We start from the raw sequence: 46,957 nt of genomic DNA, 5'->3' as shown, positions 1-46,957 counted from the left end.
CGAACCACGCGGCGAGGTTCATGCGGCACTCCTGCGCTTGGCCCGCCAGGCGCCCACGCCCAGCACGCTGATGAACAACAGCGCCTGCATCACCAGGGTGTTGGAGAACGGCAGTTGGGCGAACAGCTGCAGCGCGTCGCCGGCGGACAGCAGCCCGCCCATGATCAGCGCCAGCGGAATGATGCGCAGGAAGTTCTGTCCCGCCAGCCACGCCACCAGGAAGCCGATATAGCCGTAGCCCGAGGAGATGTCGGGCTGCAGATGGCCCTGCACATTCGCCGTCTGCACCAGTCCGGCCAAGCCGGCGAACCCGCCGGCCAGCGCCATCACCGCCATGGCGTGGCGGGCATAGGACAGCCCCGCCATGCGCGCCACGCGCGGGTTGCTGCGCAGCAGCGCCAAGCCGGTGCCCCAGCGGCTTTTCTCGACCAGCACATGCAGGCCGAGGGCGAGCAGCACCGCCAGGACGAGGGCCCAGTTGCTGGAGAACGCGCCGAGGTGCAGCTCGGGGAACTTGGCGGCGGAGGGAAAGGCGATGGTGGCCGGCCAGCCGAGATTGGCGGCATCTTTCCACGGCCCGTACACCGCGTACTCCACCAGCTTGATGGCGATGTAGTTCATCAGGATGGTGACGATGGTTTCGTTCACCCCCAGCGCCGCGCGCAGCACGCCGGGTATGGCGCCCCAGAACGCGCCGCCCAGCAAGGCGAGCAGCAGCGCGGCGGGAAACAGCTCCCAGAACGGCGCGGCGGTCATGGCCAGCACCGCCGCCGTGCCGGTGAGGGCGCCGAAGTAAAGCTGCCCTTCCGCACCCACCGTCACCAGACCCATGCGCGCCGGCAAGGCCGTGGCCAGGGCACAGAACAAAATCGGAATGGTCTTGCCGAGCGTGGTGTTGGTGGAGAAGGCGCTGCCGAACGCACCCTGCACGATCTGGCTGAAGATTTGCAGCGGCGCATAGCCGTTGATCCGGAAAAACACCGCCGCCAGCACCAGGAACACGGCCGAGCCGACGAGCGGCACGAACACGCGGTCGACCCAGGGCAGGGCGAAGAACGATTTCATGCCGCTTCCCCATGCGTCATCAAATGCCCGAGCCGCACGCGGTCGGCCTCGCCCGCCGCGAGCACCCCGGCGATGCGCCCGTGGTAGAGCACGGCGATGCGGTGGGCGTAGCGCAACAGGTCGTCCAGGTCCTCGGAAATCCACAGCACGGCAGCGCCCGCGGCGGCCTGGCGGAACAGCTCGTCGTACACCGCCTGCGTGGCGTGCAAGTCCAGGCCCATGGTCGGATAGCAGGCGACGACGAACTGGCGCGGCTCCGACAGCTCGCGTGCGATCACCAGCTTTTGCAGATTCCCACCCGACAGCCGCCCCGACGGCAGGCCGCTCTGGCGCGGGCGCACGTCGTAGCGCGCCATCAGTTCGTCGGCGCGGGTGTCGAGCTTGGCCCAGCGTGGAAACAGCGGCAGGCGCAGCAGGCCGCGCAGCGCCAGATTGAGGCTGTTGCGCATCTCGGCCGCCACGGCGTTTTTCAGCGGGTACTCCGGGATATAGCCCTGCCGCGTGTCGTGTGGCTGGCGGGTGTCGCGGCTGTGCAGCACCTCGCCGTCGAGCAGCACCTCGCCGTCCTGCAGAGGGGCCATGCCGGTTGCGGCGTCGGCCAGCAAGTCCTGCCCATTGCCCGACACGCCGGCAACGCCCAGCACCTCGCCCGGCGCGATGTCGAGGTCGATGCCTTCCAGCGCCAGCGACTCGGTGCTGCAGCGCAAGTTGCGCAGGCTGATGCGCGCCACGCCGCTCGCCGGTGGCGCGGTCTGCGCCACGGGCTTCAAGCTGGTGTCGCCCACCATCAGCGCCACCAGTTGCGCGGCGTCGAGACCGCGCGCGTCGGCTTGCGCCACCAGCTTGCCGGCGCGCATCACCGCCACGCGATGGGCGCAGGCGCGCACGTCATCCAGCTTGTGGGTGATGAACACCACGCTGCGCCCCGATTCGGCCAGCTTGCGCACCACCGCGTGCAGGCGCTGCACCTCTTCGGGCGCGAGCACCGAAGAGGGTTCGTCGAGGATGATGAGGCGGGCGTCGAGGTTGAGCACCTTGACCAGTTCCACCTGCTGCTTCTGCCCCACCGACAGTTCCGACACCAGCCGCCGGGGCGGCACGCCGGGGGCGAACTCGGCCAGCAGGCGCAGGATCTTCGCGGTGTTGTCGGCGCCATGCCAGAGCGGGGCGCCGGGATAGGCCAGCAGCAGGTTGTCCAGCACGGTGAGCGCCGGAATCACGCTGAACTGCTGGAACACCATGCCGATGCCCAGGGCCATGGCGGCACGCGGCGAAGGAATGTCCACCTCGCGCCCGTCCAGCAACACCTGGCCACCGTCGGCACGGTAGTAGCCGTACAGCACCTTCATCAGCGTGCTCTTGCCGGCGCCGTTCTCGCCCAGCAAGGCCAGCACCTCGCCTTCGCCGATGTCCAGCGACACCGCGTCGTTGGCCTGTACCGGGCCGAAGCGTTTGCTGATGTCGATGAGCTGGATGTGCATGGACGAAAGTCAGTTAATCAATGGATGACCCTGGGATAGAAGCTCTGTCGGTAGTTGGTCGTTGATGAGCGGCTTCGGCCTATGGTCAACTACCGACTCCAGGTCCTGCATGTTTGAATTTGGGGATCTTGCATCTGCGCTTGCATACATGTGCGAAAACACAAGCAAGATAAATGCCAGAAGCTCCTTGCGGAGCTTGCCAATGCCTTGACGCTCAGAACTCTCTTTGTTGATCAAACTCGGCGCGTGTACGGAGTTGTTGCAGAAGGTGGATGTCACGGAACAGGTGACCACTCACTCCTCGTCACACAAACGCATGATCCGCAGCGCTTGCTGCAAGTCCTGCTGCGTGTCGATGTCGGTGACGCACCCTGGGTCGTCGACCGATAACTCAGTCAGACCGTAGGCACGCACCACTGCAGCCGCACCTTGGTTGCCGCTGAGCGCCAGCAGGGCTTCGGCACACAGGCGGGAAAAGCGCACGGGATGCCCTGGACGGCCTCGATAGATAGGCCGCACTACAGCCAGGTTCGCGGGCGCCTGGGCGACTTGACGGATCGTCTGTGCCTGCAGCAACGGCAGATCTGCCGGCAGAATGAGCCAGCTTGCCGCTCCCAGGCAAGCACGCACCGCAGCGGCAATGGCATCACCCATACCCGCGTGATCCCCTTGCTCAAGGTGATATTGCAACCCACTGGCGCGCACCATCGCCAAGGAATGTTCCAATACAGTTCGGTCACCGAGTCGGGCCTGCAATTTGTGAGTTGCACCACCGGAGGCGAGAAAACGCTTTCCCTGGCCCGAGGCAAGCAACAAAATCACAGGCTGCATGCTGTTGACTGCTCGAAGTCAATGACACAGCCCGGCATATGCCCCTCGCGCTGGCTGATTACGTTCCTGACCTGCACGATCTCGGCCATGATGGACACAGCGATCTCTGCCGGGGTTCGCGCGCCAATGTCGAGTCCCACGGGTCCATGCAAACGTGCAAGTTCTTCAGCGCTTAGGTCAAAGTGCTCGGCCAAGCGTCGCTTGCGAACAACCTGATTGCGCCGGGAACCCAGCGCGCCCACATAAAAAGCCGCTGAATTCAAGGCTTCTAGCAAGGCCATGTCATCAAGCTTGGGATCATGCGAGAGCGCCACTATCGCGGTGTGCGGATCAGGCAGCAGTTCGCGCACAACGTCGTCGGGCATGCCTGGCATCCGGCACACGCCCTCGAGGTCCAGGGGCGCCATATATTCCTCGCGTGGATCACATACCAACACCTCAAAGTCCAGTACGCGAGCCAGTTGCGCCACCACCTGCGAGAGCTGCCCCGCGCCGATGAGAAGTATGCGCCATCGCGGCCCAAAAACTGTGATCAAGGTCCGTCCATCGAAGACCAGCCCCTGACCTCGCGACGCGATAGCCAGGGTAACGCGACCGGTGGCCAGATCCAATGTGCGCACTACTAGCCGGTGTCCCGCGATGTGCCCTAGAACTCCATCGATCCAGCCCACACCTAGCACCGGTTCGTGCACAAGTTGCAGGGTGCCTCCACAGGGCAGGCCGAAACGCACCGCCGCCTCCTTGTCAACACCATAGATCACGACTGAGGGTAAAGCAGCTTTCGCATCTATACCGCCTGTTATTGCCCCCTTGGCTCGCGCAATCAGATCATCTTCGATGCAGCCTCCTGAAACCGATCCACAGATCACACCATCGTCACGCACGGCGAGCAGCGCACCAGGTTGGCGCGGTGCGCTCCCCCAAGTCTGCACCACTGTCATTAGCGAGACAGCATGACCAGAGCGTCTCCAGGCAAGGATGCGGGTCAGAACTTGCAGATCCAAACTCTCCATAAATGTGCCCTCCTTCAATCCTGGTTAGTAGTTTCACCACATCATCAATGAGCAACGAAAAGTGCGACGATTTCCTCATACATCTCTGAAGTCATCATGCCCCCTCAGCGCGCCTCTCCCTGCTCGATCCGCCGGCGTAGTTCGGCCAGGAAGGGAATGTCGCGAAACTGATCGGGCTCGACCTGGTCCCAGGCCACCCCTTGCGGCTGGTGATAGGGGGTGCGGGTCTCGATACTCTCCTCTTCGGTGAAGATCCAGTCCAGCGCCGAATCGTGGCCGAGCATCAGCAGACGCTCCGCCGCCACGACCTGGCAGGAATGCACCGTCGTGACGATGGGTGTGCCCGCAGGCAGCTTGCCGAGCTCGCGGAAGATGCCCAGTTCGAGGTCGGCGAAGCCACCGCCTTTGCCGGTACGCCCGCCTTCGCGGGTCACCGCCGCGCAGCCCACCACCACCAGATCCAGGGCCGGCAGGTCCTGGATCTGCACAGGAACGCCATGGGCCACGCCGCCCTGCGAGGTGGCGGCAAGCTCGAACGAGACCTGGCGGGCGGCGAGCTGCGCCGGATCGAGCAGCACGAATGGATAGGGACGCTTCAACTCGGGCACCGGCATGTACAACTGCTTGCCGGCGTAAAGCGCGCGCAAACGCAGCGGAATCTGCGGCGGGTCCGGGTTGCACTTGACCACACGGGCGTCGCGCCACATAGGGGTGGCGGCCAGACGCCAGGCAGCCATGTCGGCGCCGACGAAGTTCGGAATGCGGCTGCGCACCGGCCCCACGCCCACCGCCCGGCGCTCCAGCGCGGACCATATCTCGTCGCGCAAGAAGTCCTTGTCGTGGTTGCGGCCCGCCCAGCGTGCTGCGTCGGTTGACGGGGGTGCGGTGTTTTCGGCCATGGTTGTCGCTCCTTTGTGATGCGTTAGTAGCCCGCCGCCGGATCGACGACGTGCGCCGGCCGCTGCCCGGCACGCACCGCCTCGATGTCGCGGACGATCTGCGCCATGCAAGATTCCGGCACGGCCACGCTGGCCAGATGCGGCGTGAGAATGACGTTCTCCATGGCCCAGAATGGATGCTCGGTCGGCAGGGGTTCCTGCTCGCAGGTGTCCACCGTCGCGGCGCCGATCTGGCCGTCGCGCAGGGCGTCAATGAGATCGGCCTCGGTGACCACCGCGCCGCGCCCGACGCTGACAAGCTTGGCACCGCGCGGCAGCGCCTGCAGCACCGTGCGGTCGACCAGACCGCGGGTCTGCGGCGTCAGCGGCAGCAGCACCACCAGGATGTCCAGCGTCCGCAGCCATTCGCTTGGGGGACGTGCGCCGTGGAGGGTCGCAATGCCGTCGATTTGCTTGGGCGTGCGCGCCCAGCCCGACACCGTGAACCCCTGGCGACTGAGTTCCATCGCCACGAAGCCGCCCAGCATGCCCAGCCCCAGCAAGCCGATATGCGTGTGCCGCGCCGGGCGCGGGTGAATGTAGTGCCAGCGGCGCTGCTTCTGTGCCTGCGCGAATTCTGGAAAATTGCGGTGGTAATTCAACACGCAAAACAGCACGTACTGCATCATCATGGCCGCCATGCCGGGATCGTTCAGGCGAACGATGGGCACGCCCTCCGGCAATTCGGGATCGCTCAGGATTGCATCGACCCCGGCGCCGAGGTTGATGATCAGGCGCAAATTCCTGCTAGCCTTCAAGGCCCCGCGCGGCGGCTTCCAGACCAGTGCCACCTCAATGACGTCCGGCTCCTCCACGTCAGGCCAGCCGTGAAAGGACCAATCCGGGAAATTCAGCGCGAATTGCGCGCGCCATGCCTCGGCATCGTCGTAAAGGCTGTAGAACAGGATTCCAGGCATCGGTGTCCCAGGGAGTTCGGGCGATGGCGCTTCGCGACCGCCTATGCGCCAATGCGCGTGGGCTCGTCGAGGCGACTCCAGTCCGGGTCCAGCCTCGACAACTCTCTTTTCAGGGCCTCGAAGTGCAGGTCCGCAAGCGCGCGCTCCCGTGCACTCGTCAAGGCCGCGGCCGCCTGCGCGACGACATCCGGACGAACCGCAAGCAGTGCCTGACCACTGCCTTGTGCCAGAAGCTGAAGTTGGCAGGCACGCTCGAGGAAATAAAGGTCGTCAAACGCCCAGGAGATTTTCGGGCCGCACACGATCACGCCATGGTTGGCCAGGAACAGCACGTCCTTGTCGCCCAGACAGGAAACCAGGCGATCGCCTTCCTCATCGTCCAGTGCCAGGCCGTTGTAGTGGCGGTCATAGGCCACGCGCTCATGGAACCGCACGGCACTCTGGCTCGCCATCTCCAGCCGGCCCTCCTCCAACATGGCTAACGCCGTCGCATACAAGGAATGCGTATGCAAGATGCAGCGCGCGTCGGGCTTGGTGCGGTGAATACGGCCGTGGATGTAAAAAGCCGTGGGCTCGACCTTGTGTGCCCCCTCGACGACGGTTCCGTTTACGTCGATTAGCAAGAGATCGGCGGCCCGCAACTCCGACCAGTGCACGCCTTCCGGGTTGATCAGGAAATAGCCCTCCATGTCCGGCACGGCATAACTGAAATGGTTGACGATGCCCTCCGAGTAGCCAAACCTGTGGCATTGCCGCAGCGCGGCGCAGAGGTCGATTCTGGCTTGGTCGACAGCGTGAAGTCGGGTCATGTTGCGTTCCCTGTTGAAAGACATCTGACGCAAGACTCGGGCGCCCCGGCTTGCCTGCGCGAAGCGCTCATGTGCTCCCCAGCACGGCCACCACGGCCCGCTGGAACACTTCGACCGGAGGCACGAACAGGCCCCGGCCCAGCAAACCCTTGCGGCCTGCGGCATCCAGCATGGCGATTGCCGTCAAGGGCGCGATCCCGCGCGCGCCCACCATGGCCGCATCCAGCGCCGACCGAAGGCCGAGCCCGGCAAGCTTGGGATGTAGCCCCGCCAGTAGCGCGGCCGGTCGCTGGCGCCAATCCGCCGGCAGCCAGGGCTCCAGTGCCTCGGCCACTTCGGACGCCCCGGCCAGAGCCTGGCCACCGAAACCCGCGGCATCGATGACACCGCTGTCGCCGATCACGGGCGATGCCTCGGCCTGCTCCGCGCCCTCGAGACGTGGCCCTGCGGGCGCTGTGCCCGGCGTGACAAACCAGGCATTCGGCTTGCCAGCAAGCCGAATGCCTAGGTCTTGCCCGTTGCCAGCCATACCGACGACGAGCGTCGAGCCGGGGGCGTGGGCCGTGGCGAGCAGCAGATGGCAGACGGCCATCCAGAGCGTCAAGAAAAACAGCGGCGACCCCGACAACATCTCGGCAACCTTGCGCTGCTCAAGCTCCGGCCCCCTCCAGGCCTGACCTAGCATCATCGGCTGCAAGTGCGCGACGAGTGCTGCGTTGGCGGCGGACGTGCGCGCGTGCAAATCGTCACCGTTGCACAAGCCGGCGATCGCCAGCGGCCAAAGCGGAATCGGCGCGATCTGCAACCAGGCCGCCAGGCAATCGGCGAGCGGCCCATCGCGCCACGCCATGCGCTCCAGGACACGACGGTCGAGGCTTCCGAAACGCAGTTGCGGCCCCGCCCCGCTCGACAATAACGACCATGCGCGCGGGGCGGTGCCTGTTGCGCACCCGAGATCGCTGACTTCGACCAGGGCCGAGCGTGGCGAGATGACGGCCGCCAAGGGCGTCACCGCGCCCCACTCCTGCGCTGGACGCAGGGTGATGCGACCACTGGCAATGGCTTTCTCGGCATCGGATTCGTCGAGCGCCCAGCACTCGTACAGACAAGCCAGAATGGCAGAGGCCAGCAATGGCGGGCTCGGGCGGCGCAGGTCGGCCAACGGTGGGCCCGCGTGCAAGAGCGTGAAGTCCGGCAGACGCAGCGCCTCGCGCGCCGTCCGCACCGCCAGCCAAGCAGGCTCGACCGTGGCCATACGCGCCAGCGCCGCCTCATTGGCATGCGTGAAACCCGGCGGCCCCAGGTTTGCCCGCGTGCGGCCTGGGCTGATTGTCTCCATATGCGGCACCTTAGGCCCGCCGCCAGAAGTAAATCAGTCTACGCATGCGTGCCATCAGCAGAGGCCAGAACAGTTGCCCGAGATCGAGCGGCTGATTCACGCGTTCCCCGACCGGGGCTGGGGACGCGGCAATCGGCACTGCGGTCGGCTGCGCCACATCCGGGCCGGCTGCCGGCAGAACCGCGGCGGATTCGGCCTCGAGTTTGCGCTGGAGATTTTGGGCGAAAGCTTGCGTCAGGCGTCCCGCCAGTTCCTGCACGAGATTGCCCCGCGAGAACTGCGCAAGGTTGCCAACCATGGAATAGTTGACATGCACCTCGACCCTGGTCGCTTCGCTCGCGTCCACGTTCGGTTCCGCGTGCAACGAAAAGGCTGCATCACCCTTGACGCGCGAGCCCGTCTTGCGGTCGCTGCCTCCACCTGTCACACGCCCGGCATAGGAGCTGTCATCCAAGACCATTTCGCCGTCACCGGCAAACGCCGCCACGATGGGGCCGAGCTTGACGGTCATGACGAGCTTCAGCTTGCCGTCGTCGGGCCGCTCGGTCAGCGAGGTGCCAGGAAGGCAAGCGACGATGCCCTCAGTATCTTGAAAACTGCGCCACACGGTTGCACGCGGAAACGGCACGCGGAAGGACTGTTCAATGTCCACGATGTTCACCTTCCGGCATGGTTGGGCACGGTGTCGCGTTGGCGCTGGCGTGACGTGCATCCAGCGCGCGGCGGATGGCGCGAACCAGGCCGACATAGCCCGTGCAGCGGCAGAGGTTGCCGGATAGCTCGTGACGAATGCGCGCATCGTCGGCCTCGGGCAGGCGCGTGACGATGTCCCTCGCCGTGGCGAGCATTCCTGGCGTGCAATAGCCGCATTGCAGCGCGTGTTCCGCCGTGAAAGCGGCTCGCAGTTCCTGCATCACCGGGTCGTTGTCGAAGTGTTCGATGGTGCGCACCTCGGCGCCGGAACAGGTCACGGCGAATGCGATGCAGGAGCGTGTCGGCACGCCATCAATCATCACGGTGCAAGCGCCGCAGACGCCCTGTTCGCAGCCTAGGTTGGTTCCCGTCAAGAGCAGCTTCTCGCGCAGGAAATCGGCGAGGTGCGTGCGCGGCTCCACCTCCGTGCAAACGGTTTTGCCATTGACCTTGAGTTCAAGTGTCGTCATGCATTGACTCCGCGAAATGTTTTGACGGCATGCGCAGCTCGCGCCAAGGCCACCGCATGAATTTTGTAGTCGTAGGAATCCGGCTCCAACCCAGCTGCGACCAACTGTTCGTGAGCGAATGCATCGTCCCAAGCATCGATCAAGGGGCTCGCATCGCAGATGACGTAGGGCGCACCGGCAAGGGCGCCGATCACGCCGCGCCTTACCCCGCGCTGTGGGTCGTCGACGAAAGCCGCGATGGCCTCGGCGAACTCCCCGGCCTTGCGATTGAACTTGTAGTAACTCCAGCGCGAGTCGGCTGATAGCGCTGGAATGCGAATGCCAGTCAGTATCTCATCCTCGTGCAGCGCAGTCGTGAAAGCTCCGAGTATCCAGTCAGGCTGGTCAATGGTGCGCGCGCCGGCAGGCCCTTCCACCAAGTACTGTGCGTCGAGCACGGCCATCAGATTGACCCAGTCTGCCGCGGGATCCGCATGCGAAAGACTGCCGCCGAGTGTTCCGCGATTGCGCACGGCCCGATAGGCAATGCCGTGCGCAACCCAGGGCATCATGCCGCGCGTGGGGTCCAGAGCGAGGCCATCCTCGATGGCGGCATGCGTGGTGAGCGCGCCCAGCATCGTGTAGCCATCTTCCGTGCGGCATTCGCGCAACGCGTCGATCGCGCGCAAATCCACCAGCAGATCCGGCTGGACCAGACGCAGATTCATCATCGGCCCGAGCGACTGTCCTCCGGCGATGTATTTGCCACCGCCGCCGCCCTGCCGAAGCTGCGCCACGGCCTCGCCGCACCGCGCCGGCCGGCCATAGTCGAAATGCGCGGCCTTCACGCAGCCTCTCCATGGGTGGTGGATCGGCCCGCCGCAGCCGCGAGCGCACCCAGGACCACACGCGGCGTGATGGGCAATTCGTTGATCTCGACCCCGAACGGCCGCAGCGCATCATTGACCGCGTTGGCAATTGCGGCGGGCGAGCCGATGGCGCCGCTTTCGCCGATGCCCTTCTGGCCGAATTCGGTGTAGGGCGACTTGGTTTCCATATGTTCAATGCGAATCGCCGGAACTTCGGTGGCGCCCGGCAGGATGTAGTCGGCTAGCGTGGACGCCAGCGGCTGGCCATCGGCGCTGTAGCGCATTTCCTCGTAAAGGGCGGTTCCGATGCCCTGTGCCACGCCGCCGTAGACCTGACCGTCGACCACCATCGGATTGATCAGCGCGCCCCCGTCCTCGACAATGACGTAGTCGAGAATCTCCACCTGCCCCAGTTGGATATCCACGGCGACGACCACCGCATGGCAGGCGTAGCTGAAGGTTCCAGAGTCGCGCCGGGTCTGATACGTCACGCCGACGTCCAGCCCACGCGAATCGACATCCGGTGGCAACAGGTGCGGCTTGAGATACCAGACATGGGCAATCTCGGCGATGCCGACATCGCCGGTAGTCCCGACCACGGCGCCACCGGCGTAGCGGACCTGCGCACGATCCTGCTTCAGCAGCCATGCGCCGATGTGGATCAGCCGCTCCCGCAGTTCCTTGCACGCCTGCGCGACAGCTCCGCCCGCCATAACGATGGAGCGCGAACCCCAGGTCCCGGTGGAATACGGAGTCGTACCGGTATCGCCGAGCACGGTGCGCACGCGCCCGGTATCGATGCCCAGAACCTCATGCGCGATTTGGGCCAGCGTGGTTTCCATGCTTTGCCCATGCGAATGCACACCGACACGCATTTCCAGCACGCCGTCAGGCGTGAGCCGGACCATGGCGGGTTCGCGCCCCGGCACCATGGGGATGCCCCAGCCGTGATAGACCGAAGTGCCGTGCGCGCCCTGCTCGCAAAAGACGGCGAGGCCAAATCCGATGCGGCGACCGTCCGCTTCCCCCTTTCGCTGCCGTGCGCGAACCTGGCCCAAATCGATGCTCTTGACGGCGCGGCGCACGCTCTCCGGATAATCGCCGCTGTCAAAATGCTTGTGGGTGATGTTGTCGTAGGGCATCTCGTGCGGCTGCACGAGGTTGCGCAGACGCACCTCGTGAGGCTCGATCCGTGCGGCAACGGCAATGGCGTCCATCACGGACTCCATCGCGTAGCACACGCCGGTGCGGGCCACGCCGCGGTAGGGGAGGATGGGCGGTTTGTTGGTGGCGACCGACCAGGTGCGGCAACGGTAGCGCTCCATTTTGTAGGGACCGGGCAAGATACTGCTGACCTGCGCCGCCTCTAGGCAGGCCGAGAAGGGGTAGGAGGAATAGCACCCCGAATCGACGGTGGCCTCACAGTCCACGGCCAGCAGACGGCCGTCGCCATCGGCATAGGCCGTGATGTCGTAATCGTGCTCGCGGCAATTGGCATTGGCCGTCAATTGTTCCCGCCGGTCTTCGATCCAGCGCACGGGATGGCCCAGGCGCATGGCAAGCCAAGCCACGCACACCTCTTCGGGCAGCAAGATGCCCTTGTAGCCGAAGCCTCCTCCGACATCCGGAGCAATCACGCGGACTTGACCTTCGTTCAAGCGGAGGCAACCCGCCAGGCCAGTCCGGTTGATATGCGGCATCTGGGCCGCTGTGTACACCACGAGTTGTTCAAGACGGCGGTCCCAGTAGGCCACCACGCCTCGCCCTTCCATGGGCGACATGCTCTGGCGCGCGGTCCGCAAGTGACGATGCACACGTATCGCCGCAGAGCGACGGATGTCGTCCAGATCCGCATCCACCTCCGTTTCCAGAAAGACGTTGTCCCCCCAATGCTCGTGCACCAGAGGCGCGCCGGGCTGGCGCGCGGCGAGCATGTCAACGACCGCAGGCAACTCCTCGAAATCGACGAACACCTGCGCGGCGATGTCCTCGGCCTGCGCACGCGTATCGGCCACGCACATGGCGATCATCTCGCCAACCTGGCGGACCTTGTCCCCGGCCAGGACCGGCTGTGCCGAAGCCTTGAATCCGGGCAGGCCCGAATTAGCCACGATCGGCCGCACGGCGTCGAGATCCGCGAGCACGTACACGGAATCCTCATCGCCCGCGGGCTTCTCGATGCCGCGGATGTGCGCATGTGCAACGGGACTTCGCACGAAGGCCACATCGCGCATCCCGACCATGCGAATATTGGCCACGTATTCACCGCGGCCACGCATGAAGCGGTCATCTTCCTTGCGCGGCAGCGAAGCCCCGATCCCCTGCGCGAGGGAGGTGGGTCCGGGGCGCTCTTCAACCCCGGCACGCGACATCGCCCGCGTCTCCGTATCTGTCACGCTGTTCATGCCGCCTGTGCCACCGGAAGAATGGAAGCCTGCGCATCGAAGCGAACCCCCGCGCGCAGACAGAACAGCGGCTGCAGCAACCGCTGCGCCACGACCTGGGTGCCTTCGTTGTCGCGTAGCACCCAGCGCCCGCGCTCGTCGGCCAGCACCGTGATGTCTGCCGCGGCGCCGGGACGTAGGGTGCCGGCACCGTCGTCCAGCCCCGCCATGCGCGCGGCCTGCCACGTGACCATCGGCACGATCTGCTCCAGCGTCAGGCCGAGGGCCAGCATGCTGGTCATAGCCGACACCAGGCTGAAGCGGGTGCGACCGAGGAACATGTGGTCCTGATCCGGGTGCTCGTCTGGCGTTCCAGCCGGCGCCGGAACCGGGGTGTTGTAGCCGTGCATGTCAGCCCCCAGGGTGTCGGGCACGATGCCGGCCTCCAGCACGGTGCGCGCCGCCTTGAAGCTGAAATGCGAGCCGTGGCCGACGTCGATCTTCAAGCCGCGCGCCGCAGCTTCGAGGGCCAGCGGATGCAAGCGCCCGTCGTCGTTGACGAAACCGCCCGGATGACGGCTGAACGGATGGGCCAGCACGTCGCCGGGCTTGAGCAGATCCAAGACCTGGGTCAGGATGGTGTCGGCCTCCACCTTGTGGATCGCCTGGTGCGGCATCGGCCAGAGCTGGCCGAAATGGATGTACAGCGGCAACTCGGCCTGCTCCGCGATGCGCGCTGAAGCCCGCATGACCTCCACGCCCCAGCGCGCGAAGCCACCGAGTTCCGCATGCGCCTTGATGCCTCTGACCAAGCTCTTGTTGGCGAGCGCAGCTTTCACCGTGGCGTCGACATCCAGACATTCCGGACGGTATAGCTCGGGGTAAAAATGCCCTTCCAGACCACCAACCAAATAGGCCGAAAGGAAAGCGTAGACACGACTAGTCGCGGTTTCAACGACGTAGTGACGAAAACCCGGCAAGGTCATACAGCTCGCTCCGCCTTGGTCGATCAGTGTCGTGACGCCTGAATACACTCCGCAAAGATCAGCATTGAGGCCGAAGCGGCCCGTCACATGCTGATAGACATGCGCGTGGGTGTCGATTAGGCCAGGTAGAACGAGTCGGCCGGCGCAGTCGATCACCTCGGCCTGGGGATCCGCCAGATCCGGCCCGATGGCCTGGATACGCCCGTCGCGTATCAGCAAGTCGCCGACTTCATCCACACCCGCGGCCGGATCTATCACCCGACCTCTGCGTAACAGTATCAGTATCGTCTTCATGTTGACCTCTCCTTTTCTTTCGATGATGCCGCGCCTACATCCGCGTCGAGCACCTGGACATGCAGTTCCATCGGCTTGCGATTGTTGATGGCGATGATGTCCTGCGGACAGGCCGACAGAACCACCACCAGATCCATGCACGCCGTGAACATGACGTGATCGCCCGGGTTCGACACCGGTGGCAGCCACGCCACGCTGCCGTCCGGCTGGAATGGAATATTCATCCACAGGTTCAGCGGCGCAGGCACGTCCTGCGCCCGCAGCCCCACCGCCTGCAGCGCCATGCGGAAGTTGTCCGCGCAGTTGTCGTGGTAGTCGGCGACGCCGAGTCCGCGGTAGCGGTAGAGGTCGCAGGCGGCCATCTGCGTGTCGTGGACGCCCGGCGAGGTGTCGGCAGAAAAGCGCAGCATCGGGCGGCGGCGATTGCTCACCAGCACGTCGCCCACGCGTGGAATCAGATGGTCGGTCGCGGCGCGCGTATGCGGCATCGAAAGATACTCGCCGAGGTCGTCGGTATTCAGCGCCCAGGCGTCGCCGACCTGCGTGCCGTGCGGGTTGATGATGCACACGGTCTGCCCGCGCCGCACCCGCACGGCACGTCCCTGCCGTGCCGGAACGACATAGGTTGCGCCGGGGTTCGGGATGCCGCCTGGCGCAATGGGATGGTCCGCCGTGGGGTTCAAGCCGAGTGGCGCGCCGTTGTCGCACGTGCTGCACGCCGCAGCGCCAAAGGTTCCATCTGCCGTAGTCATACCGCCTCCGTGCCTGCGTTCCGGCCCATGTGCACGGCGAGGCCGCGACGTTTCCACGGAGCCAAGAAATCGCGCAGGCGCTCAGAGTCCGGGGTTTCGAAGATCGACCGCGGCGGCCCTGCCTCGATGATCTCCCCTGCCTCCATGAACACCACGCGCGACGAGATATCGGCGGCGAAACTCATCTCGTGGGTCACCATGACCATGGTCATTCCCTCCCTGGCCAGAGCCTGAATGATCTCCAGAACTTCGTCGGCCAGTTCGGGGTCCAGCGCTGAGGTTGGCTCGTCGAGCAATAGCACCTCGGGCTGGATGGCGAGCGCCCGGGCGATGCCGACGCGCTGCTGCTGGCCACCGCTGAGGTGGGCGGGATGGTGGGCTGCGCGATGGCTCAGCCCGACCCTCTCCAGCGCGGCGCCGGCGATATTCCTTGCCTTGTCCTTCGCCATGCGCCGGCCAAGCACCAGCGGCGCCATCACGTTCTCCAGCGCCGTCATGTGCGGCCAGAGGTTGAACTGCTGGAAGACCATCGCCAGCGGACTGAGCACGCCGGTGATATTGCGCTCCGTATCGCGCTGGCGCCGGCCCGCAGCGTCCTCGAAATACCCCAGACGGGCGCCCTTGATGTAGATCTCCCCCCCCTCGTGGGTTTCGAGGAAGTTCATGCAGCGCAGGGCTGTCGTCTTGCCCGAGCCGGATGGACCGATGAGGGTGACGATTTCCGAGCGGCCCACCTCGAGGTTGAAATCGGTCAGAGCGGCTTGCGTGCCGAAGTTCTTGCAAACCCCGCGCATCGAAATCATCGACGTCATCGCGCCGTCCCTCCAACACCGTAGAGCCGGCGTGCAAAAAAGTTTTCCATCGCTTTTCCGAGAAGACCCATGGCCGTGGCCATGACCCAGTAGCACAGGGCGATCGTCAGATACGGGCCCAGGTAGTTGAAGGTTTCCGCGACGATCTTGCCGGCGGTCATCGTCAGCTCCGGCACCGTGATGATCGACACGATGGAGGATTCCTTCAGCGTCAGGATGAACTGGTTGACCAGCATGGGCAGCGCGAACGTGACGGCCTGCGGCAGCTGGATGTGCCAGAAGACCTGCCGCCGTCCGATACCAAGCGACCCCGCGGCCTCGACATGGCCGCGCGGGATCGCGTTCCACGCGCCACGGAAAATTTCGCTGAAATAGGCCGCCGCGTACAGGGACAGCCCGACCACCCCGGCTTGCATGGCCGACAGCGTGATGCCCAGCGAGGGGAAGCCGAAGTACAGCACGAAGATCTGCACCAGGAATGGCGTGCCGCGAATCAGCCAGACGTAGGTGCGAATCGCACGCCGCACCCACTCTGGCCCGAACAAGCGCAAAGCGTTGAGGGCGAAACCCAGCACCAGGCCCAGCACCGCGCTGGCCAGGCTCAGGAACAAGGTGAGGCCCAGTGCAGGAATGAACTCATGGGCCTTCCCACCCATGTCCAGGAAGGCCATCATCGGTAGGCTCGCGCGAAGCGCGCCTCGAGTGCACGACCCAGCAAGGCCAGCCCAGAGGTCAGCAGCAGATAGACCAAGCCGACGAGGATGTAGATTTCCAGAGGACGGTAGGTCGTGGACACCAGTTCCTGGCCCGCCCGCATGATTTCGGTGACCGCGATGACGGAGATCAGTGAGGAGATCTTGACGATATCGATCAACTCGCTGACCAGTCCGGGCAGCGTATAGCGCACGACGCTGGGTAGCTCGATATGCATGAGGATGGCATGCCCCGGGATGCCAAACACCCTGGCGGCTTCGATCTGCCCCTTGGGGATCGACTCGAACCCCGCGCGCAGGATCTCCGACTGGAAGGCCGACGTATTCATACTCAGGGTGAGAATGGCCGCCAGCACGGGGGGGAGGTTGATCCCCACCGTGCTGGGCATGTAGAAGAACATCAGCAGTTGCACCAGCAGCGGCGTGCCGCGGAAGAAGCTGATGTAGGCCGCGATCACGTACTGGACGAGAGCGATCTTCAGCTTCCTCGCCTGATTGATCAGCACGCCCAGCGTGAAGCCAAGAGCAATGGCGGCGAGCGATACCAGGATGGTCATGCGCGCGCCGGCCAGCAAGGGCCCTGCATCCTGCAACCACCGCGCCGCCGCGCCCATGTCCGTCCCGGCCTCTTGCGCTGTTTACTTCGCCGCTTCCGGCACGGTGACCACGTCCGGCAGGTCCATGGTGAAGCCGAACCACTTCATCTGCAGCTCTTTGAGCTTGCCGGATTTTTTCAACTCGGTGATACGGTCATTGAAGAAATTGACCAGTGAGTCGCTGTTCGGCCCCTTGCGGCCGACGAAGCCGAAGTAGGACTTGGGTCCGATGACATCGGGCAGCATCTTGAACGTATCCGGCCTGGCCTTCACCAACGGGCCCAGGCTCGAGATGGACTGCGCCACGGCGTTGATCCGACCCGCTGCCAGATCCGCGAAGGCATCCTGGATGCTGACGTAGCCCTTAAGCTCCTTGGCGCCTGGCTTACCTTCCTTCTTCAGCTTGTCGTTGTAGATCTCGAGCACTTTCATCATGCCCGACCCCGCCTCAGATCCCACGACCTTGCCGCTGATGTCCTCCGGCTTCTTGATCGACGTGTCGCCAGCGTGCACCAGCAGGCCGACGGTCGCATCCGCCAACGGCTGGGTGAAGTGGAATTTCTCCACGCGCTCCTGGGTTTGGATCACCGCCGTGACCACGATATTGAACTTCTTCGCCGCCAGGCCGGGCAGGATGCCTTCCCATGGCACGTTCATCTGGTCGACTTTCACGCCCGGCAGGCCGGCCATGATGTAGTGCATGACGTCCTCGTCATAACCAACGATCTTCCCGTCCTTGACGAACTCGAACGGCGGGAAGGCCGCCTCAGTGCCGATCACGATTTCCTTTTTCGCCTTGATCTCGGAAAGAAGGTCGGCAGAAGCCGTCTGAGCCACGAAGGAGGTGGCGAAGGCTGCGAGAATCCCGGTGAGCAGAAGCATCTTCGGTTTCATGTTTGAGTCCCTTTACTGAGTCGCGATATAGTGGAAAGAAATGTGAAGCTCGTCCAACTGCGAGAGAGTTCCCCACTTGCGCCGGAGACTCTTCTCTTGTTGCCCTTGCCATCCTGGACTTCCTAGCACCGACGCTGCGGACTGCGTCCATTCCGGCAGGAACCACGTCGGTAATCTTGTGCACAAGACTCCATGCAAGATGCGTGCCATAGCCCGGCGGTACCCAAGCGATGCGCCACGCAGACAACATGTCACGCAAGACCCTAACTGTGACGGATGCCCCATCAACCGAGACATCTCGGACACTTGCCCAGCATGCTTCGGTCCAATTGGCACACCCCTTGCATACAAGCCTGGACACCCCTGTGATGCACATCCCGCCCGACCATCCCGCGTCCGCACGCTCCCGCACCACGAATCCAACGTGGGGAACATGCCGCGGCATCCGGCATCACCCGGTTCCAGTGCGCAAGGGGCACCGCCCTGGTGCGCCTTGCACCAAGGCCGCCGTATCGACCCATGCCAACATTGAGGCAAACCATGCACGACACCCCCACACCATCCGCTGACGCCCCGACCCACATCGACATGGTTCGATGCGCCGCGGCACAACTCGACCTCGTGCTGGCGGATGACGCCGTGCAGCGCATGGCAGCCCAATGGGCGCGCCTGCAAGCCATGGCCTCCATGCTGACGGAAGAGCATTTAGGCATTGCCGACGAACCCGCGCCGGTCTTCACGCCCTGAACGCCGGCGCACAGCCTCACCCAACAACCCTGCCGGCGAGACGATCTTCCATGACAACACCCGACTCCTCCATTCCGCTGCAAGCCGCCGGAACCCTGGCGCAGGCCATCACCGCCGGCGAGATCTCGGCCCTGGAAGTGACCGAACAGGCCTTGGCGCGCATTGCCGCGTTCGACGGGTCCATCAACGCTTTCACCGCAATCACGGCGCAGCGCGCACGCGACGAGGCGAGCAAGATCGACACCATGCGCGCGCAAGGCATCCCGCTGCCTCCACTGGCCGGCGTGCCCTATGCGGTCAAGAACCTGTTCGATATCGCCGGGCTCACCACGCTCGCCGGCTCGAAGCTGCTGGCCACGCAGCCCTCCGCCGTACACGACGCCGTGCTGGTGCAACGCATGCAGGCTGCCGGCGCCGTGCTGGTCGGTGCGTTGAACATGGACGAATTCGCCTACGGTTTCACGACCGAGAACAGCCACCACGGCCCGACGCGCAACCCGCACGATCCAACGCGCAGCGCCGGCGGGTCCTCGGGTGGAAGCGCTGCAGCGGTTGCCGCAGGCATGGTGCCACTCACGCTGGGCTCGGACACCAACGGCTCGATCCGCGTGCCGTCCTCGCTGTGTGGCATCTTCGGCATCAAACCCACCTTTGGCCGGCTGTCACGCCACGGCAGCTACCCCTTCGTCTACAACCTCGACCATCTCGGCGCCTTCGCGCGCAGCGCGGACGATCTGGTCCTGTGCTACGAAGCGCTCCGCGCGGGCGAACCGGCGCGCGCCGACACCGCGCCGATGCTGCCGGGCGCCCCCTTGCGCGTCGGCCTGCTCGGCGGCTATTTCCAAAACCACGCCGGGCCGCAAGCGCGCCAGGCTGCGCGCATGGCCGCCGATGCCCTCGGCGCGCGGGACGAGGTGGATTGGCCCGGCGTGGACGCCGCGCGCTCCGCGGCCTTTCTCATCACCGCCACCGAAGGCGGGCAACTACACCTGGACCATCTGCGCGTCCAGTACGACCAGATGGAACCCTTGTCACGCGACCGCCTCGCCGCTGGGGCCATGGTCCCAGCGGCCTGGTATGCACAGGCCCAGCGCGTGCGCGCGCGCTTTCACGCTCGCGCCCTGGAACTCTTCAGCCGTTACGACCTGCTCATCGCTGCTGCGACGCCGGTGCCGGCGCAGCCTCTAGGCAGCGAAGACTTCGAACTCGACGGCCGCATGCTGCCCACGCGCGCCAACATGGGCCTGCTCACCCAGCCCATCTCATGCATCGGCCTGCCGGTGGTCGCCGTGCCGATCCGGCATACGCCGGGCACCATGCCGCTGGGCGTGCAGCTCATCGCCCCGCCCTGGCGCGAGGACATCGCCCTGCGCGCCGCAAGAATGCTGGAAACCGAGGGCGTGGCGGTCGCCACCCCCGTTCCCTTCTGACCACACCCCAACCCCCATGCCCAACATGATCCCATCCACGATCAACCTCCCGGACGTCCTAGCCGAGGTCGAGGACGTGTTCGCGCGTTACGAGCAGGCGCTGGTAAGCAACGACGTCAACAGCTTGGACGCGCTGTTCTGGAACTCGCCGCACACCCTGCGCTATGGCGCAACCGAAAACCTCTACGGCTTCGACGCCATTGCCGCGTTTCGGGCCCAACGCCCGAGCCAAGGATTGGCGCGGCGCATTCGCCGCCGCAGCATCACCACCTTCGGCCGCGACTTTGCCGTGGCGAACATCGAATTCGAACGTAGCGGCAACCCGCGCGTCGCACGCCAAAGCCAGACCTGGGTTCGCTTCGAACAAGGCTGGCGTGTGGTTGCCGCACACGTGAGCTGGATGGAGGCGGCATGAAGACGGCCGCAGCGCGCACGAACAGCGTGACGCGCAAGGGCAAGCCCGCACCCAAACCGGCCTCGCGGGCCTTAGAAATCTACGCCCGCCTGCGCGAGGATGTGTTCGAGTTCCGCCTGCTGCCCGGCCAGCGCTTCACGGAATCGGAACTGGCCGAGTATTACGGAGCCTCACGCACGCCGGTGCGCGAAGCCCTGCTCAGGCTGCAGGCCGAGGGTCTGGTGCGCGGCTATTTCCGCAGCGGCTGGGAGGTCGTGCCCATCGACTTCGCCCGCTTCGACCATCTCTACGAATTACGCAAACTGATCGAGGTCCATGCCGTACGCAAACTGGCCATGCGCGAGGTAGCCGCCGATCTGCAAGGCCTGCTCGACAGGCTGGCGGCGACCTGGATCGTGGACAAGTCGCAGCGCCTGAGCGATTCCCGCAGCATCGCCGCCCTGGACGAAACCTTTCATACCGACCTGGTGACTGCCGCCGACAACCCCGAAATACTGCGGGTGCATGCCGACGTCACCGACCGCATCCGCATCATCCGGCGGCTGGACTTCACCTACGCCCATCGCGTCAGCACCACCTACGACGAGCACGCCGCCATCCTGCGCGCCATCCAGCGCCACAAGGCCGACCAGGCCGAGCTGCTGATCCGCGCGCACATCGACCGCAGCCAGATCGAGACCCGCAAGATCACCCTGCACCGGCTGCAGAGCGTGCGTACCGAGGCGCAGCAAGGCGTCCCGGTTTAAGGCGATCGAAGGACCTTGCCGGCCGCCCGGGTCGTCTGGGCATGGCGCTGGAACTCCTGCTTTGGCACGCATCTTGCATTTGCCTTTGCACACAAGATACCTGCGCATCCGCTTATAGGCATGCGCACCAACCTCAAGGAGCCGCCATGACTATGGCACCTCGCAATCCCCATTCCAGCCCCGGTTCTGGCGCCAGTTCCAACACCACAAGGCGAACCGTGCTCAAGGCCGGCCTGGCCGCAGGCGTAGCCGCCAGATTTCCAGCTCTGGCACGCGCCCAGGACAGCACCATCCGTATCGGCTTCTGGCCGATCGCGGCGGGCATTCCGCTTTATACCGGAGTCAATCAGGGCGTATTCAAACAGGCTGGACTACAGGTGGAGGCGGTCAAGTTCGCCAGCCCGCAGCAGGTGGTGGAGGCCATGATCGCCGGGCGCATCCACGGTTCCGCAAATGGCACCGCGTCGGCAGCTCTCGCGCTGGGCGATATTGTCGAGCCCGGATTGTCCAAGATCATTGCGGCCAACCCGGCAAACGCCAAACTGGTGCTTGACGAGATTCTGGTGGCCGCCAAGAGCAACTACAAGACGCTGGGCGAACTCAAGGGCAAGCGCATTGGCTGCGGCCCCGGCATTCAAAACGTCACACTCGCCAAGATTATTTTCGAAAAGAATGGCTATGCCGACGTCAAACCCATTGAAATGCCGGTTGGTCAGCACGTTGCTGCCCTGGCTGCTGGCCAGATCGACGCTGTCTACTCCCTGGAGCCGACAGGCACCGTCGGGCGACTCAATGGCACCACGCGCACACTTGAAGTTGGCGTGATCTCCAAATACGTCCTGGGTAATCCAATGGCACCATGGTTCGGCGGCGCCGCATCGCTCACATCGTCCTTTCTCAAGGCGCAGCCCGAACTGTCCAAACGCTATATCGCCGCTTATGTCCAGGCCATTAACCTGGTGCTTGCGCAGCCACAGCAGGTGCGGCCTGATTTGCTGGGTTACACCGCCATTGATGCCAAGCTCGCCGAAGCGGTGCCCTTGCCGGGATTTACAAACTACGCGCAATTCACGTCTTCTGACCTTGCTTACTTTCAGAAGTTTTTCGACGTCTTCACTGAACGCAAGATCTTCACCCGCAAGGTGGATGTCGCCTCCATGCTCTACCGCGCCTGAGCGGGGGCCAGGATGCAACGCCTGTTGCCCCTGAGCGGGCCGCTCGCGCTCTTGCTGCTGTGGCAGGTGGCGGTGTCGTCCCATTGGGTCAACCCGGTGCTGCTGCCGTCGCCAGGGGCCACCACCATGGCGCTCTGGAACAGCTTGGTCGACGGCAGCATGTGGCCCGATTTGCGCTCCACCCTGCTGCGCACCTTCGAGGCCTTTGCGCTCGCCGCCGTCATCGGCGTGCCCCTCGGCGTCGCGCTCGGCAGCGCGCCAGCCGTCTACCGCAGCGTCGAGTTCCTGGTGGACTTTTTCCGCTCCACGCCATCGTCCGCGCTCATCCCCTTGTTCATGTTGCTGTTCGGCCTGTCCGATCTGAACAAGGTGGCCATCTCGGCCTTTGCCGCCGTGCTCCTCATCCTGTTCAACAGCGCCTATGGCGTGATGCATGCGCGCAAGACCCGCGTGCTCGCGGTGAAGGTGATGGGCGTGTCGCGCTGGCATGTGTTCAAGGACGTTCTGCTGCTGGAGAGCCTGCCGCAGACCTTCGTCGGCCTGCGCACCGGCGTGAGCATGGCGCTGGTCATCGTCATCGTCGCCGAGATGTTCATCGGCTCCGACACCGGCCTGGGCCAACGCATCATCAACGCCCAGCAGGTGCTCAACATCAAAGGCATGTACGCCGCCATCCTGCTCACCGGCGTGCTGGGCTATGTGCTCAACCTGCTGTTCTCCCTGATCGAGCGCCGCTTCGTGCACTGGAGTGGCAAATGAGCGCCTTGGCCCGACTTCTCTCAAGGAAACGCAGGGCCGTCCCAAGCTTCCTTGACCCCCACGGGGGGCGGGCCGGCGAGCCGACCCTGGGGGCGCTCACAAGCCGCCGTGACGCGGCGACCAGCGCCGCCCTGCAAGCCGGCCTCGTGCGCCTGCCCGCAGCCGCCGACACCCACGTCACCATTCGCGGCCTGAACAAAAGCTTCGGCGGCGTGCCGCTCTACCGCGGGCTGGACCTGGACATTCCACGCGGCAGGATCATCTCCGTCTTCGGCCCCAACGGCTGCGGCAAGTCCACCCTGATCAACATGATTGCCGGCCTGCTGCCCGTCGACGGCGGCGAGATTCTGTTCGACGGCAAAAGCCTGCGCGACACCGTCATCGGCTACGTGTTTCAGAACTACCGCGAGGCGCTGCTGCCCTGGCTCTCGGCACGGCGCAACATCGAATACCCGCTGCTGCGCCGTGGCATGGCCGCGGCGCAGGTGAAGGCGCGGGTGGACGATCTGGTCGACGCCTTCGACGTGCGCTTCGACCTGCGCCGCCACCCCTACGAATTCTCCGGCGGCCAGCAGCAGCTCGTTTCCATCATGCGCGCCTTGGCGCCGCGCCCCGAGGTGCTGTTTCTCGACGAGCCCTTTTCCGCGCTGGATTACGAGATGACCCTGTTCATCCGCGACAAGCTGCAGGACGTGCAGGCGCACGACCGCACCACCACCCTCATCGTCTCGCACGACCTGGAGGACGCCGTCTTCCTCGCCGACCGCATCCTGCTGCTCACGCGTCGCCCCACCCGCATCGCCGCCGCGCTGGACTTCGACCTCCCACGACCCCGCGGCCCGGAATCGATTGCGGATGCGCGCTTCATCGAAGTCAAGTCGAGGGCGCTGGAGATTTTCAGGCGGGAAGTGTCGGCCGCATGAGCATCGAAGTGTGATGTGCACAACCAAGCATCGCCCGTATCTCACACCCGAAACTATTGATCCGGCCCTGTAATGTCTGCACTTTTTCAGGCACTCATCACTGAGACGCGCACCGTGTGGAGTTCAAATTTCATAGGGCCGGAGCAATAGCGCTAGATGGGCGCAAGTTTCGTGGGTCAGTGATTTGCAACCGGAATTCGGGCTTTTCAAGCACATCCAATTCAAACCACAAATAATCAGATGAATCTTTATCGTGAAATGGACAAGGCGAGACTCGATGCCGCCTATAACAATAGCGCGGCGGTTGCCGATAGCGCTGTGATCGTTGCAGGCTGGCAGGAGCGGAGCGAGCGACTGCGCACGACCCGCGCGTCCCTCCTCGACTTGCGCTATGGCGATGCCGAGCGCAACCGGATTGACTGCTTCGAAGTCGGTCCCGGCGCACCGTGGCTCGTCTTCATCCACGGCGGCTATTGGCAAATGCGCGCAAAGGAGAATTTCAGCTTCCTGGCGGCAGGGCCTCTGGCCCATGGCATCAGCGTCGCCTTCGTCGGCTACACGCTTGCGCCCGAAAAGCGACTGGACGGCATCGTTGCGGAAATTGCGGCGGCGTTGGACTGCCTGGCGCGACGGGTCGGCCCTGTCTATCTTTCTGGCTGGTCGGCTGGCGCCCACCTCACGGCAATGGCCATGGGGCACCCTGCGGTGAAAGGCGGGCTTGCGATCAGTGGCATCTTTGACCTTGAGCCGATGCGCCTGTGCTACGTGAACGACAAGCTGAGGCTGGACGAAGCTGAAGCGATACGCAATAGCCCAGTGGCCCTCCCTGCGCCCGGCAAGCCTTTGGTCGTCGCCTATGGAGGGGGTGAGTTGCCCGAGTTGCAACGTCAGTCGGTATCGTATTTCGAGGCGCTGCAATCGCAGCAGCCAGGGCGCCATGCATTGCTACGGCTCGACGGACATAACCATTTCTCCATCCTCGAAGAACTGGCTTCGCCGGCTGGTGCGCTTACGCACGCCGCACAGCGACTCATGGGCGTGCATTGAGCGCCCAGCTTCCGTGCGCGTTGCACCGTTTCACGACGGCGGTCGTTGAGGCAACCCTTTCCATGCCACGGTTCGTTGCCCAAACGAGGGGTTCGAAAGTGGCATGGATTTTGCGTGAAATGCAAGGCACGGATGGGTGGTGACTCGCCGATTGTTGATTGACGTTTGACAGGGTGGCTAGGGTTCCGGCTTCTTCACGAGGCGTCTGGTCCGAGAGCTGCCCGGCCCCTTCAGGGGGCTCCACGGAGGGACAAAAGCCCGGGAGATGAGCGACGCCGCTGACTTCCGTGCCATGTACAGATCCCTCGACTTCGGAGCCGCACCATGTTGACCCCTCGCCGAATCTTCATGCCGCTTGCGCCCAGCGCAGCGGCAGTGCGGGCTTGCTGGTCATGGCACCAGGACGCATGGCTTTGCGGGAAGGCGCATCAGGGCCAACGCGGCCGGGCGCGAGAGGTGCGCTGATCGCGGTTTTCCGCAGAACCAAGCAGCATTGAAAGGCGGAGCTTTCGCTGACGCGAAGGCCCATCGGTGTTCCATTTTCTCAAGGAGAAATCCATGTCCGCAATCGTCAGTCCGCAGCAAACCGTGGCCACATCCAGCACGGAATTGAAAGGCCGTTGGATTCAACTCGCGCTGGGCGTGCTGTGCATGATGGCCATTTCCAGTCCCCAGTATGTCTGGGCGCTCTTCACAAAGCCGCTGTTGGGCCAAGTTGGCGGCAGCCTGGCACAACTCCAGGTGACGTTTTCCATTCTCATCGTCCTGCAAACCTTCTTCTCCCCGTTCCAGGGGTTTCTGGTCGATCGCTTCGGCCCGAGATTGCTGCTGTCTCTCGGCGCCTTGCTCACCGGCCTGAGCTGGGTTTTATCGGCCAATGCGCACAGCGTCGGTCACCTTTATCTCACCTATGGGCTGCTGGGTGGGCTGGGCACCGGCATCGTCTATGTCGGCGTGGTCGGGCTGATGGTGCGCTGGTTTCCGCAGAGGCGTGGTTTCGCCGTCGGCATGGTTGCCGCGGGCTACGGCTTCGGCGCCATTCTCACGACCTTCCCGATTGCCTCCAGTCTGGCCTCGGTCGGTTACGCCCAGACCCTCACCCTGTTTGGCTACATCATCGGCGCAGTCGGCCTCATCGCGGCACAAGGCATCAAGCGGCCTCCGAGCCATGCGGCCATGCTGTCGGGCCACCCCGCCCAAAAATCGGCCGGCGTCGGGCCAGGCGCGATGCTGAAGACGCCGGTGTTCTGGTTGATGTTCGCGATGATGACCATGATGTCGACCTCCGGGCTCATGGTGATTTCCCAGATGGGCGCATTCGCCAAGGACTTCGGCGTGGCCAGCGTCCTGGTATGGGGCATGGCCGCGCTGCCGCTTGCCCTGACCATCGATCGCTTCACCAATGGACTGACGCGTCCCTTCTTCGGCTGGGTCTCCGATCGCATCGGCCGCGAAAATACCATGGCCCTTGCTTTTGGGCTTGAAGCGATTGCCATGTTCGCCTGGCTCGGCCTGCGCAGCGATCCGTTGTGGTTCGTGCTGCTGTCGGGCGTCGTCTTTTTTGGCTGGGGAGAGATTTTCTCCCTGTTTCCTTCGACCCTGACGGACACCTTCGGCATCCGCCACGCCACCACGAACTATGGTTTCCTGTACATGGCCCAGGGCGTCGGTTCGATCCTCGGCGGCCCGATTGCCGCGCTGGTGCACCAGTCCACCGGAAGCTGGGTGCCGGTCTTCGGCATGATGATTGGTTTGGACATGGCCGCAGCATTGCTCGCGCTTTTCGTGCTCAAGTCCCTGCGAGCCCGGTACATGGCGGCGCGTTGAACCACCCGCAGCCACCCGTTGCCGTTGATGCAACGCCATCACGCAAGCCTATGGCGATGACAGCCCCGGCAAGGGAGCGGTTCGATCGAAGGGATCTGGTTCTGGGGTTGTTGGCCTTCGCCTCGAGCGCGACGGATGTCATCGCGTTCGTGAAGCTTCAGCAAGTGTTCACGTCGGCCATGACGGGCAACACGGCCCTTCTTGGCTTGGCAATCGGGCAAGGCCATCTGTTTGCCGCCATCCATTCCCTCATCGCCTTGTGCGGCTACATTGCCGGGGTTGCACTCGGGGCAACCATTCACACGCGCAGTGTGCGGAAGGATCTGCTCGTTCTGCTGGGCGTGGAGGCGATGTTCATGGGCCTATTTTTGGCGCAATGGCGCCTTGTCGGATTTCCCGCCGCGGGGATTGGGCTCTGCACCTTGATTGCATCCTCGGCCATCAGCATGGGGGTTCAAAGCGTCGCCGCAAGAAAAGTGAACCTCGACGGCATTCCGACCGTGGTCTTTACCAGCACATTGACGAGCATCGTGATGACGCTGATGCATGCAAGTCTGGGCCGAGGAGCCATTTCGATCTTCACCGCCAAGCGCCAATTGCTGGCCTTCGGAATCTACGCATGCGGCGCGACCATGACGGCCCTACTGCTTTGGCAAGCCATCCCCCTGGCAATTTCTGCTCCCCTGCTTGCGGTCATGGGTGCCCTGGCGATTCAAATGATGCCGTTGCGCGAAAAACCCCCGGTCGCCCCATAAAACCACAAACCGAGCGGTCAAGTGCCTCGCATCCTCCGAGTCCTCGGCATCGGGTTTAAACACCATGGGTGACGTTCACTTCTGCAAACGATACGAGCCTCGGGGGCAGGCCGATCTGTCTGCTGCACCAGGCTGCAGCGTCCAAGGTCTTGCGATCATCCAGATAGGCCCCGACCACCTGCAGGCCCAAGGGCAGGCCGGTCGGGCCGAAGCCGACCGGAAAGGTCACGGCCGGCACGCCCATGAGGGTCCAGATGCCACAGAAGCTGGCATCTCCGGTGTCAACCAAGGTTGGCGGCGCCTCCCCGGTGGCGGGCGGCGTGACGATCGCATCGAAACGCGACAGCAGCGCTCGCAACTCCGCGCGCATGCCCTTGGCGGCAGCCAGCGCGGCGGTGTAGTCAACCGATGAGACCTTCAGCCCGGTTTCGATCAGATCATCCAGCGCGGCGCTGGTCTTGCCAGGATTGGCAGCACGCAATGGAGCATAGATCTGGGCCCCCTCGGCCATCAGGATGGTTCGCAGCACGTCCAGCGCGTCCTGGAAGGAAGGGGGAAGTTCGACGTCTTCGACAACCGCACCGGCCCGGCCGAGCGCAGCCAGATTGGCGTCCCACATGGCGCGCTGGGCCTCGTCGGCCAGTCGCCACACCGGCGTACGCACCGCGGCCAGGCGTCGCTCGCCGGCGGGCAAATCCGCTGCGGCGGCCTCGCCCGGGTGCAAGACCGCAGCGGCAAGGCTTCCAGGGTCCAAGTCATCCTGACCGGCCAGGCAGGCGGCGAGATAGGCTGCGTCGGCCACGCTGCGGGCGAAGACGCCCACATGGTCCAGGCTATGGCTCAGGGGATGAACCCCGGCGCGGGAGATCAAGCCGAAGCTCGGCTTGTAGCCCACCACGCCGCAATAGGCCGCGGGGCGGATCACCGACCCCACCGTCTGGGTGCCGAGGGCGGCAGGAACCATGCCGGCGGCAACGGCAGCGGCCGAACCACTCGAAGACCCACCCGGCGTATGCCCGAGGTTCCAGGGGTTGTGGGTCTTGCCGGGGTTGCGCCAGGCGAACTCGGTGGTCACGGTCTTGCCCATGACGAAGCCGCCGGCGTCCTGGAGGCGACGCACGACGGTGGCGGATACGCGCGGAACGTGCGAGGCGTGGATCGGCGAGCCCATGCGTGTCGGCACGCCAGCGGTCGCCATGATGTCCTTGACGCCGATTGGCAGGCCATGCAGCAAGCCGGGTTGGCCGCCCTGTCTCATCCGCGCGTCTGCTTTGCGCGCCGCCAGGAGAGCGGCATCGGGATCCAGCCATTCCCAGGCCTTGATTTGTGCCTCCGCCTGATTCACCCGGCTCAGGCAGGCGCGGACCAAATCCTCACTGGTGCATCGACCGCGTCGAAGCGCATCCAACGCTTGCAGCAAACCCATTGCTTCCAGTTCCATGCACAGACTCCACGTTGCTGTGACGCCTTGAATGCCCTGGCCTCCCACGCTGCCAGGTTTGAGAGCGGACGGTTTTCAGGGACTGGCCGGGCGTGGCGCAGCGTCTGCTGCATTGCGCATCCATGCATGCCCGCCCTGGCCTAGCCGCCTGAACTCAGGGCTTCATCGCGATGGCCTTGTCCGCGTAAGCCGTGTTGAACACCTTGTCAAAAGGTGGAATGTCCTTGAGGTTGCCCAGGTACACCTGCGTCTTCATGGCCGTATCGAAGGCGGCCGGCGATGTGGCCACGCTCTTGGGATAGACGTCACCCGCGATCATCCGCTTGACGGCGTTGTCCACCACGACGGGGTCGAGGCTGGGGAATTCGGTCTTGGCCACCGCGATGGCGCCAGCCGGGTCGGTCGAGATGTAGCGCATGGCGAGTTCCATGCCGTCCACGAAACGCTGGATGGTGTCGGGATCGGTCGTCTTGCGCGTGGTCACCGACGAGAAGGCATAGGGGCCGTACATCTTGGGAAAGCCGAAAATCACCTTCATGCCCTTGGCCACGGCCTGGTCGAGGCCCGGCTCGTACATCACCGCCACCTGGGCCTGATGCGCAAGCAGCGGCCCGACCTCATTGCCGATCTGCACCTGGGTCATCTTCAGGTCCTTGTCGGGATCGATGCCCTTCTCCTTCATCAGCTTGATAAACAACGAGGTGCTGGTGGTGGGCATCATGCCGGTGGAAATGGCGACGCCCTTCAGGGAGTCGCCCCCGGTGTACTTGAATGCGGGATCGGCCGCCAGCCAGACCGCGGCACGGTTCACCACGTTCGACACGATCTCCAGCTGCGCGCCCTTGGAGATGGCGATGGTCGTCCACTCCGGGCCATGGATGGAGAATTCCGCACTGCCTGAAATCACCGCCGACAACGCCACGCTGGGCGACCCCGCGGTCTGCTTCACCACGTCCAGCCCTTCTCTCTGAAAGTAGCCCTTGTCCATGGCCACGTACAGAGGCAGGTACAGCAGGGACTGAAAAGCCTGGGAGACCACCACCTTCTTCGGCTCCGCATGCGCAGGCGCCGAGGCGACCATTGCCGACAGGCTGGCGGCCAACACCAGCGAGACCTTCTTCAACCAAGTCAAGCCCATTTTTTTCTCCCGGAAGTTGAACAACCCAACGAACATCAAACACGCAAGCGCTGACCGGAGTCCGACTGGCGCCAGGGCAAGAGATAACGCTCGATACGATCGACCACGTAATACAGAACGAAACCGACGAACATCAACGCGAACAGTCCGACCCAGACGGTGTTCAGGTCATACAGGGACGAGGCGTTGAAAATCAGATGGCCGAGCCCCTTGGACGATGAAATGAATTCCCCCACCACCGCGCCCACCAGGCCAAAGCCGATATTGATGCGGAAGGTGGAGATGATGGCCGGCAGGGTGGAAGGCACCACCATCTTGAAAAAGACCTGGTGCTTGGAGGCGCCCAGCGCGAGCAGCAGCGACTGGAGATCGTGATCCGCGTTCTTGGCCGCCTCGTAAGCCGCGATCAGGGCCACGATGGCCGTCAGCGAAACCGCGAGCATGATCTTCGACACCAGACCCGTGCCGAACCACAGGATGACGATGGGCGCGAAAGCGATCTTGGGCACGCTGTTGATGGCCACGACGAAGGGCTCGACGATCCGGGCGAACGTTGGCGAGTACCACAGGGACAGCCCCACCATCGAGCCGACCAGGCTGCCGATCAGAAAGCCGGAGATGGCCTCCATCAATGTGACCTCCGTGTTCATCCAGAGGGAGCCGTCGCGCAGGGCCTGCCACAACTTCTCGAAAATCCCGACAGGCGAACCCACCAGGAACGCCGAAATCAGCCCGGCGTGGACGCCCCACTGCCAAGCGGCCAGCACGGCCGCCACCATCCCGATCTGGATCGTCGCCGTGAAGAGCGCGCTCCTGAACGCTGGCGGGAGTTTCCACCTTGAACCAGCAACCCTGGCTGCATCCTGCAACGGGCGACCCAGAGCTTCCGCCATGCTCACCTCCCCACCTTGGTTTGAATTTCCAGCTCGGCGCACAGGGCATGGAAATAGCCCGAGAAATTGGGATCGCTGCGCGCCTCGATCGGCGTGCGCTGCGCGATGTCGATGGTGTGCACCGCCTTGACGCTGGCCGGCCGGGTTCCAAGCACCACCACCCGCTTCGACAGGGCCACTGCCTCGTCGATGTCATGGGTCACCAGGATCACGGTCTTCTTGAAGGTCTCCACCGCCTCCACCAGCACCCCTTCGAGATACAGGCGCGTCTGATAGTCGAGCGCGGAGAAAGGCTCGTCCAGCAGGATGACCTGCGGGTCGTAGATCAGTGTCCTGATCAGCGCCACGCGCTGCTTCATCCCTCCGGACAGCGCCTTGGGATAGGCGTGTTCGAAACCTGCCAGGCCATAGGTGTAGATGTACTCCATGGCAATGTCCCTGCACTCGTTCAGCGGGGTGCCTCGCAGCTCAAGGCCCAGAACCACGTTCTGCAGGACAGTGCGCCAGGGCAGCAGCAGGTCCCTCTGCAACATGTAGCCCACCTTGCCGCGCAACCCGTTGACGACCACGCCATCCATGCGGATTTCGCCTTCGTCCGGTTGAAGCAGGCCGGCGATGATGTTGAACACCGTGGTCTTGCCGCAGCCGCTGGGGCCGATGATGCTGACGAAGTCCTGGTCGTCGACGTCGAAACTGAGCTTGTCGAGCACAGGGACCTCCCGGCCCTTGGCCTGGAAGCTCTTGCTCACGTTGCGCAACGAGAGTTTGGGTACGCCTGTCGCCATTTTTGGGGGTCAATCCGATCTGAAAATACCAATCTGGGTATGAAGATGAAATGCATAAACCATGCCAAAGCGAGCCTACTTTGGCGGGCTCAATCGCACCCCATCCGCACCATGCAAGCCGTCGATTCAAAATCAAGGTCAATATTGGGGCAATCGCGCCCTAAAACTGAACACCGCGCGTCAAGGCACCGTCCACGACAAGATTTGCGCCGCTGACGAAGCTTGCGGCCGGGCTGGCAATGAAGGCCACCGCCCGCCCAATCTCCTCGGGGCGCCCCATACGGCCCGTTGGATTCAGCGCCAAGGCCTCCGCATAGAGCGTTGGGTTATTGTTTTGGATGTGCTCCCATACCCCGCCTTCAAAATAGATATTGCCAGGCGAAACGGTATTGGCCCGAATGCCCTTGGCCGCATTCTGGAACGCGATGCCCTGGATGTAATGAACAATGGCCGCCTTGAACGTCCCATAAGGCCCGGCCGCGAAATCGATTTCACGGCCCCAGACGCTTGAGATCGCGACGATCGAGGCGGCCCGGCTTTCTTCGAGGAAGGGCATCGCGGCATCCACCAAATGCACCGTGCCCATCAGGTCGGTCTCGAATTCACGGCGCCAGGACTCCTCATCCTGCCCAATGGCCAAGGCGCTGACATTCGCCACGACGATATCGAGCCCGCCCCACTGCCCGGCGACCTCGCGCACCCAGCCCTGCAACAGGCCGCGATTCGAGACATCGACCGTGCCGCCGAGCGCCTCGACGCCATGCTCCCGCAGCGCAGCCGCAGTCCGCGCCACGGCATCAGCATCGCGCGCACAGATGGCGACATGCGCGCCTTCCTGCGCGAAAGTCTCGGCGATGGACCGACCGATGCCCTTGGTGGCGCCGGTCACGACGACCTTCAAACCCTTCAGTTTCAGATCCATGTTTCAAACCCTCGCGATGCGCCGTCAAATCGGTTTCAGGTATTTCTTGCGAATTGCCGCACCCACCGTGTATTTCGGGTCGACGAAATTACCCAGGCGAACCTGTCCGCACTGGCTGAGCATCATGTAGGCGTCCCAGAGGTCGAAGCCATATTCCTTCGCCATCCATCGCACCAATTCGTGATAGGCGATGCGCGTCGCATCCTCCAGCGGCCGGGCACTGCCGATCGCCATGACCAACTGGTCCGTTTCCAGGCGCGGCCAGGCAATGTTCCAGTCCTTGATCAAATCGACATGGATGGTCGTCGTGGTGGCGAATTCGACGGCGGTCCCGCAGACCTCGCCATCACCCTGACAGGCGTGGGCATCGCCGATGAACAGCCGCGCACCTGCCGAACGCACCGGCAGGTAAGTAATGCTTCCCGGCCCCATGTCCGGTACGTCCATATTCCCGCCATGGTTATCTGGAGTCAGGGAGTTGATGGAATCGATCTCGGGAGAAAGACTGAGCGTTCCAATATGCGGGCGATAAGGCAACATCACGCGCTTGCTCCAATAAACGCCTTCTTCGTCGAGATCGATCTTGCGCGTGATTTCAGGCAACGGATCATTCAGCGTCGCCGTGTACTCCGTGCCGGTCAAGGCGCCGAATCGCGGAATCAGGCAACACGTGCCGCGCGGGTTATCGCCACGTGGTTTGATCGATTCGATATGGATGGCGACAACGTCCCCTTTCTCGGCTCCGGAAATCATGATTGGCCCATTTTGCGGATTCAGAAATGGAACCTGCAATTTCTGGCTCGGCAAATCCTGCTCGGTCTTGATCTTTCCCTCGAAGGCATCGCGCGTCTCGATGATCACGCGGTCACCCGGCTTGATTTCCATGACGGGTTCCGAATACGGGCCGATCGTGTAATGGAACTTGCCTTGCCGCCCCTCCGTGAGCTCATGCGTCTCCCCCAATTTCCCGCCTGCGACGCCGCGCGTGTGCATGATTGAATCTTCAAGCCAATTCATCTCCACTCCCTCATCAGAATCCATGAAAACAGGCCCAGACAGGCTGACCCCACTTGTCCAAACAGAAAAAAACCGTCAAACCGCAATCAGACTGCGCACATCGTCCCGATCCATGTCTGCCCCCCTTCCGGTCGCAACGACCTGCCCCCGGACCAGAACGACATAATCGTCCGCAACCGATTGTGCAAAATCGAAATATTGCTCGACGAGCAAGATCGAGAGCTCGCCCTTGAGCGACTGGATCACGCCCTCGATTTGCTGCACGATCGACGGCTGAATCCCCTCGGTCGGTTCATCCAGCACCAGGATCGAAGGATTCGTCAGCAGCGCCCTGCCGATCGCCAGCTGCTGTTGCTGCCCGCCGGAGAGATTGCCCGCCAGCCGGCCCCGCATCTGTTTCAAGACCGGAAAGATCTGGAACACATCCGTGAACCCGAACCGCGCCTTCACGCTCTTTTCGCCGCCATAGGCGCCGACCTTCAGGTTCTCCTCGACCGAAAGCTCGGGGAAGATGTCGCGCCCCTGCGGCACGTAGCCGAGGCCGGCTGCAACCCGCTTGTGCGTCGGCAGGGCAGACAAGTTCCGGCCGTCGAGCGCGATCTCGCCGGCCTCGATGGGCAGCAGGCCCATGAGGCACTTCAGCAGCGTCGTCTTGCCGACGCCATTGCGCCCGAGCACCACGGTGCAGGCGCCCTCCGCCACGCAAACCGAGACGTTGCGCAACGTGTGGCTGCTGCCGTAGTACTGGTTGATTCCCTGCATGCGCAGCGTCATGATCAGCGCCCCAGATAGACCTGGATCACGCGAGGATCGTTGCGGATCTTGTCCATCGCGCCCTCGCCGAGAACGCTGCCCTCGTGCAGCACGGTGACCAGATCGGCAATCTGGCCGACGAAGTCCATGTCGTGTTCGATCACCACCACCGCGCGCTCCGGCGACTTCAGCCGCGCGATGAGTTCCGCGGTGCGCTGGGTCTCGTGGTCGCTCATGCCGGCCACGGGCTCGTCGAGAAGCAACACCTGCGGATCGGCCACCAGCATCATGCCGATTTCCAGCCACTGCTTCTGGCCGTGCGACAGGGTTCCCGCGAGATGGTCCGGGGCGTCCGCCAGGCCGATCAGGTCCACCACCTCGCCGATCTTGCTGCGCTGCTCGCCGCTCAAGCGGGAGCGCAACATGTCCAGATAGCCCCGCCCGCGGCGGATCGCGAGTTCGAGATTCTGTTCAATGCTCAGCGCCTCGAAGATGCTGGGCTTCTGAAATTTCCGGCTGATGCCGTGGCGCGAAATCGATGCCTCGTCGTGCCGCGAGAGGTCGATCGTCTTGTCGAGGTAGACCTGTCCGCGCGTCGGGCGCGTCTTGCCCGTGATGACGTCGAGCAAGGTCGTTTTCCCGGCGCCGTTCGGGCCGATGATGGCGCGGACTTCGCCATAGCGAATCTCCATGGTGAGGTTCGTGATGGCCGCGAACCCGGAAAAATTGACGTGCAGGCCATCCACGTAAATTGCAGTGTGTTGTTTCATCGTCAGTCGTCGCTGGGCTCGATCCGCGTTCCTGGGCAGCGCCTGGCCTCAGCGCGGCAAACGCGCCAACGCCACTCTCGTCTCGCCCCAGAGTCCACGCCCCATCGCGATGGTGATGAGCAGCGTGACGCCGGCAAGGATGAAGGGCCAGACGCTGGGCGCCGCGGCGGTCAGCCAGAACTTCAGGCCGTTGACGAGAATCGCGCCGACGATGGCGCCGATCAGCGTGCCACGGCCGCCGATGGCGACCCACACCGCGATTTCGATCGACAAGCTCGGCGACACGATCGTGGGATTCACGATGCCGACCTGCGGGACGTAGAGCATTCCCGCCAGGGCCGCCAGCACGGCGGAAAGGCCCCAGGCCAGCAGCTTGAGCACATGCGTCTTGTAGCCAAGGAAGCGCATGCGCGCCTCGTCGTCGCGAATGGCGACCAGCGCCCGCCCCAGGCTCGACCCGGCCAGGAAACGCAGCAGCAGGTAGGCGGCGGCGAGCACCAGGCAGGCAGCCACCGCAAGCCCGATCTGCGTCGACACGCTGGCCAGCGGAAAGCCCAGGATGCGCGTGAAGCCGGTCAAGCCATTGTTGCCGCCCAGGCCGACATCGTTGATGAACAGCAGCAGCATCAAGGCATAGGTCAGCGCCTGGGTGATGATCGAAAAATAGACCCCGTTGATGCGCGACCGGAACGTGACGAAGCCGAACAGCGTCGCCACCGCGACCACGAGCAGCATGCACAGCACCAGCGTGGCACCGAAACCGGACAGGAGATGCCACAACGGCGGGAAGTCGCTCCAACCCATGTACTGCATGAAATCGGGCAGGACATGCGTCTGGGCATAGGCGGCATTCAGCAGATACATGCCCATCATGTAGCCGCCGATGCCGAAGAAGATGCCATGGCCGAGGCTCAGCATGCCGGCCATGCCCCAGACCAGGTCGAGCGCCAGGGCGAGCAGGGCGAAGCTCATGATCTGCCCGATGAGGTTGATGCTGAACAGTGAGAGGGACAAGACGCTTCCATGCGGGAACGCATAGTGCGAGACCGGCATATAGACCGCCAGCAGGACGATCAGCGCCGCAAATCCGATTTCGATCCTGTGCTCAAGACGTTTTTTCATCAACATGGCGGCTGTGGCTCCATCGATTCGGCGTCAGCCGCGCGTCTTCACCGTGAAGAGCCCGTTGGGGCGCTTCTGGATGATGAGGACGATGATGAGCAGCACGGCGACCTTGGCCGCGACCGCCCCGTAAAAAGGCTCGATGAACTGGTTGATCTCACCCAGCGCCAGGGATGAAACCGCCGTGCCCACCAGACTGCCGGCACCACCGAGCACGACGACCATGAAGGCGTCGATGACAAAGCCGGCGCCCATGAAGGGGTTCACCGAGGCGATCTGGGTCAGCACCACGCCCGCCAGTCCGGCAAGCCCCGCGCCCATGGCGAAGGCCAGCCGGTCGATGCGCTGGGCGGGCACGCCGAGGCATTTCGCCATGTCGCGGTTTTGCGTGGTGGCGCGCATCAGCAGGCCGATGCGCGTGGTGCGGATCACCGCGTAGGTCGCCAGGAAGACGGCCAGCGAGAAGCCGATGGCGAAGAGCCGGTTGTAGGTGACGAAGAAGCCGCCGACGACCTGGGCTCCGCCGTTCAGGAAGGACGGCGTGATGAACTCGACGTTCTGCGACCCGAAGACGAGCTGCACCAGCTTGATGATGGCGATGCTCACCGCCCAGGTCGCGAGCAAAGTCTCGAGCGGCCGGCGGTAGAGAAAGCGGATCACGCAGTACTCGAGCAGCACCCCGAACAACCCGCAGGCCACGAAGGCTACCGGGATCGCGACAAAAATATAGGCGCCGAACATGCTGGGCGCATACACTCGCATGAGGTGCTCGACGAGATAGGTGGCATAGGCCCCCAGCATGATGAATTCGCCGTGCGCGAGGTTGATCACGCCCATCAGGCCGAAGATGATGGACAGTCCGATGGCGGTGAGCAGAAGAATCCCCGCGTAGCTCAGGCCGCTGAAGAGGATCGACAAGCCATTGCCGATGGCCAGCCACTGGTCGATGCTCCGCAGCGCCGTCTTGGCGGCATCAGCGAGCAGCGGGTTCGCCTGCACTTGCTGGTTGGCCAGGTAGTCGGTGAGCAGGGTGCGCGAGCTTTCGCTGGGCACGCCGCCGAGGGCCTCGATCGCGCCCAGCTGTTCCTTCTTGTCGCTGGAATACAGGCCGCGTTTGGCCATGGCGAGCGCCAGCGTGGCTTTGATGTCGGCATCGCCCTGGCGCTGGATGGCACGGCGCAGGATGTCCGGATCGAGCAGCATGAAGAATTTGCTGACCTGCGCCGCAGCCTTCTCGCGCAAGTCCCGCTGCTTGCTGAACAGGTCCATCTCGGCCGTCGCCACCGCGAGCTTGCGCATCATCACGATGGTTGGAACGTAGGGCGTCCCGGCAGGCGCGGCCTGTGCGGGCGCCAGCGTCACGGCGTCGACATGGCCTTCTTTCTGCGTGATGACCGCGCCGCCGTGGGAGTCGCAAGTCAACGCTCCATCGCGAATGGCCAGCACCAGGGTGGTGGCCCAGGCGCGGTTCGCCGCGTCGGCCTGCGTGCCCAGGCCGACCAATTTGGCCAGCGCATCCGGATGGTCGCCTTCGGCGCAGAAGGCCTTGACCGCCGCAGCGCGCAGCGGATAGGCCGGTTCAGTTGTTGAAGCGGCCGCGGCATGGCTGCCCATGGCGCACAGGCTGAGCGCCATGGGCAGCCATGCCCTGGGCAACCACTGTTTCCAATCGATCATGCTGGCTTCCGTGAACGTATCGTCAGCGTCGCTCCGTGCAGCCCGCGAAGGACCGCGGGCCGCGCGGGCTCGGCGTGTGAGATCAGGCCTTGACGAACGGGCTGAACGGAATGGGCTTGACGATGTCCTTCGACTTCCACAGGATGTCGAAGCCCTGATTGGCGTTGATCGAACCGATCATGTCGCCGCGCCAGAGATACTGGTTCGTCATGTCCATCTTGTCGACGTAGCCCGCCGGATCGTCGATCGTCAGCCCGGCAAGCGCCTTGCGCACCGCGGCCGTCTTGGTGGACTTCGCCTTCTCGACGGCCTTGGCCCAGAGGTTGAGGCCGAGATAGGTGGAGACCATCGGATCGATGACCATGTCCGGGCGGTGCTTCAGCTTGTTGGTCTCGACGTAGTTCTTCCACTCGGCCTTGAGCTTGGTGTTCAAGGGCGTGTTCACGTTCTGGAAGTAGTCCCAGCAGCTCAGGTTCCCGACCAGCGGCTTGGTGTCGAGGCCCTGAAGGTCACTGTCCACGACGTCAAGACCGAGGATGGGAATGTCGGTGGCGCGAACGCCCTGGTTGACGGCTTCCTTGAACAGCGCGGGGATGGAGTCCCCGACGACGGTCATCACGACGATGGCCTGGCCGCCCGGCTGCGCGGCGAATTCCTTGATTTCCCGAACGATGGTCTGGAAATTCGACTGGCCGAACGGAACATAGTGTTCGCGCCAGGCGGATTCCGGAATCCCCTTGGTCTTCCAGTAGCCCTTCAGAATCTTGTTGATCGTGCGCGGCCAGACATAGTCGCTGCCGATCATGTAGAAGCGCTTGGCGCCGCCCCCGCTGGGGCTCATCAGGTATTCGACGGCGGGCAGCACGGAGCTGCTGGGCGGCGAATTCAGGTAGACCACATTCTTCGAATCCTCCTCGCCCTCGAAGTGCAGCGGATAGAACAGCAGGCTGTCCTGCGCCTCCACCACCGGCAGCACGGACTTGCGCGAAACCGAGGTCCAGCAGCCGAAGATGGCGGCCACCTTGTCGCTCAGGATCAGGCGCTTGGCGAGCTGGGCATACATCGGCCAGTCCGAGCCCGGATCGACGACGACCCCCTCGACCTTGCGGCCCAACACACCGCCGCGCGCATTGATCTGGTCGATGGTCATCAAGGACATGTCCTTGAGGAGCGACTCGTTGTTCGCCATCGTCCCCGACTGGGAAAACAGCAGGCCGAGCTTGATCGGCTCCTTGCTCCCGGCGGCCTGCACCGATTGCGGCAGCGTGGTCCCCGCGACGGCGGCCACGCTCGAACCGAGGGCGGAAAGAAAGACACGTCTTTTCATGACATAGCTCCAACAAAAAAGGGGGTCCGAAAAACACAAATAAAAAAGCCCGAAACCAGGCATGCTGGTTTTCGGGCTTCTATGGCCGGTGCCGCTCGAGACGCCTTTGTCAGGAACGACTTGAATGAAGTCGGATGGATCGGGGCACTAACTTGCCGCGATGTCGACGATCGACTCAAGCAAGGGCCGTGCCAGAGACCGGGCGACATCGCTTCGCCCCGGGCAACAGGCGGCGACACACATGGATGACGCAAGGCACAGCCCACTAAGCACGGTTCTTGCTCAAAAGACATGCCCATGCCGGGTGTGCCCAAGCCCCAATGTGGCGCACGATGCATGTTCGCTGTGCATGCGCATCAGGTTTCGCCCCAATGCTGGGCCACACATCTTCCCGCCACGCCATCTTTCTCCACACCATGTCGCATTCCAAAGACGGCCCCATCAAGATCGGGGTTCTGTATTCCACCACCGGCGTGACCTCCATCGTCGAGCAAAGCCAGCAGCGCGCCGTCATCATGGCGGCCGAGGAGGTGAACCGCGCGGGCGGCGTCCTCGGGCGCGAGATCGAACTGGTCTGCGTGAATCCCGAAAGCAATCCACGCCGCTACGCGGGTCTGACCGAGCAGCTCATCCTCGAACACGACGTGCGCCTCATCTTCGGCTGCTACATGTCGAGCACCCGCAAGGCGGTGATTCCCATCGTCGAGCGGCACAACGCCTTGCTCTTTTACGCAACGCCCTACGAGGGCTTCGAGTACAGCCGCAACGTGATCTATGCGGGGGCTGCGCCGAACCAGAACTCGCTGCCCCTGGCCGGGTTCATGCTGTCGCACTTCGGCTCGCGGGTGTGGATGGTGGGGTCCGACTACATCTGCCCGTACGAGTCCAACCGCGTCATGAGCGACCTCATCCTCGAGCGCGGCGGCGAGAAGATCTCCGAAACCTATCTTCCGCTCGATGCGCCCTGGGAAAGCTATCTGGAGGTGGCGCACAGGATCAGGAACGCCATGCCCGACTTCATCTTCTCCACCGTCGTCGGCGAGGGCATCCCCCTGCTGCACCGCGCCTTCGCCGCCGTGGGGCTGGACCCCTATGCGATGCCGATCGCCAGCCACATGACCAGCGAGGCCGAGGTCTCCATCATGGGGGCCGATCTGGCCGAAGGCCATATCACCTGCGCCGCCTACTTCCAGTCGGTCGACACGCCGGAGAACCGACAGGCCATCGCACGGTACCGCGCAAGGTTCGGCGAGCGCCTCGTCACCAATATGTGCTGGGAGGCGGCCTACTTTCAGCTGCACATGCTGGCCGACGCCATCCGGCGGGTCGGAAGCGACGATCCGGAACATCTGCTGCGCGTTCTTCCGGGCCTCGAATTCGACGCGCCCCAGGGCCGCGTGCGCATCGACGAGCACAACCATCACACCTATCTCCAGCCGCGGATCGGCCGGGCCAACGCCCAGGGCCAGTTCGACATCCTGGCCAGCGCCCCGGAGCGGGCGAAGGCCGACCCCTACGTGGTGTCCCACTCGACGCCGGACTGGCTGGGCACGGAGAACCGGAAGCACCCGGGGGCGGAGGAGCGCGCATGACACGCGTGCCCGAGCCCGCTTCGGTGCTGCGGCAGATCCGCTCGCTCCAGGTGATCGTGATCCATCCGCAGGATCAGGATGGCGAAGAACTGTCCGCCCAGTTGCATCGCATCGGCTGCAAGGTCCAGACCTACTGGCCCGAGCTCAAGGTTCTGCCGCCGGAAGCCGGACTCATCCTGCTGGCGGTGCGGCCGGAAACGCTGGGCATCGAGTACCCCTGGATCGGCCAGCCCTCCACGCCGCCGGTCATACCCGTGGTCACGTACGAAAACCCCATCACCATCGAGGCCGTGCTGCAGCTCGACGCCTTCACCACCATCGCCTCGCCGGTGCGCTCGTTCGGCCTGCTGACGGCCATCGCCGTGGCCCTCATGCAGCACAAGGCGCGCAACACGCGCGAGCATTACATCCAGCGGCTCGAGCAGAAGTCGGCCAAGCAGCGCGTCGTGCAACAGGCCAAGCAGATCATGATGGAGGCGCGCGGCCTCTCCGAGGACGAGGCCTACTCGCTGCTGCGCGCGCAGTCCATGCTCAAACGCGCCAACATCGAGGACATCGCCCACAACATCGTCGAGGCCCACAAGACGCTTGGGTTCTAAGACGACCGCATGTCGAAGCCGTCTGTGGACTTTGCCCGGTGCATCCCGGTTTCGTCTCGCGCAGCAGGCCAGCGGTTGAACAGGGTGAAGTCATCGCCCACGAAGCCGAGGAGAAAGGGCGCAGCGATGAAGGCATGAGGGAATGCGGCCCGTTGAGCTGATCGAAGAAAAGAACCAACCCTAGCCCAGGCCCTAGAGTCTCCACGCCAACTCATTCATGAAGGGCTTGGCCTTGACGCGCACCTTGAAATAATGCCTTGCGGATGATCGCATGCACCCCAACATTGCCATCGACGACCTGGGTGATTCCAAAATCAACAGCAACTGACATGAGAGAAATCGCTTCATCTTCGGTCAAGCCCTGGCATGACATCAGGAATCGGCGTGTCTTGCGAAAGGCATCGCGCATCGCCAGGTCGATGGAGGATTTCTCGTAAATCTCGCTGCAGGCCTTGTCGCCGAACTCGGCGAAATAGTCCGGGTGGCTGAATCCATGCAAGATCCATTCATCCGCCGTCTCGACCAGGGGGTAGTCGATGTCGGCATAGGGTTCGTTGTTCAAATGCTCGGACTTGTGCAGCACGATTTGAAACACGCCGGTCAGCGAACACTCGATTGCGGTGCCACACAGCTCCGAATCACCCTGTGATGCATGCGGGTCGCCAATGGACAGCAACGCTCCATCGACGCCGACGCGCAGATAAACGGTCGCACCCTTGCCCACCCGCCAGTTGTCGATATTGCCGCCGAAATAGGCCGGAGGAATCGAATCGACAAGCCCGGTTTCTCGAGGCGCGACAGCAATCACGCCGAAATGCGGGCGCACCGGAATCTTCACGTTCTTCAGAACGTTGTGGTTCTCGACGATGCTGCTGCGGTCGACCGGAATGCCGGGGTAGTCGATCGTCGGGTGCAGCACCCCGTTGGGATCGCGCTGCGGCGTCCAGCGATAGCTGTAGGCCGCATGCGCACAAGCTCCGTGCGCGTGGCCTGCGCTGCAATCGATCTCGTAGATGGTGATGACTTCGCGCGGCTTGGGCTCGGTGAGCAGCTCGTTGTAATGAAAGCCCCACCAGGCGGCTGCGTTGCTGCCGAAGACACGACCCTCGAACTTGGCGTTCGCCGATAGCCGAGGAAGAACATCAACGATCCTCACTTCAAGCACATCGCCGGGTTTGGCATCTCGCACATGGATGGGACCGGTGCAGATATGCACGCCGAAGCCCTCGCCACTTCCTCGGCCGTAAATGGATGCATTGGATGGGCCCGCGCCGCGCCGATCGACGTTCTTCTTTTCGCGAGTCCAGAGGAACACGCTTTCGGCGCCCGAATCCCCTTTGATCATGCGATCAAAGTCGTCGTAGGCATGCTGCGTCAAGGTTTCGATCGTGACGAGATCGCCGGAATTCACGGTCAACACGGGTGCGAGCGATTTGCTGAAGTAGCCCCAATGAATCGTCCTGTCGTTGGCGCAAAGATGATGGTGCTGGCCTGGGCATGGAGCTGCCGCGCGCTCGGTGCCCGGTGAAATGCCAAGCTGATCCTGCTCGGGTGGCGACGGCTCGTGCTTCACGCCTTCTCGATACCCGGCGGGCCAGCCGCGATGAATCACCCTGTGCAACGTTTGCTGGCTGGCTTCGCTGGACTGCAGACGGTATTGCCTGGGCGACACCTGGAATTGCTCACGAAACGCGCGACTGAAGTGCGCGGCATCGTTGAAACCCCAGCGGAAACAGATGTCGGAGATCGACAGATGGCTGTAAAGCCGGTTCGCGAGGTCGGCACGGCAATGCTCCAGCCGCTTCTGGCGCAGATGCGCCGAAAAGGTCTGCCCGCTCGCCTCGAACAGTTTTTGCAGCAAACGTTCGGAGATCCGCTCGCGTTTGGCAAGAGCGGCGAGACTCAGTTCGGGATCGCTCAGGTTGCCGTCGATCTGCCGCAGCAAGCGCTTGAACAGGACGGTGTGGGATACGCTCATGCCGCCCTGCAGGCGCATCGCACCGCTGTCGGCCAGACTGGTGATGACGAACTCGGAGAGCGTCTGTTCAATCGACGTGATCTGATCGTCGCCAAGGCTCTCGAATGATTCTGCCAGCGCGCCCAGTGTTCCTGCAAAGACGCGTCCGATGCCCGAGCGTCCCGACAAGCACCCCGCAGAGAGTGTGAGTGGGGCGGGAAGCCGCGCCTTCAAGGGTTCGCCGGGAATGCGCACGATGAACTGGCGGAAATCCGACCCGAAGCTCATTCCCAACTCGGCTGCAGACGTGCTGTAGACAATGTCGCCCGGCACGACCGGCACGGCATGTCCGCCTTCGAACAGGGTCGCCTTGCCGGCGATGTGCAGCGAGAGCCAGACGGCGTCCGGGTGATCGACCATGCGCTCGATGGTCTGCGGGGAGGAACTGATCCGAGCCAGTTCAATCCCTTGTGGCGAGCGCCCGGCCAGCACGGTGCCGTGCATGGGCGTGCCGCTGCCGGCCATCTCCGGGCGCAACCAATGCTGCTGCAAGGTCTCGCGCCATGCCATGGGGCGTTGCTGCACTGGATAGGACTCTGTCGTGAAGTACTCGGTATGCACGTTGGGCTCTTCCCGCAAGACCCAGTGGGAACAGCAAGAAACGTGCCGCTTCAAATCAGTCTCCACGCTGCAGGCCTTGCAGCACTGACGACCTACGTTCCAGTCTTCGTCACACGCGCAGGGAAAATCCCGCGCGGCATCTTGCAGTGCACGCCTTGGCGCCCGTCGACGACCTGGGTGACGCCAAAGTCAGCGCTGACGCTCATCAGCGAGTAGGCGTCGTCGCGGCTCAGGCCATGCTTGTCGACCAGCAGCTGGAGCATGTCCCTCGCCGCGTTCTTCATCGCCACATCGAGGTCTTCGTCGAAACCGTGCACGATCCATGTGTCGGGTGTTTCGAGCAGGGGCGATGGGAAGTGGAAGTCCTTGCGCAGCACGACCTGGAACATCACGTTCAGCGATGCCTCGATGGCGGTGCCGCTGATCTCGCCATCGCCTTGCGAGATATGCGGATCGCCGATCGAGAACAGCGCGCCGGGCACTGCCACCGGGTAGTACATGGTCGAGCCGGCGCCGATGCGCCAGTTGTCGATATTGCCGCCGTGCGCCCCCGGCGGCACCGTGCTCACCCGGCCCATGGCGTCCGGCGCCACCCCCGCGGTGCCCAGGTGCGGGCGCACCGGCACGCGGATTCCGCCGAGCGCCGGCTCGCAGGTGCAGGTTCCGCGCCGGGTCAGCTTGCCCGGCACCAAATACTTGCCGGGATAATCGAACGCATAGAGCGCGCTGGCGGTGTTGCAATCGGGCTCGATCTGATAGATCGTCACGCGCTCCTTCTCGCCCATCTCCTTGTAGAGGTGTCCCCAGTGCGCGGCGAGGTTGGATCCGTAGCGAAAGCGCGGCAGCATTTGCAGGTAGCGCACCTCGAGCATGTCGCCCGGGCGTGCATCCTCCACGTGGATCGGGCCGGTCATCAGATGCACGCCCGGGTTCCGGTCTTCCTCCGGAATGGTTTCGTAAAGCGCCCGCACCGCGTCGTCCATCATCAAATCAGGCGCGTCGCCAGCGTGATGCGTCACGGCCTCGGCACGCACGACATCCCCGCTTCTGATGCGCAAGGCGGGGGCCAGACCTGCATCGAAATAGCCCCAATGCACCGTTGCAAGCGTTGCAGGCAGTTCATGAAACATATTGGCTGCTTCCTCTGGTTGGTTGAACACTAAAGACACGACCTGCCCTTGCTCGCGTTCGGCTCGCGGGTCATAGCGCGAGGGCCGAAGTCTGGCCGGCGTTCATCACGCGGATGAAGCGCGCCGTCAGCGGATGGCGTGGATGGCTGAGGACGTCATGGGCCGGACCTTCCTCGACCACATGGCCATCCGTGAGAAAGACGACCCGATCCGCCACTTCTTCGGCGAACCGCAGTTGATGGGTGGAAATGATCATCGTGAGCTTGTCCTCCGTCGCCAGCTTGCGGATCACGTCCAGAACCTCGCTGACCATTTCCGGGTCGAGCGCGGAGGTGGGCTCGTCGAGCAGGAGCAGCTTGGGCCTCGGAGCAATCGCGCGCGCGATTGCCACGCGCTGCTGCTGTCCGCCGGACAGGTGGCGCGGCAATGTGTCGGCACGGTCGCCGAGGCCGACGCGATCGATCAGTTCCTGCGCCCGCTGCGCGGCGGCCTCGGGCGACCAGGCATGGACCCAGCGCAAGGGCCCGGCGATGTTTTCGATCGCGGTCAGATGAGCGAACAAATTGAATTGCTGAAACACCATGCCAACGCCGACTTCGATGCGTTGCCTGGCCACCGCGCTTGGCGACAGCACGATACCGCCCGCCGAGTACCCAACCCGGTGACCACCGATCAACACGGCGCCCGAATCCCAGGATTCGAGACGGTTGATGCAGCGGAGCAATGTGCTTTTGCCAGAGCCACTCGGCCCGAGAAGCGCGATGATTTCACCCGTGCGGACTCTCAGGCTCAGCCCACTGAAGACCTGACGTGGGCCGTAGCGCTTGGACAGATCCTGGATTTCGACGGCGATCGGACCATTGGCCAGATCAGCCGATCTGGCCATGCGCGCTCCGCGCGTCTCCGGGGCTGCGGTCTCAATCCCAGCTACCTCCGGGTGTGCGACAGTCGAAGCTGCCGCACCCGGAGGGCTTTGCGCGGATGGGCGCCGAGTCAACAGGCTCCGAAGACCAGCGCCGGGAGATCGTTGCCGGTCAAGATCGAGCGCACGTTCAGCGAGTAGCTGCAGAGCAGCCACAGTTCCCGTCAAAACGAGATAAAGCAGACCGGAGGCAAAAAAGACCGAGAAGAAATCGAAGGTCGACGATGCGAGCTGCGTGCTGCGCAGGGTCAATTCCTGGACCGAGATGAAGGATGCGAGCGACGAGTTCTTCAATGCGCTCACCGCTTCGTTGCCGAACGCGGGCACCATCGTGCGTATGGCCTGGGGCGCGATGACCCGCCGCATCAAGACGAACGATGGCATGCCCAGTGCCTGGCCGGCCGCAACCTGGCCACGGTCGACGCCGAGAATGCCCGAACGCAGAATCTCCGCAATGAAGGGGGCTTCGTTTGCGGCAAGCGCGATGCCGGCCGAGGCCATCGCACTGAGCCGGATGCCGAAGTGCGGCAGCGCGTCATAGACGAACACCATCTGCAGGATCAGCGGCGTGCCGCGGAAGATCACGGTGTAGGCCCTCGCCAGCGCGGACACCCAGCGCTGGCGAGACAACT

General features: G+C 63.7%; 44 protein-coding genes and 1 riboswitch. Of the genes, 12 read left to right on the top strand and 32 right to left on the bottom strand.

The features are described 5' to 3' along the window. Positions 1-18: 18 nt before the first annotated feature. The 18 genes from ACYCUK_RS10815 to ACYCUK_RS10730 form a co-directional block, all read right to left on the bottom strand. The gene (locus ACYCUK_RS10815; RefSeq protein ID WP_461594770.1) at positions 19-1,065 is read right to left on the bottom strand and encodes an ABC transporter permease; all 1,047 of its coding nucleotides are present in this window, start codon (positions 1,063-1,065) and stop codon (positions 19-21) included. Continuing rightward, positions 1,062-2,546 (bottom strand): ABC transporter ATP-binding protein, encoded by a 1,485-nt coding sequence (locus tag ACYCUK_RS10810; protein WP_461594769.1) that lies wholly within the window; start codon positions 2,544-2,546, stop codon positions 1,062-1,064. Before ACYCUK_RS10810 ends, ACYCUK_RS10815 begins: the two co-directional genes overlap by 4 nt. Positions 2,547-2,840: 294 nt before the next feature. Further along, positions 2,841-3,377 carry a nucleotidyltransferase family protein gene (locus tag ACYCUK_RS10805; RefSeq protein ID WP_461594768.1) on the bottom strand — a complete coding sequence of 179 codons (537 nt, stop codon included), beginning with the start codon at positions 3,375-3,377 and terminating at the stop codon, positions 2,841-2,843. Then, positions 3,365-4,390 (bottom strand): XdhC family protein, encoded by a 1,026-nt coding sequence (locus tag ACYCUK_RS10800; RefSeq protein ID WP_461594767.1) that lies wholly within the window; start codon positions 4,388-4,390, stop codon positions 3,365-3,367. The genes ACYCUK_RS10805 and ACYCUK_RS10800 overlap by 13 nt, the downstream gene beginning before the upstream one ends. 104 nt (positions 4,391-4,494) lie before the next feature. Continuing rightward, positions 4,495-5,289 (bottom strand): 5-formyltetrahydrofolate cyclo-ligase, encoded by a 795-nt coding sequence (locus tag ACYCUK_RS10795; RefSeq protein WP_461594766.1) that lies wholly within the window; start codon positions 5,287-5,289, stop codon positions 4,495-4,497. A 23-nt stretch (positions 5,290-5,312) separates the two neighbouring features. After that, positions 5,313-6,245: a 2-hydroxyacid dehydrogenase gene (locus tag ACYCUK_RS10790; RefSeq protein WP_461594765.1), complete on the bottom strand. Its 933-nt coding sequence runs from the start codon at positions 6,243-6,245 to the stop codon at positions 5,313-5,315. A gap of 41 nt (positions 6,246-6,286) precedes the next feature. Then, positions 6,287-7,078, bottom strand: coding sequence for an aldolase (locus ACYCUK_RS10785; protein WP_461594775.1), 792 nt, complete (start codon positions 7,076-7,078; stop codon positions 6,287-6,289). 43 nt (positions 7,079-7,121) lie between these two features. Continuing rightward, the gene (locus ACYCUK_RS10780; protein WP_461594764.1) at positions 7,122-8,393 is read right to left on the bottom strand and encodes a YlbE family protein; all 1,272 of its coding nucleotides are present in this window, start codon (positions 8,391-8,393) and stop codon (positions 7,122-7,124) included. Positions 8,394-8,403: 10 nt separating this feature from the next. After that, entirely contained in the window at positions 8,404-9,045 is a 642-nt protein-coding gene (locus ACYCUK_RS10775) for an SRPBCC family protein (RefSeq protein ID WP_461594763.1), read from the bottom strand. Further along, positions 9,035-9,556 (bottom strand): (2Fe-2S)-binding protein, encoded by a 522-nt coding sequence (locus ACYCUK_RS10770; RefSeq protein ID WP_461594762.1) that lies wholly within the window; start codon positions 9,554-9,556, stop codon positions 9,035-9,037. The genes ACYCUK_RS10775 and ACYCUK_RS10770 overlap by 11 nt, the downstream gene beginning before the upstream one ends. Further along, positions 9,553-10,383 (bottom strand): FAD binding domain-containing protein, encoded by an 831-nt coding sequence (locus ACYCUK_RS10765; RefSeq protein WP_461594761.1) that lies wholly within the window; start codon positions 10,381-10,383, stop codon positions 9,553-9,555. The genes ACYCUK_RS10770 and ACYCUK_RS10765 overlap by 4 nt, the downstream gene beginning before the upstream one ends. Continuing rightward, complete coding sequence (locus ACYCUK_RS10760; RefSeq protein WP_461594774.1) at positions 10,380-12,776, bottom strand: xanthine dehydrogenase family protein molybdopterin-binding subunit; 2,397 nt, start codon at positions 12,774-12,776, stop codon at positions 10,380-10,382. Before ACYCUK_RS10760 ends, ACYCUK_RS10765 begins: the two co-directional genes overlap by 4 nt. A 29-nt stretch (positions 12,777-12,805) precedes the next feature. Next, the gene (locus ACYCUK_RS10755; protein WP_461594760.1) at positions 12,806-14,068 is read right to left on the bottom strand and encodes an amidohydrolase/deacetylase family metallohydrolase; all 1,263 of its coding nucleotides are present in this window, start codon (positions 14,066-14,068) and stop codon (positions 12,806-12,808) included. Then, positions 14,065-14,820, bottom strand: coding sequence for a DUF1989 domain-containing protein (locus ACYCUK_RS10750; protein WP_461594759.1), 756 nt, complete (start codon positions 14,818-14,820; stop codon positions 14,065-14,067). The genes ACYCUK_RS10755 and ACYCUK_RS10750 overlap by 4 nt, the downstream gene beginning before the upstream one ends. After that, positions 14,817-15,632, bottom strand: coding sequence for an amino acid ABC transporter ATP-binding protein (locus tag ACYCUK_RS10745; protein ID WP_461594758.1), 816 nt, complete (start codon positions 15,630-15,632; stop codon positions 14,817-14,819). Before ACYCUK_RS10745 ends, ACYCUK_RS10750 begins: the two co-directional genes overlap by 4 nt. Beyond that, on the bottom strand, positions 15,629-16,288 hold the full coding sequence (locus ACYCUK_RS10740; protein ID WP_461594773.1) for an amino acid ABC transporter permease: 660 nt from the start codon (positions 16,286-16,288) through the stop codon (positions 15,629-15,631). Before ACYCUK_RS10740 ends, ACYCUK_RS10745 begins: the two co-directional genes overlap by 4 nt. Before the next feature lie 14 nt (positions 16,289-16,302). Then, entirely contained in the window at positions 16,303-16,959 is a 657-nt protein-coding gene (locus ACYCUK_RS10735) for an amino acid ABC transporter permease (protein ID WP_461594757.1), read from the bottom strand. 24 nt (positions 16,960-16,983) lie between these two features. Then, positions 16,984-17,835, bottom strand: coding sequence for a transporter substrate-binding domain-containing protein (locus ACYCUK_RS10730; RefSeq protein WP_461594756.1), 852 nt, complete (start codon positions 17,833-17,835; stop codon positions 16,984-16,986). A 540-nt stretch (positions 17,836-18,375) separates the two neighbouring features. On the opposite strand from ACYCUK_RS10730, the gene ACYCUK_RS10725 reads away from it, so the two are divergent. The 10 genes from ACYCUK_RS10725 to ACYCUK_RS10680 all read left to right on the top strand — a co-directional run bounded on the left by ACYCUK_RS10725 (position 18,376) and on the right by ACYCUK_RS10680 (position 27,659). After that, a complete protein-coding gene (locus ACYCUK_RS10725) occupies positions 18,376-18,582 on the top strand; it encodes a DUF4089 domain-containing protein (protein WP_461594755.1) in 207 nt (68 codons plus the stop codon). Positions 18,583-18,632: 50 nt separating this feature from the next. Further along, on the top strand, positions 18,633-20,012 hold the full coding sequence (locus ACYCUK_RS10720) for an AtzE family amidohydrolase (RefSeq protein ID WP_461594754.1): 1,380 nt from the start codon (positions 18,633-18,635) through the stop codon (positions 20,010-20,012). Positions 20,013-20,037: 25 nt separating this feature from the next. Next, positions 20,038-20,427: an oxalurate catabolism protein HpxZ gene (gene hpxZ / locus ACYCUK_RS10715; RefSeq protein WP_461594772.1), complete on the top strand. Its 390-nt coding sequence runs from the start codon at positions 20,038-20,040 to the stop codon at positions 20,425-20,427. Next, the gene (locus ACYCUK_RS10710; RefSeq protein ID WP_461594753.1) at positions 20,424-21,173 is read left to right on the top strand and encodes a GntR family transcriptional regulator; all 750 of its coding nucleotides are present in this window, start codon (positions 20,424-20,426) and stop codon (positions 21,171-21,173) included. The genes hpxZ and ACYCUK_RS10710 overlap by 4 nt, the downstream gene beginning before the upstream one ends. 152 nt (positions 21,174-21,325) lie before the next feature. Further along, the gene (locus tag ACYCUK_RS10705; protein WP_461594771.1) at positions 21,326-22,348 is read left to right on the top strand and encodes an ABC transporter substrate-binding protein; all 1,023 of its coding nucleotides are present in this window, start codon (positions 21,326-21,328) and stop codon (positions 22,346-22,348) included. A gap of 12 nt (positions 22,349-22,360) precedes the next feature. Continuing rightward, positions 22,361-23,107: an ABC transporter permease gene (locus tag ACYCUK_RS10700; RefSeq protein WP_461594752.1), complete on the top strand. Its 747-nt coding sequence runs from the start codon at positions 22,361-22,363 to the stop codon at positions 23,105-23,107. After that, positions 23,104-24,030, top strand: a complete 927-nt coding sequence (locus ACYCUK_RS10695) for an ABC transporter ATP-binding protein (RefSeq protein ID WP_461594751.1) — start codon at positions 23,104-23,106, stop codon at positions 24,028-24,030. The genes ACYCUK_RS10700 and ACYCUK_RS10695 overlap by 4 nt, the downstream gene beginning before the upstream one ends. Before the next feature lie 240 nt (positions 24,031-24,270). After that, on the top strand, positions 24,271-25,077 hold the full coding sequence (locus ACYCUK_RS10690; RefSeq protein ID WP_461594750.1) for an alpha/beta hydrolase: 807 nt from the start codon (positions 24,271-24,273) through the stop codon (positions 25,075-25,077). Between the two features lie 166 nt (positions 25,078-25,243). Then, a riboswitch (guanidine-I (ykkC/yxkD leader) is annotated at positions 25,244-25,344 on the top strand. A gap of 291 nt (positions 25,345-25,635) precedes the next feature. Continuing rightward, the gene (gene oxlT / locus ACYCUK_RS10685; RefSeq protein WP_461594749.1) at positions 25,636-26,904 is read left to right on the top strand and encodes an oxalate/formate MFS antiporter; all 1,269 of its coding nucleotides are present in this window, start codon (positions 25,636-25,638) and stop codon (positions 26,902-26,904) included. Positions 26,905-26,954: 50 nt separating this feature from the next. After that, positions 26,955-27,659: a YoaK family protein gene (locus ACYCUK_RS10680; RefSeq protein ID WP_461594748.1), complete on the top strand. Its 705-nt coding sequence runs from the start codon at positions 26,955-26,957 to the stop codon at positions 27,657-27,659. Positions 27,660-27,714: 55 nt separating this feature from the next. Here ACYCUK_RS10680 and ACYCUK_RS10675 read toward each other — a convergent pair whose 3' ends face one another. From ACYCUK_RS10675 to ACYCUK_RS10625, 11 genes are all read right to left on the bottom strand, one after another. Next, complete coding sequence (locus ACYCUK_RS10675) at positions 27,715-29,100, bottom strand: amidase (protein WP_461594747.1); 1,386 nt, start codon at positions 29,098-29,100, stop codon at positions 27,715-27,717. Positions 29,101-29,254: 154 nt separating this feature from the next. After that, positions 29,255-30,238, bottom strand: coding sequence for an ABC transporter substrate-binding protein (locus tag ACYCUK_RS10670; RefSeq protein WP_461594746.1), 984 nt, complete (start codon positions 30,236-30,238; stop codon positions 29,255-29,257). Positions 30,239-30,273: 35 nt separating this feature from the next. Continuing rightward, complete coding sequence (locus ACYCUK_RS10665; RefSeq protein ID WP_461594745.1) at positions 30,274-31,131, bottom strand: ABC transporter permease; 858 nt, start codon at positions 31,129-31,131, stop codon at positions 30,274-30,276. Between the two features lie 2 nt (positions 31,132-31,133). Next, a complete protein-coding gene (locus tag ACYCUK_RS10660) occupies positions 31,134-31,916 on the bottom strand; it encodes an ABC transporter ATP-binding protein (protein WP_112484506.1) in 783 nt (260 codons plus the stop codon). Between the two features lie 160 nt (positions 31,917-32,076). Then, on the bottom strand, positions 32,077-32,838 hold the full coding sequence (locus tag ACYCUK_RS10655; RefSeq protein WP_461594744.1) for an SDR family NAD(P)-dependent oxidoreductase: 762 nt from the start codon (positions 32,836-32,838) through the stop codon (positions 32,077-32,079). Between the two features lie 24 nt (positions 32,839-32,862). Then, the gene (locus ACYCUK_RS10650; RefSeq protein WP_461594743.1) at positions 32,863-33,855 is read right to left on the bottom strand and encodes an acetamidase/formamidase family protein; all 993 of its coding nucleotides are present in this window, start codon (positions 33,853-33,855) and stop codon (positions 32,863-32,865) included. A 75-nt stretch (positions 33,856-33,930) separates the two neighbouring features. Next, positions 33,931-34,629, bottom strand: coding sequence for an urea ABC transporter ATP-binding subunit UrtE (urtE, locus tag ACYCUK_RS10645; protein ID WP_461594742.1), 699 nt, complete (start codon positions 34,627-34,629; stop codon positions 33,931-33,933). Between the two features lie 2 nt (positions 34,630-34,631). Further along, a complete protein-coding gene (gene urtD / locus ACYCUK_RS10640; protein WP_461594741.1) occupies positions 34,632-35,378 on the bottom strand; it encodes an urea ABC transporter ATP-binding protein UrtD in 747 nt (248 codons plus the stop codon). A gap of 48 nt (positions 35,379-35,426) precedes the next feature. Beyond that, the gene (gene urtC / locus ACYCUK_RS10635) at positions 35,427-36,500 is read right to left on the bottom strand and encodes an urea ABC transporter permease subunit UrtC (RefSeq protein WP_461594740.1); all 1,074 of its coding nucleotides are present in this window, start codon (positions 36,498-36,500) and stop codon (positions 35,427-35,429) included. A 33-nt stretch (positions 36,501-36,533) separates the two neighbouring features. Further along, on the bottom strand, positions 36,534-38,177 hold the full coding sequence (gene urtB / locus ACYCUK_RS10630) for an urea ABC transporter permease subunit UrtB (protein ID WP_461594739.1): 1,644 nt from the start codon (positions 38,175-38,177) through the stop codon (positions 36,534-36,536). An 82-nt stretch (positions 38,178-38,259) separates the two neighbouring features. Further along, positions 38,260-39,504: an urea ABC transporter substrate-binding protein gene (locus ACYCUK_RS10625; RefSeq protein WP_199195214.1), complete on the bottom strand. Its 1,245-nt coding sequence runs from the start codon at positions 39,502-39,504 to the stop codon at positions 38,260-38,262. Positions 39,505-39,920: 416 nt separating this feature from the next. Between ACYCUK_RS10625 and ACYCUK_RS10620 the strand changes: the two genes are divergently transcribed. Together ACYCUK_RS10620 and ACYCUK_RS10615 are read left to right on the top strand one after the other, a co-directional pair. Next, a complete protein-coding gene (locus tag ACYCUK_RS10620; RefSeq protein ID WP_461594738.1) occupies positions 39,921-41,096 on the top strand; it encodes a transporter substrate-binding domain-containing protein in 1,176 nt (391 codons plus the stop codon). Next, positions 41,093-41,695: an ANTAR domain-containing response regulator gene (locus ACYCUK_RS10615; protein WP_461594737.1), complete on the top strand. Its 603-nt coding sequence runs from the start codon at positions 41,093-41,095 to the stop codon at positions 41,693-41,695. Before ACYCUK_RS10620 ends, ACYCUK_RS10615 begins: the two co-directional genes overlap by 4 nt. Before the next feature lie 211 nt (positions 41,696-41,906). Here the strand turns inward: ACYCUK_RS10615 and ACYCUK_RS10610 are convergent, their stop codons facing one another. From ACYCUK_RS10610 to ACYCUK_RS10600, 3 genes are all read right to left on the bottom strand, one after another. Next, positions 41,907-44,273: an acetamidase/formamidase family protein gene (locus ACYCUK_RS10610; protein ID WP_461594736.1), complete on the bottom strand. Its 2,367-nt coding sequence runs from the start codon at positions 44,271-44,273 to the stop codon at positions 41,907-41,909. 92 nt (positions 44,274-44,365) lie between these two features. After that, positions 44,366-45,403 (bottom strand): acetamidase/formamidase family protein, encoded by a 1,038-nt coding sequence (locus ACYCUK_RS10605; protein ID WP_461594735.1) that lies wholly within the window; start codon positions 45,401-45,403, stop codon positions 44,366-44,368. A gap of 70 nt (positions 45,404-45,473) precedes the next feature. Further along, positions 45,474-46,957: amino acid ABC transporter permease/ATP-binding protein (locus ACYCUK_RS10600; RefSeq protein ID WP_461594734.1), on the bottom strand; the 1,484-nt coding region annotated here is incomplete at its 5' end.

The organism is Thiomonas sp., from assembly GCF_054608695.1.
Note: the sequence above shows the minus strand (reverse complement) of the source record. Positions and strands in the feature narration are given on the sequence as shown.

Coding starts and splice junctions, on each gene's coding strand:
- ACYCUK_RS10815 (WP_461594770.1), bottom strand. CDS start 1,065: ATGAAATCGTTCTTCGCCCTGCCCTGGGTCGACCGCGTGTTCGTGCCG.
- ACYCUK_RS10810 (WP_461594769.1), bottom strand. CDS start 2,546: ATGCACATCCAGCTCATCGACATCAGCAAACGCTTCGGCCCGGTACAG.
- ACYCUK_RS10805 (WP_461594768.1), bottom strand. CDS start 3,377: ATGCAGCCTGTGATTTTGTTGCTTGCCTCGGGCCAGGGAAAGCGTTTT.
- ACYCUK_RS10800 (WP_461594767.1), bottom strand. CDS start 4,390: ATGGAGAGTTTGGATCTGCAAGTTCTGACCCGCATCCTTGCCTGGAGA.
- ACYCUK_RS10795 (WP_461594766.1), bottom strand. CDS start 5,289: ATGGCCGAAAACACCGCACCCCCGTCAACCGACGCAGCACGCTGGGCG.
- ACYCUK_RS10790 (WP_461594765.1), bottom strand. CDS start 6,245: ATGCCTGGAATCCTGTTCTACAGCCTTTACGACGATGCCGAGGCATGG.
- ACYCUK_RS10785 (WP_461594775.1), bottom strand. CDS start 7,078: ATGTCTTTCAACAGGGAACGCAACATGACCCGACTTCACGCTGTCGAC.
- ACYCUK_RS10780 (WP_461594764.1), bottom strand. CDS start 8,393: ATGGAGACAATCAGCCCAGGCCGCACGCGGGCAAACCTGGGGCCGCCG.
- ACYCUK_RS10770 (WP_461594762.1), bottom strand. CDS start 9,556: ATGACGACACTTGAACTCAAGGTCAATGGCAAAACCGTTTGCACGGAG.
- ACYCUK_RS10760 (WP_461594774.1), bottom strand. CDS start 12,776: ATGTCGCGTGCCGGGGTTGAAGAGCGCCCCGGACCCACCTCCCTCGCG.
- ACYCUK_RS10755 (WP_461594760.1), bottom strand. CDS start 14,068: ATGAAGACGATACTGATACTGTTACGCAGAGGTCGGGTGATAGATCCG.
- ACYCUK_RS10750 (WP_461594759.1), bottom strand. CDS start 14,820: ATGACTACGGCAGATGGAACCTTTGGCGCTGCGGCGTGCAGCACGTGC.
- ACYCUK_RS10745 (WP_461594758.1), bottom strand. CDS start 15,632: ATGACGTCGATGATTTCGATGCGCGGGGTTTGCAAGAACTTCGGCACG.
- ACYCUK_RS10740 (WP_461594773.1), bottom strand. CDS start 16,288: ATGGGTGGGAAGGCCCATGAGTTCATTCCTGCACTGGGCCTCACCTTG.
- ACYCUK_RS10735 (WP_461594757.1), bottom strand. CDS start 16,959: ATGGGCGCGGCGGCGCGGTGGTTGCAGGATGCAGGGCCCTTGCTGGCC.
- ACYCUK_RS10730 (WP_461594756.1), bottom strand. CDS start 17,835: ATGAAACCGAAGATGCTTCTGCTCACCGGGATTCTCGCAGCCTTCGCC.
- ACYCUK_RS10725 (WP_461594755.1), top strand. CDS start 18,376: ATGCACGACACCCCCACACCATCCGCTGACGCCCCGACCCACATCGAC.
- ACYCUK_RS10720 (WP_461594754.1), top strand. CDS start 18,633: ATGACAACACCCGACTCCTCCATTCCGCTGCAAGCCGCCGGAACCCTG.
- hpxZ (WP_461594772.1), top strand. CDS start 20,038: ATGATCCCATCCACGATCAACCTCCCGGACGTCCTAGCCGAGGTCGAG.
- ACYCUK_RS10710 (WP_461594753.1), top strand. CDS start 20,424: ATGAAGACGGCCGCAGCGCGCACGAACAGCGTGACGCGCAAGGGCAAG.
- ACYCUK_RS10705 (WP_461594771.1), top strand. CDS start 21,326: ATGGCACCTCGCAATCCCCATTCCAGCCCCGGTTCTGGCGCCAGTTCC.
- ACYCUK_RS10700 (WP_461594752.1), top strand. CDS start 22,361: ATGCAACGCCTGTTGCCCCTGAGCGGGCCGCTCGCGCTCTTGCTGCTG.
- ACYCUK_RS10695 (WP_461594751.1), top strand. CDS start 23,104: ATGAGCGCCTTGGCCCGACTTCTCTCAAGGAAACGCAGGGCCGTCCCA.
- ACYCUK_RS10690 (WP_461594750.1), top strand. CDS start 24,271: ATGAATCTTTATCGTGAAATGGACAAGGCGAGACTCGATGCCGCCTAT.
- oxlT (WP_461594749.1), top strand. CDS start 25,636: ATGTCCGCAATCGTCAGTCCGCAGCAAACCGTGGCCACATCCAGCACG.
- ACYCUK_RS10680 (WP_461594748.1), top strand. CDS start 26,955: ATGGCGATGACAGCCCCGGCAAGGGAGCGGTTCGATCGAAGGGATCTG.
- ACYCUK_RS10675 (WP_461594747.1), bottom strand. CDS start 29,100: ATGGAACTGGAAGCAATGGGTTTGCTGCAAGCGTTGGATGCGCTTCGA.
- ACYCUK_RS10670 (WP_461594746.1), bottom strand. CDS start 30,238: ATGGGCTTGACTTGGTTGAAGAAGGTCTCGCTGGTGTTGGCCGCCAGC.
- ACYCUK_RS10665 (WP_461594745.1), bottom strand. CDS start 31,131: ATGGCGGAAGCTCTGGGTCGCCCGTTGCAGGATGCAGCCAGGGTTGCT.
- ACYCUK_RS10660 (WP_112484506.1), bottom strand. CDS start 31,916: ATGGCGACAGGCGTACCCAAACTCTCGTTGCGCAACGTGAGCAAGAGC.
- ACYCUK_RS10655 (WP_461594744.1), bottom strand. CDS start 32,838: ATGGATCTGAAACTGAAGGGTTTGAAGGTCGTCGTGACCGGCGCCACC.
- ACYCUK_RS10650 (WP_461594743.1), bottom strand. CDS start 33,855: ATGAATTGGCTTGAAGATTCAATCATGCACACGCGCGGCGTCGCAGGC.
- urtE (WP_461594742.1), bottom strand. CDS start 34,629: ATGACGCTGCGCATGCAGGGAATCAACCAGTACTACGGCAGCAGCCAC.
- urtD (WP_461594741.1), bottom strand. CDS start 35,378: ATGAAACAACACACTGCAATTTACGTGGATGGCCTGCACGTCAATTTT.
- urtC (WP_461594740.1), bottom strand. CDS start 36,500: ATGAAAAAACGTCTTGAGCACAGGATCGAAATCGGATTTGCGGCGCTG.
- urtB (WP_461594739.1), bottom strand. CDS start 38,177: ATGATCGATTGGAAACAGTGGTTGCCCAGGGCATGGCTGCCCATGGCG.
- ACYCUK_RS10625 (WP_199195214.1), bottom strand. CDS start 39,504: ATGAAAAGACGTGTCTTTCTTTCCGCCCTCGGTTCGAGCGTGGCCGCC.
- ACYCUK_RS10620 (WP_461594738.1), top strand. CDS start 39,921: ATGTCGCATTCCAAAGACGGCCCCATCAAGATCGGGGTTCTGTATTCC.
- ACYCUK_RS10615 (WP_461594737.1), top strand. CDS start 41,093: ATGACACGCGTGCCCGAGCCCGCTTCGGTGCTGCGGCAGATCCGCTCG.
- ACYCUK_RS10605 (WP_461594735.1), bottom strand. CDS start 45,403: ATGTTTCATGAACTGCCTGCAACGCTTGCAACGGTGCATTGGGGCTAT.